The 57124-nt window shown below is 67.2% G+C and carries 52 protein-coding genes, 1 tRNA gene and 1 pseudogene (1 of these 54 cut by a window edge); 19 read left to right on the forward strand and 35 right to left on the reverse strand.

Translation table 11 applies throughout. The features are described 5' to 3' along the window. Positions 1–5: 5 nt before the first annotated feature. The 5 genes from EV580_RS10190 to EV580_RS10210 form a co-directional block, all read right to left on the reverse strand. Positions 6–78, reverse strand: a tRNA-Ala gene (locus tag EV580_RS10190). Between the two features lie 52 nt (positions 79–130). Next, a complete protein-coding gene (sepX, locus tag EV580_RS10195) occupies positions 131–1171 on the reverse strand; it encodes a divisome protein SepX/GlpR (protein WP_133690885.1) in 1041 nt (346 codons plus the stop codon). 146 nt (positions 1172–1317) lie between these two features. Continuing rightward, on the reverse strand, positions 1318–1971 hold the full coding sequence (locus EV580_RS10200; protein WP_133690886.1) for a GNAT family N-acetyltransferase: 654 nt from the start codon (positions 1969–1971) through the stop codon (positions 1318–1320). Positions 1972–1984: 13 nt separating this feature from the next. Then, positions 1985–3238: a molybdotransferase-like divisome protein Glp gene (gene glp / locus EV580_RS10205; RefSeq protein ID WP_133690887.1), complete on the reverse strand. Its 1254-nt coding sequence runs from the start codon at positions 3236–3238 to the stop codon at positions 1985–1987. 49 nt (positions 3239–3287) lie between these two features. Further along, the gene (locus EV580_RS10210; RefSeq protein WP_133690888.1) at positions 3288–4208 is read right to left on the reverse strand and encodes a UTP--glucose-1-phosphate uridylyltransferase; all 921 of its coding nucleotides are present in this window, start codon (positions 4206–4208) and stop codon (positions 3288–3290) included. A 63-nt stretch (positions 4209–4271) separates the two neighbouring features. Between EV580_RS10210 and EV580_RS10215 the strand changes: the two genes are divergently transcribed. Together EV580_RS10215 and EV580_RS10220 are read left to right on the forward strand one after the other, a co-directional pair. Further along, the gene (locus tag EV580_RS10215; protein WP_286171515.1) at positions 4272–4877 is read left to right on the forward strand and encodes a 5-formyltetrahydrofolate cyclo-ligase; all 606 of its coding nucleotides are present in this window, start codon (positions 4272–4274) and stop codon (positions 4875–4877) included. Between the two features lie 167 nt (positions 4878–5044). Further along, entirely contained in the window at positions 5045–5359 is a 315-nt protein-coding gene (locus EV580_RS10220) for an FmdB family zinc ribbon protein (protein ID WP_133690890.1), read from the forward strand. Here EV580_RS10220 and EV580_RS10225 read toward each other — a convergent pair. Further along, positions 5356–6507, reverse strand: coding sequence for a sensor domain-containing phosphodiesterase (locus EV580_RS10225; protein ID WP_133690891.1), 1152 nt, complete (start codon positions 6505–6507; stop codon positions 5356–5358). The genes EV580_RS10220 and EV580_RS10225 overlap by 4 nt on opposite strands. A 173-nt stretch (positions 6508–6680) precedes the next feature. Here EV580_RS10225 and EV580_RS10230 point away from each other — a divergent pair, with 173 nt between their 5' ends. Then, on the forward strand, positions 6681–7334 hold the full coding sequence (locus EV580_RS10230) for an SAF domain-containing protein (RefSeq protein WP_133690892.1): 654 nt from the start codon (positions 6681–6683) through the stop codon (positions 7332–7334). Position 7335: 1 nt separating this feature from the next. On the opposite strand, the gene EV580_RS10235 is transcribed toward EV580_RS10230, so the two are convergent. Beyond that, positions 7336–7533, reverse strand: a complete 198-nt coding sequence (locus EV580_RS10235) for a hypothetical protein (protein ID WP_133690893.1) — start codon at positions 7531–7533, stop codon at positions 7336–7338. A 128-nt stretch (positions 7534–7661) separates the two neighbouring features. Here EV580_RS10235 and mscL point away from each other — a divergent pair, with 128 nt between their 5' ends. Then, entirely contained in the window at positions 7662–8117 is a 456-nt protein-coding gene (gene mscL / locus EV580_RS10240) for a large-conductance mechanosensitive channel protein MscL (protein WP_133690894.1), read from the forward strand. Positions 8118–8185: 68 nt separating this feature from the next. Here mscL and mspA read toward each other — a convergent pair whose 3' ends face one another. The 6 genes from mspA to rpmF form a co-directional block, all read right to left on the reverse strand. After that, complete coding sequence (gene mspA, locus EV580_RS10245) at positions 8186–8824, reverse strand: porin MspA (RefSeq protein WP_133690895.1); 639 nt, start codon at positions 8822–8824, stop codon at positions 8186–8188. A 647-nt stretch (positions 8825–9471) separates the two neighbouring features. Beyond that, positions 9472–9999, reverse strand: coding sequence for a MogA/MoaB family molybdenum cofactor biosynthesis protein (locus EV580_RS10250; protein WP_133691135.1), 528 nt, complete (start codon positions 9997–9999; stop codon positions 9472–9474). Positions 10000–10049: 50 nt separating this feature from the next. Next, positions 10050–11486, reverse strand: coding sequence for a trypsin-like peptidase domain-containing protein (locus tag EV580_RS10255; protein WP_133690896.1), 1437 nt, complete (start codon positions 11484–11486; stop codon positions 10050–10052). A 64-nt stretch (positions 11487–11550) separates the two neighbouring features. Further along, the gene (locus EV580_RS10260; protein WP_133690897.1) at positions 11551–13095 is read right to left on the reverse strand and encodes a HAMP domain-containing sensor histidine kinase; all 1545 of its coding nucleotides are present in this window, start codon (positions 13093–13095) and stop codon (positions 11551–11553) included. Beyond that, positions 13095–13781 carry a response regulator transcription factor gene (locus tag EV580_RS10265; protein ID WP_133690898.1) on the reverse strand — a complete coding sequence of 229 codons (687 nt, stop codon included), beginning with the start codon at positions 13779–13781 and terminating at the stop codon, positions 13095–13097. The genes EV580_RS10260 and EV580_RS10265 overlap by 1 nt, the downstream gene beginning before the upstream one ends. Before the next feature lie 82 nt (positions 13782–13863). Next, entirely contained in the window at positions 13864–14037 is a 174-nt protein-coding gene (gene rpmF / locus EV580_RS10270; RefSeq protein ID WP_005139771.1) for a 50S ribosomal protein L32, read from the reverse strand. 245 nt (positions 14038–14282) lie between these two features. On the opposite strand from rpmF, the gene EV580_RS10275 reads away from it, so the two are divergent. The 7 genes from EV580_RS10275 to EV580_RS10305 all read left to right on the forward strand — a co-directional run bounded on the left by EV580_RS10275 (position 14283) and on the right by EV580_RS10305 (position 23305). After that, a complete protein-coding gene (locus EV580_RS10275; protein WP_133691136.1) occupies positions 14283–15968 on the forward strand; it encodes an acyclic terpene utilization AtuA family protein in 1686 nt (561 codons plus the stop codon). Next, the gene (locus EV580_RS10280) at positions 15965–17122 is read left to right on the forward strand and encodes an acyl-CoA dehydrogenase family protein (protein ID WP_133690899.1); all 1158 of its coding nucleotides are present in this window, start codon (positions 15965–15967) and stop codon (positions 17120–17122) included. Before EV580_RS10275 ends, EV580_RS10280 begins: the two co-directional genes overlap by 4 nt. Continuing rightward, positions 17119–18714 (forward strand): acyl-CoA carboxylase subunit beta, encoded by a 1596-nt coding sequence (locus tag EV580_RS10285; protein WP_133690900.1) that lies wholly within the window; start codon positions 17119–17121, stop codon positions 18712–18714. Before EV580_RS10280 ends, EV580_RS10285 begins: the two co-directional genes overlap by 4 nt. Positions 18715–18719: 5 nt before the next feature. Next, positions 18720–20696, forward strand: coding sequence for an acetyl/propionyl/methylcrotonyl-CoA carboxylase subunit alpha (locus tag EV580_RS10290; protein WP_133690901.1), 1977 nt, complete (start codon positions 18720–18722; stop codon positions 20694–20696). Beyond that, positions 20696–21862, forward strand: a complete 1167-nt coding sequence (locus EV580_RS10295) for an acyl-CoA dehydrogenase family protein (RefSeq protein ID WP_133690902.1) — start codon at positions 20696–20698, stop codon at positions 21860–21862. Before EV580_RS10290 ends, EV580_RS10295 begins: the two co-directional genes overlap by 1 nt. Further along, a complete protein-coding gene (locus tag EV580_RS10300) occupies positions 21862–22629 on the forward strand; it encodes an enoyl-CoA hydratase family protein (RefSeq protein ID WP_133690903.1) in 768 nt (255 codons plus the stop codon). Before EV580_RS10295 ends, EV580_RS10300 begins: the two co-directional genes overlap by 1 nt. A gap of 64 nt (positions 22630–22693) precedes the next feature. Then, positions 22694–23305, forward strand: a complete 612-nt coding sequence (locus EV580_RS10305) for a DUF1707 SHOCT-like domain-containing protein (protein ID WP_133690904.1) — start codon at positions 22694–22696, stop codon at positions 23303–23305. Between the two features lie 59 nt (positions 23306–23364). On the opposite strand, the gene EV580_RS10310 is transcribed toward EV580_RS10305, so the two are convergent. From EV580_RS10310 to purN, 5 genes are all read right to left on the reverse strand, one after another. Next, a complete protein-coding gene (locus EV580_RS10310) occupies positions 23365–24495 on the reverse strand; it encodes a hypothetical protein (RefSeq protein ID WP_133690905.1) in 1131 nt (376 codons plus the stop codon). Positions 24496–24897: 402 nt separating this feature from the next. Continuing rightward, positions 24898–26883, reverse strand: coding sequence for a VWA domain-containing protein (locus tag EV580_RS10315; protein ID WP_133690906.1), 1986 nt, complete (start codon positions 26881–26883; stop codon positions 24898–24900). Next, complete coding sequence (locus tag EV580_RS10320; protein WP_133690907.1) at positions 26876–28258, reverse strand: sigma 54-interacting transcriptional regulator; 1383 nt, start codon at positions 28256–28258, stop codon at positions 26876–26878. Before EV580_RS10320 ends, EV580_RS10315 begins: the two co-directional genes overlap by 8 nt. A 26-nt stretch (positions 28259–28284) precedes the next feature. Further along, positions 28285–29868 (reverse strand): bifunctional phosphoribosylaminoimidazolecarboxamide formyltransferase/IMP cyclohydrolase, encoded by a 1584-nt coding sequence (gene purH / locus EV580_RS10325; protein ID WP_133690908.1) that lies wholly within the window; start codon positions 29866–29868, stop codon positions 28285–28287. Next, on the reverse strand, positions 29865–30494 hold the full coding sequence (purN, locus tag EV580_RS10330) for a phosphoribosylglycinamide formyltransferase (RefSeq protein ID WP_133690909.1): 630 nt from the start codon (positions 30492–30494) through the stop codon (positions 29865–29867). Before purN ends, purH begins: the two co-directional genes overlap by 4 nt. A gap of 80 nt (positions 30495–30574) precedes the next feature. On the opposite strand from purN, the gene EV580_RS10335 reads away from it, so the two are divergent. Then, on the forward strand, positions 30575–30829 hold the full coding sequence (locus tag EV580_RS10335) for a metallothionein (RefSeq protein ID WP_133691137.1): 255 nt from the start codon (positions 30575–30577) through the stop codon (positions 30827–30829). Here the strand turns inward: EV580_RS10335 and EV580_RS10340 are convergent. From EV580_RS10340 to EV580_RS10355, 4 genes are all read right to left on the reverse strand, one after another. Further along, the gene (locus EV580_RS10340; RefSeq protein WP_133690910.1) at positions 30826–32223 is read right to left on the reverse strand and encodes a cell division protein PerM; all 1398 of its coding nucleotides are present in this window, start codon (positions 32221–32223) and stop codon (positions 30826–30828) included. The genes EV580_RS10335 and EV580_RS10340 overlap by 4 nt on opposite strands. 49 nt (positions 32224–32272) lie before the next feature. Continuing rightward, positions 32273–33076 carry a DUF5336 domain-containing protein gene (locus EV580_RS10345; protein ID WP_133690911.1) on the reverse strand — a complete coding sequence of 268 codons (804 nt, stop codon included), beginning with the start codon at positions 33074–33076 and terminating at the stop codon, positions 32273–32275. Between the two features lie 169 nt (positions 33077–33245). Continuing rightward, entirely contained in the window at positions 33246–34376 is a 1131-nt protein-coding gene (gene sfnG, locus EV580_RS10350) for a dimethylsulfone monooxygenase SfnG (protein ID WP_133690912.1), read from the reverse strand. A gap of 41 nt (positions 34377–34417) precedes the next feature. After that, positions 34418–35335, reverse strand: coding sequence for a type IV toxin-antitoxin system AbiEi family antitoxin (locus tag EV580_RS10355; protein ID WP_133690913.1), 918 nt, complete (start codon positions 35333–35335; stop codon positions 34418–34420). A gap of 167 nt (positions 35336–35502) precedes the next feature. Here EV580_RS10355 and EV580_RS10360 point away from each other — a divergent pair, with 167 nt between their 5' ends. Beyond that, positions 35503–36354 (forward strand): LLM class F420-dependent oxidoreductase, encoded by an 852-nt coding sequence (locus tag EV580_RS10360; RefSeq protein WP_133690914.1) that lies wholly within the window; start codon positions 35503–35505, stop codon positions 36352–36354. Here EV580_RS10360 and EV580_RS10365 read toward each other — a convergent pair. From EV580_RS10365 to sucC, 3 genes are all read right to left on the reverse strand, one after another. Next, positions 36351–37883: an acetyl-CoA acetyltransferase gene (locus EV580_RS10365; RefSeq protein WP_133690915.1), complete on the reverse strand. Its 1533-nt coding sequence runs from the start codon at positions 37881–37883 to the stop codon at positions 36351–36353. The two genes, EV580_RS10360 and EV580_RS10365, sit on opposite strands and share 4 nt — an antisense overlap. Positions 37884–37979: 96 nt before the next feature. Beyond that, a complete protein-coding gene (gene sucD, locus EV580_RS10370; protein WP_133690916.1) occupies positions 37980–38882 on the reverse strand; it encodes a succinate--CoA ligase subunit alpha in 903 nt (300 codons plus the stop codon). A 12-nt stretch (positions 38883–38894) separates the two neighbouring features. Continuing rightward, positions 38895–40058, reverse strand: coding sequence for an ADP-forming succinate--CoA ligase subunit beta (gene sucC, locus EV580_RS10375; RefSeq protein ID WP_133690917.1), 1164 nt, complete (start codon positions 40056–40058; stop codon positions 38895–38897). Positions 40059–40304: 246 nt separating this feature from the next. On the opposite strand from sucC, the gene EV580_RS10380 reads away from it, so the two are divergent. Next, entirely contained in the window at positions 40305–41363 is a 1059-nt protein-coding gene (locus tag EV580_RS10380; RefSeq protein ID WP_133690918.1) for a M23 family metallopeptidase, read from the forward strand. A 5-nt stretch (positions 41364–41368) separates the two neighbouring features. Continuing rightward, positions 41369–42013, forward strand: coding sequence for a hypothetical protein (locus EV580_RS10385; protein WP_133690919.1), 645 nt, complete (start codon positions 41369–41371; stop codon positions 42011–42013). On the opposite strand, the gene pcrA is transcribed toward EV580_RS10385, so the two are convergent. Next, on the reverse strand, positions 42010–44337 hold the full coding sequence (pcrA, locus tag EV580_RS10390; protein ID WP_133690920.1) for a DNA helicase PcrA: 2328 nt from the start codon (positions 44335–44337) through the stop codon (positions 42010–42012). The genes EV580_RS10385 and pcrA overlap by 4 nt on opposite strands. 243 nt (positions 44338–44580) lie before the next feature. On the opposite strand from pcrA, the gene EV580_RS10395 reads away from it, so the two are divergent. Continuing rightward, positions 44581–44853 carry a chorismate mutase gene (locus tag EV580_RS10395; RefSeq protein ID WP_133690921.1) on the forward strand — a complete coding sequence of 91 codons (273 nt, stop codon included), beginning with the start codon at positions 44581–44583 and terminating at the stop codon, positions 44851–44853. On the opposite strand, the gene EV580_RS10400 is transcribed toward EV580_RS10395, so the two are convergent. Beyond that, a complete protein-coding gene (locus tag EV580_RS10400; RefSeq protein ID WP_502703913.1) occupies positions 44850–46880 on the reverse strand; it encodes an SGNH/GDSL hydrolase family protein in 2031 nt (676 codons plus the stop codon). The two genes, EV580_RS10395 and EV580_RS10400, sit on opposite strands and share 4 nt — an antisense overlap. Positions 46881–47101: 221 nt before the next feature. Between EV580_RS10400 and EV580_RS10405 the strand changes: the two genes are divergently transcribed. Further along, a complete protein-coding gene (locus tag EV580_RS10405) occupies positions 47102–48649 on the forward strand; it encodes an acyl-CoA synthetase (RefSeq protein WP_166654626.1) in 1548 nt (515 codons plus the stop codon). Here EV580_RS10405 and EV580_RS10410 read toward each other — a convergent pair whose 3' ends face one another. After that, on the reverse strand, positions 48650–50107 hold the full coding sequence (locus tag EV580_RS10410) for an NAD-dependent succinate-semialdehyde dehydrogenase (protein ID WP_133690924.1): 1458 nt from the start codon (positions 50105–50107) through the stop codon (positions 48650–48652). A gap of 50 nt (positions 50108–50157) precedes the next feature. On the opposite strand from EV580_RS10410, the gene pgi reads away from it, so the two are divergent. Then, on the forward strand, positions 50158–51807 hold the full coding sequence (gene pgi, locus EV580_RS10415) for a glucose-6-phosphate isomerase (protein WP_133690925.1): 1650 nt from the start codon (positions 50158–50160) through the stop codon (positions 51805–51807). Here the strand turns inward: pgi and EV580_RS10420 are convergent. The 6 genes and pseudogenes from EV580_RS10420 to EV580_RS10440 form a co-directional block, all read right to left on the reverse strand. After that, positions 51804–52553 carry an SDR family oxidoreductase gene (locus EV580_RS10420; protein WP_133690926.1) on the reverse strand — a complete coding sequence of 250 codons (750 nt, stop codon included), beginning with the start codon at positions 52551–52553 and terminating at the stop codon, positions 51804–51806. The two genes, pgi and EV580_RS10420, sit on opposite strands and share 4 nt — an antisense overlap. Positions 52554–52562: 9 nt before the next feature. Beyond that, entirely contained in the window at positions 52563–53021 is a 459-nt protein-coding gene (locus EV580_RS34210) for a zinc finger domain-containing protein (RefSeq protein ID WP_286171539.1), read from the reverse strand. 159 nt (positions 53022–53180) lie between these two features. After that, positions 53181–53426: pseudogene (locus EV580_RS34215) on the reverse strand (DNA-formamidopyrimidine glycosylase family protein); the annotation flags it as partial. An 18-nt stretch (positions 53427–53444) separates the two neighbouring features. Beyond that, the gene (locus tag EV580_RS10430; RefSeq protein WP_133690928.1) at positions 53445–53837 is read right to left on the reverse strand and encodes a phage holin family protein; all 393 of its coding nucleotides are present in this window, start codon (positions 53835–53837) and stop codon (positions 53445–53447) included. 18 nt (positions 53838–53855) lie between these two features. Beyond that, entirely contained in the window at positions 53856–54596 is a 741-nt protein-coding gene (gene cobF, locus EV580_RS10435; protein ID WP_183518006.1) for a precorrin-6A synthase (deacetylating), read from the reverse strand. Between the two features lie 3 nt (positions 54597–54599). Beyond that, the gene (locus EV580_RS10440) at positions 54600–55763 is read right to left on the reverse strand and encodes an MFS transporter (protein ID WP_133690930.1); all 1164 of its coding nucleotides are present in this window, start codon (positions 55761–55763) and stop codon (positions 54600–54602) included. Positions 55764–55804: 41 nt separating this feature from the next. On the opposite strand from EV580_RS10440, the gene EV580_RS10445 reads away from it, so the two are divergent. Then, positions 55805–56287 (forward strand): DUF2231 domain-containing protein, encoded by a 483-nt coding sequence (locus tag EV580_RS10445; RefSeq protein ID WP_133690931.1) that lies wholly within the window; start codon positions 55805–55807, stop codon positions 56285–56287. Positions 56288–56308: 21 nt separating this feature from the next. Here the strand turns inward: EV580_RS10445 and EV580_RS33685 are convergent, their stop codons facing one another. Continuing rightward, positions 56309–57124: the 3' portion of a helix-turn-helix domain-containing protein gene (locus EV580_RS33685; RefSeq protein ID WP_255525251.1), read on the reverse strand. The gene runs 144 nt beyond the window's last position; only the last 816 of its 960 coding nucleotides appear in the window; the start codon falls outside the window, past its right edge; the stop codon is at positions 56309–56311.

Raw genomic sequence — 57124 nt, forward strand, 5'->3', positions numbered from 1 at the left:
TGGAGTGGAGCTAAGGGGAATCGAACCCCTGACCTTCTCGATGCGAACGAGACGCGCTACCAACTGCGCTATAGCCCCTTGGTCTCTGGCAGGCTACCAGTCGGAGCCCGCCTTACCGAAACCGGTGACCCTACTGACCGGCCGCCCGCGGCAGGTCGAAGTGCCGGGCGAAGGCCACCTCGTCGAGGTGCTCGAAGATCGGGTCCTCGTCGTCGATGTCCAGCACCGCGGCACCAGGACGGCGCAACCGGGACGGCACCACGTCGAACTCGCGGTCCTCGGTGTTCTCCACGCCGAGCCGCGACCGCGCCATCCGCTGCTGGCGACGCCGGCGCACCTGCTCCTCGATCCTGGTCTGGCGACGCAGGTAGGCCAGATACAGCACCGTCACGGCACCGGCACCACCGCAGGCCCACCACAGGTCGGCGCTCACGGTGAAGGACAGCGCAGCGGTGATCACCATGATCGCGGCCATCGCCATCAGCATCCGCTTGCGGAAGCGGTACTTGCGCGCGACGACGGCCGCGGCCGTCGTCTCGGCCCGGCGGGGACGGTTGGCCCGCGGCGTCACCGTCGTCGCCGGCTCTTCCTCCGCCTCCAGACCCGAAGTGTCCTCGACGGTTTCGTACTCGTCGGCCGTGCCATCCTGTGGCTCGTCCTCGGCGATCGCCTCGAAGGTGTCGGTGTCCTCGCCCTCCGCGACAGTCTCGGCCTCGTCGTCGTCCTCGGCCACCGGCTCCTCCGCGACGGCGGGGGCCTCGTCGAACAGGGTCGGCTGGGGTTCGGCGACCCGGGCGGTGCCACCGACCGGCAGCGCACCGGAATCCTCGTCGACGATGTCGACGTCGAGATAGTCGGGCTCGGCCTCCTCGGCCACCGCAGCCACCACGACCACCGATCGGGTGCGGGACGGCGCGGCCTCATCCTCGGAGTCCAGCTCGTCGAACTGGTCTTCCTCGGGCTGCCAGTCCGGGTCGTGCCGGTGGCCGGCCGACGGGCCGCTTCGCTTGAAGCGGCGCGATTTCGCGCCACCGTTGAGCACCCGGGTCGCAAGCGCGACATCACTGGTGCGGCGGACGTTGTCGCGCTTGCTGATGAGCATTGGAACCAGCACGAACAACCAAAGCACCACGAGTGAGATCCAGAGCAATGACTGGGGGATGCTTGGCATGATGGCCTGCTCCTTTCCCGTCCAGGCTAGGTCCGTGACCTACGCAACCCGAGACGGCGCGCCGCAGTCAATTACACACGTGTAATTAGCCCTTGACAAGCACCAACAGCCCCAAATGTCACATTAGTAACAAGTGGGCTCGGCAATCACGCCCACTGCGCCAACCCGCGGTGCACCAATCGGCCGGCCACCGAGCCCTCGATCTCCTCCACCGTCATCGCCACCAGCAGGTGATCCCGCCACGCGCCGTCGACGTCGAGGTACCGCTCGAGAAGGCCCTCCTCCCGGAAGCCGACCTTGGCCAGCACCGCACGACTGGCCGCGTTCTCCGGGCGCACGGTGGCCTCCACCCGGTGCAGCGTGACCGGTCCGAAACAGTGGTCCAGACCCAGCGCGAGCGCACCGGTTGCCACCCCTTTGCCGGTGACGGCGCTGGACACCCAGTAGCCGATCCAGGCCGAACGCAACGCCCCGTGGGTGACGTTGCCGATCGTCAACTGACCGCAGAACTGTCCATCGAGTTCGATCACGTACGGCAGCATTCGCCCCTTGCGCGCTTCCGCGCGAAGGCCCGAACACACCGCCGGCCACGACGAAACTGCATGGCGCACAGACCAATCCACCTCGGCGGTCGGCTCCCACGGTTCGAGATGGCGACGATCGGCCATCCGGATGCGGCTCCACAACGCCGCGTCGCGCATCCGCACCGGGCGCAACCGGACGACGCCGGCGCCCACCCGGAGCGGGCCGACCGGGGCGGGCCATCCCGGATGCAGAGAGCTGTTACGCCACAGATTCACAGTCGTCCGCGGTTCAGCCGCGTTGAGCCAGGAAGGCGACGTCGACGAGTTCGCCGGTCCGGACCTGATCGACCTCGGTGGGCACCACCACCAAACAGTTGGCCTCTGCCAGCGTCGCCAGAAGATGCGACGACGCACCGGGTGCGCCGCCCAGCGCCTGCACGAGATATTCACCGGTGTCCTGATCACGCATCAGCTGCCCGCGCAGGAATCCTTTGCGTCCCGGCACCGACGAGATCGGCGACAACGCCCGCGCCTGCACGACACGCCGCATCGGCTGGCGCTTGCCCAGCGACAGGCGGATCAGCGGGCGGACCATGACCTCGAAGACCACCAGCGCGCTCACCGGGTTGGCCGGCAGCAGGAAGGTGGGCACGCCCTCGCGGCCGAGCTGACCGAAACCCTGGACCGAGCCGGGGTGCATGGCGATTCGGCTGACTTCCATATCGCCCAGCTTCGAGAGCACCGTGCGCACACTCTCGGCGGCCGCACCGCCGACGGCGCCGGCGATCACCACCAGCTCGGCGCGGTTGAGCTGACCCTCGACCACCTCACGCAGTTCCTTGGGGTCGGTGCTGACGATGCCCGCCCGGTTCACCTCGGCACCCGCATCCCGCGCGGCCGCCGCGATCGCATACGAATTCACGTCGTAGACCTGGCCGTTGCCGGGAGTGCGGGAGATGTCGACCAGCTCGCCACCCACACTGAGCACGGTCACCCGCGGACGGGGATGCACCAAGACCCGCTCACGACCGACCGCGGCCAGCAGCCCGACCTGCGCGGCGCCGACGATCGCTCCCGCCCGCACGGCGACATCGCCGGGCTGAACGTCGTCGCCGGCCCGGCGGACGTAGGCCCCCGATCGAACGCCGCGCAACACCCGCACCCGCGCCTGGCCACCGTCGGTCCAGCGCAACGGGAGCACGGCATCGGCCAGCGTCGGCATCGGCGCACCGGTCTGCACGCGGGCGGCTTGTTTGGGCTGCAACCGGCTCGGGGTGCGCGCGCCCGCCTCGATCACACCCATCACCGGGAGGCTGATCTCGCCGTCGCCCTGTTCGTCGTCGTCGGCACCGATGCCTTGAACATCCACGCTGCGAACGGCATAGCCGTCGATGGCGGCCTGGTCGAACCCGGGCAGTGGATGTTCGGTGATCACTTCCTCAGCGCACATCAAGCCCTGAGCCTCGGCGATCGGCACTCGAACCGGTCGCGGCGCCACCGCGGCGGCCACCACCCTGGCCTGCTGTTCCTCTACCGAACGCACCGCGCGCCTTTCTGCCTCGAACCCCGGTGGCGCGGGCCCGCCGCAGCTTTTACTGTTCGGTCTTGCCGGTCAGGCCTAGGCGCGCCACCAACCATCGCCGCAAATCCGGGCCATAGTCGTCACGATCCAACGCAAAGTCAACCGCAGCCTTCAGGTAGCCGCCGGGATTTCCCAAGTCGTGTCGAGAGCCGCGGTGCACCACCACATGGACCGGGTGGCCTTCCTTGATCAGCAACTCGATCGCGTCGGTCAGCTGGATCTCCCCGCCGACCCCGCGGTCGACCCGGCGCAGGGCGTCAAAGATGGCCCGGTCCAGCAGGTAACGGCCGGCCGCGGCGAACAGCGACGGCGCGTCCTCGGCCTTGGGCTTCTCCACCATGCCCTTGACCCTGAGCACGTTCGGGTTGGCGGCATCGGGCACCGTTTCGACGTCGAAGACGCCGTAGGCGCTCACTTCCTCTTCCGTCACCTCGATCGCGCACAGCACGGTGCCGCCGCGCTTGGCCCGCACCTTGGCCATGGTTTCCAGCACGCCGGTGGGCAGCACCAGATCGTCGGGCAGCAGCACCGACACCGCGTCCTCGTCCGGAGACAGCACCGCTTCCACGCACCCGACGGCGTGGCCCAAGCCGAGCGGTTCGTGCTGCACCACCGACTCGACCTTGATCAGAGCCGGGGCCCGGCGCACCTTCTCCAGCATCGCCTTCTTGCCGCGGGCCTCCAGCGTGCCCTCGAGCACGAGGTCCTCGACGAAGTGGGCGACCACGCTGTCCTTGCCCTCGGACGTCACGATCACCAGTCGCTCGGCGCCGGCCTCGGCGGCTTCCTCGGCGACCAGCTCGATGCCCGGCGTGTCCACGACCGGCAACAGTTCTTTGGGGACAGTCTTGGTCGCGGGCAGGAATCGCGTACCCAGCCCGGCCGCGGGGACGATCGCTGTGCGCGGGATCGGGACCTCTGGCGGCCTCATCGTTCACACCCTATCGGCATCATGTTGCCCCTTCACTCTGGCGCAATCGACATACGCGCTGACATGGTGGACGGCGTGCTCGCCGGTACGAAAGCCCAACACAGGGAAGCCCTGTTGGCAGCGCGACGCGCGGTTCCCGACGCGATCCGCACCACCGAGGCGCGGGCGCTGATCGATCACCTCGACGAATTCGTGAGCCGGGACGACACCGTCTGCGCCTACCTGCCGGTGGGCACCGAGCCCGGCTCGCCGGAGATGGTGGACCGGCTGCGCGCGCTGTGCGCCCGGGTGCTGTTGCCGGTGACCCGAACAAGCGCCGACGGCGAACCCGACGCGCTGCTCTGGGGTGTCTACGTGCCCGGCACGCTGGTTGCGGCCAGGTTCGGTCTGCGCGAACCCGCCGAGCCGTGGCTGCCGAGTTCCGCGGTCGCCCAAGCAAACATGGTGCTGGTTCCGGCGCTGGCGGTCGACCGCACGGGTGTTCGGCTCGGGCGCGGCGGCGGGTTCTACGACCGCTCGCTGCCGCTGTGCCCGCCCGGCACCCGGCTCATCGCGGTGGTCCGGGACGACGAGGTGCTCGATGAGCTGCCCAGTGAGCCGCATGACGTTCGAATGACGCATGCCCTCACCCCCAAATACGGACTGTTCGCGCTGGCCGACACGTTGTGAGGCCATCGGCCTACCATGCACCCGAGTGTCCCCCCTCGAATCCTTTTTGCGGCATTTTGTCCCACCGCTTCCCCGGGCGTTATCGGGGGAATGATACGTGCCACATAGCGGTTCTAGCACTTGACACGATAGAGTGCTAAAGACCAAGTTTCGTCCCGGAGGTTCAAGTGCCGACCTACAGCTACGCGTGTACCGAGTGCGACAACCGCTTCGATGCGGTGCAGGCGTTCACTGAAGATGCGCTGACCAGCTGCCCGCAGTGCTCGGGCCGGCTGCGCAAGCTGTTCAACTCGGTTGGCGTGGTGTTCAAGGGCAGCGGCTTCTACCGCACCGACAGCCGGGATTCCTCGAAGAACACCAAGTCGGAGTCGTCCTCCTCGTCGAGCTCGGAGAAGTCGTCGAGTTCCAGCGACTCGTCGTCCAGCTCCTCGAGCTCGAGTTCGTCGAGCAGCTCAGCGCCTGCGGCCGCAGCCTCGAGCTAAGAGGCCTTCGGACTCGTCGGTTCCGCGAATTCGACTGAATAGCCGAGCAATTCGCTGCTCTCGTCCTTGACCGGACGGATCATGATGCGCGCCAACGACCCGTTGGCCGTGGTCTCCTCGATTGCCGGGAACTGCTCGTCGAGAAGGTCGGTGGCCCGCAGTTCGGCGAAGGTCTCCGGGGTGACCCCGATCAGATCCCAGATGTGCTGTCCGGCCGCTTCTCCCCTGTTGACGTCCATGGTCCGGTCAAAAGCCGTGCTCGAGGCGACGACGGTTCCGGTCGGGTCCATGAAGGCGATGGCGGCATCCGACTCGCACGTGCCGGAGACCTCGTTGGCGTGCAGTTCCAAGGACGTCGGCACCGATTCCGTGTTGGCCGCGGACACGACAACAGCGGACAGGACGTCCGGAACCTGGCTCGCCGGCGTCGGCCGACCGAACAGAAACCCCTGAGCCAGCTTGCACCCCATACCCCTGAGCAGATTGGCCTGCTGCGCGGTTTCCACACCCTCCGCGACGACGGCCAGGCCCAGGCTGTGGCCCAGGCCCACGACCGCGGCGACGATCTTGCGACTCTGACGGTGCTCGTGCATCGCCATGACAAAACTGGCGTCGATCTTCAGCTTGGAAAACGGCATCGAGCTGAGCCAGGTCAGGCTCGAATAGCCGGTACCGAAGTCGTCCATCGCGATCATGCAGCCGAGGTTGATCAGCCGATCGAGCGTCCGCCGCGGCTGGTTCAGGTCTTCGATGAAGCCCGACTCCGTCACCTCAATGTGTACGCGGCTCAACGGAAATGACGCTTCTATAGCCGCTCGTGCGATCCTCGTCGCCAACTCCGAATTGCGCAGCTGGGTGGGCGACACGTTGAACCCGAGGAACAGGTTGTGCGGCCACTCCGCAGCGGCCGCAAAAGACGTGCGCATCATTTGATCAAGCAGCCGATCGAGCAGCCCGAAACGATCAGCAATGGGGATGAAGCGGTCCGGACTGATGAAGCCCTGCTCCGGGTCGTTCCATCGAGCCAGAACCTCGAATCCGAGGACGCGTCCGTCGTCCAGCGACACGATCGGCTGAAAGTACGGTTCCACCCTGCCGCTGGCCAGCGCGGACAGAAGGTTTCGCGCGAGCAGCTGATCAGCATTCACGGCCGCGCCTCCTTCTCACCCGCCCGGGCGCCGTAACTACTGTTAGGTAACGTACAGGCAAAGCCCTGCGCGAACAGCCAAAAAAGCGAAAACGCGCCGTAAGCAGCCAACTTATCAACAGGCCGGAGGCGGTGGCGAACGCCTGGCTGCCGCTGCCCACCTACGGTGACCGCATGGGTGAGCCGCTCAATCCGACGCTGACGACCCGAATTCGGCAGCTGTTGCGGCCCGACTTCACCCGCACTGTGCTGGCGCGACGCGTCGCGGCGGGCGGGTTGGTCGTTCTGGCCGGAGTTGCCGCCCTGCGGCCGGATCCGGGCGACCAGATGTCGGACGTGGTAGTGGCCGCCCACGACCTCGGCCCGGGCCTGGCCCTGTCCGACTCGGACGTCAGGATTGAAAAGCGCTCTGCGGCAACGATTCCCGACGGCGCCCAGACCGGCACCGGCACGGTCGTCGGCGCCACTCTGGCAGGCCCGGCCCGCCGCGGTGAGGTGCTCACCGACGTCCGGGTGCTCGGCTCACGGCTGTCTGGGCTCACCGCCGGGCCCGATGCGCGGGTGGTGCCGCTGCATCTGGCCGACGCGGCGGTGCTCGACCTGATCAGGCCGGGTGACGTCGTCGACGTCATGGGCGCAGCCGACGCGGGTACTGAAGCCAAGCCGACACTGGCTGCCTCCGACGCCGTCGTGGTGCTGGTGTCACCGAAGCAGAAAGCCGCAGGCGCGGGTGACGAGCGAGTCGTGTTGGTCGCACTGCCCGCCGCGGCCGCGCACGCGCTGGCTGCGGCCACCCTGGTCCAGACCGTCACGCTGACGATCCACTGAATTACCCGGGTGGCGGCGGGGGCACCGGCGTGGCGGGCGGAGCCTGCCGGTCAATGGCGTCCATGACCATGTCGGCGATCTCATCGGACGACGAGGTGCTCGCCGGTCCGGGAGTCGGGGTGGGACTCGGCGCGGCAGTGGCGGTACCAACGGTCAGTGCACCGAACAAGGCTGCCGTCGCGACCGCGCGAATCCACATGTGTTTCCCCTCGACATCTGCCGTTTCAATGGCGACTACGCCAAGGTAACAGCCGCACAGTCACCCCGCCCGACCCGTACTAACCTTCGAAGTCTCGGGGAAAGGCTGCCGTTGAAAGGGGCAATACCGTGTTGAAAGGGTTCAAGGAGTTTCTCTCCCGCGGGAACATCGTCGACCTGTCGGTCGCGGTGGTCATCGGTACCGCGTTCACCGCATTGGTCACCAAGTTCACCGAAAGCATCATCACTCCACTGATCGATCGCATCGGCGCGGGCAAGGACACCGAGTACGGCATCCTGCGGATCGGTATCGGCGGCGGGCAGGCCATCGACCTGAACATCCTGTTGTCGGCGTTGATCAACTTCGTTCTGGTGGCAGCAGTCGTGTACTTCTTCGTCGTCGTGCCCTACAACCGGCTTCGCAAGAAGGGTGAGGTCGAGCAAGCAGGCGACACCGAGCTGAGCTTGCTCACCGAAATCCGCGATCTCCTGGCCGACGCCAGTGGAACACCGAAGAAGGTGACCGGCCCCGGCACCGGCCCCAGCCCCGATACCGCGGAGACGACGAGCGCCGACAGGGATTGACCGACACAACGAAACAAAATGGCCCCCGGCTCGCGCCGGGGGCCATTTTGTCGACTGTGTTCAGGGAGTCAGTTCATGTTCCAGGGTTCGCCGTAGGTGGTGACGCTGTCACCGGCCTTGGAGATCAGGCGGGCGAAGGGGCGCAGGAGCACGCCGCCGGCCGCGCCGGTGACGGTGCCGTGGGCGTTGGCCACTGCGACCGAGCCGTTGGGGCCCGAGACGTCCACCGAGAAGGTGGCGACTTCCTGGATGCCGGGGCCGTTGCCCAGGTCAGCGCTGATCGAGACACCCGGGAACAGGTTCGGGGTGATCACCGAGCCCAGCGGGTTGAAGCCCGTGGGGGAGATGTTCGCGTCGTCGAGCAGGATGTTGGGGGTGGTGTAGCTGAAGTTGATGCCCACACCCAGTGACCACGGGAAGCCGACCTGATAGCCCAGCTCCAAGGTGCCCGCGAACTCATCGGCACCGGGGCCGACCACGCTGTAGACAGCCTTGCCGGAGTGGAACCACTCACGCGTCAGCCGGTTGCGGTCCAGGGGGAACACGCCGTTGAGGAAGGTGTCCCACTGCTGAATCGTCATCGTGCGGCCACCGCCGTCAACCAGACTCAGTTCATTGTCCAAACCTGCGTGTGACGTGCCGGTCCCGACGAAGAGTGCCGAAATGGCGGCGATCATCGCCACCAGCACCCGACCGATTACCTTCATGTTCTCCCTAGCTATGTCGACGGCGGACCCGCGGGCTCACCGAGTGTGTGGTTCGTGCTCGGGTCCCAAACATGCTGACACCGCACACGGCGCTCGGCAGTTCAATGAGAGTCCTCACAACCTGCTCTTACGCTCTGCTCATCGTTGACACGAGGAACATAACGGGATGGCATCTGGGCGGCAACGCATAGACGCGCGGTGCGCCGAATCAATTCTCGGGCGATGAAGTTTGCTGGGAGGCGAACGGCGGTTAACCCGATGACGACGCCGCCCCGGCCGGCGCGATGCCATCGCGGACAGGATCGCCACCCTTCCCGGCGCGAACCACCTGCTGAGCATCAATGGTGGTGCGGCGGAACGTTATCCCGGAACCACTGCTCTCGGTCCGCGGTGTCCCGGGTCTCGTCCGGATCGCGTTCGTCGGAGGACTCCTGCGGCAGTTCGGTACCGAAGATCTTGTTAACTGCAGATCGGTTCTGACGCGAACTTGCAATCACATCGCTCCATAATTGTGACAAAGATCACAATCTTGATATTTGCGCAGTTCACAGGGCTGTAACACAACACCTCCGACCCCGGTTGCGGCGCTCTTAAGTGACGGTACGCCGCTACCAGCGGCGTCCGTCAATGCTCCCTGCGGAGCTTGCTTAGATCTCCAGGCTGGACAGCTGCCCGATGACATGCGTTGCCAGCGGGTTCAGCGTCGCCATGCCGTCGCGAACCGCGTAGCGCGAGCCCGCGATGTTGACGACGAGCGTGCTGCCGGAAATCCCGGCCAGGCCACGCGACAGGCCCGCGTCGGTGATCCCCGCCGACAGGCCGGAGGCGCGCAGCGCCTCGGAGATGCCGAGCAGCTCACGATCGAGGATGGTCTTGGTGGCCTCCGGCGTCACATCGCGCGGAGTGACCCCGGTACCGCCGACCGACACCACCAGGTCGACCCCACCGATCACGGCAGTGTTCAGCGCGTTGCGGATCTCGACCTCGTCGGCAGACACCACCACGACGCCGTCCACCACGAAGCCCGCCTCCGCGAGCAGCTCGGTGACCAACGGCCCGCTGTGGTCCTCCTCATCGCCGTGGGCCGTGCGGTCGTCGACAACGACGACGAGTGCGCGCCCCACCAGCTCCCCTGGCTGTTCCATGGATGTCACCGTATATCCGCCCACCGTCATCCTGGCAGTCGTGCTGGTCAGCGTCATGGGATGTTCACCCACCACCCGGATCACTGAGCTGCCTTTCCGAGCGTGACCTGCACGGTCCGGTTCGCACCCGAAGGGTCGGTATAGGTCAGCGTCACCTGATCTCCCGGCGCCCGCGATCGGACGGCGGCCACCAGGGCGTCGGCGCTGCCGATCACCCGGTCGTTGACCTTGGTGACGACGACGCCGGTGGGCAGGCCCGCGGCCGCGGCCGCACCCCCCTTGGTGACGTCGACGATCTTCGCCCCATGGGTGGTGGTGTCATTGCTGACCTGCACGCCCAGCGACGCGTGGCTGGCGGTTCCGGTGCTGATCAGCTCATCGGCGATCCGCTTGGCCTGATCCACCGGAATGGCGAAGCCCAGGCCGATCGACCCGCTCTGGGCGTCCGGGGAGTCGCCTCCCAGAGTGGCGATCGCCGAGTTCACTCCGACCAACTCACCACTCATGTTGACCAGCGCGCCACCCGAGTTACCCGGATTGATCGCGGCATCGGTCTGGATGGCGTCCAGCACCGTGTTCTGGTTGTTCGCGTCACCGCCGGTGGCCACCGGGCGGTTCAGGGCGCTGACGATGCCGGTCGTGACGGTGCCCTCCAAGCCCAGCGGTGAACCGACAGCCACCACGTCCTGGCCGACCCGCAGGTTGGACGACGAGCCCAGGCTGATCGGCGTCAGGCCCGACACTCCCTGTGCGCGGACGACGGCAATATCGCTGGCGGGATCGGTGCCGATGACGGTGAACGATGCTGTGCGGCCGTCGGCGAACGTCACCGTTGTGGTCGGGGCTCCCCCGGCCGGCGGCGCACTCGGGCCGTTGCTCGGTCCCCCCGGCGTCAGCGGCGGCAGACCCGGAATGGTCGGTGGGGCGGCGGGAGCGGGCGCCCCGGGCTTCGCCGCGGCGACGACGTGGTTGTTGGTCAGGATCAGCCCGTCCGAAGACAGGATGATGCCCGAGCCCTCCTCGGACTGGCGGCCGAACTCGGTCTCGAGCTTGACCACGCTGGGGACCACCTTCGCGGCCACCTGCTCGACCGATCCCACCGGCAGATTGGCCGCCGGGACGTTGGACACCCCGTTCGGCCCGCCCTGCAGCACGGATCCAACCGGTTGCCGGTCCGGGTGGGCGAGCAACACCACGCCACCACCCACGCCCGCTGACACGACGGCGATCGCCAGGGCTCCTGCCGCCAACGCTCCCGCACGCGAACGCCGGGGCGGCGGCATCGGCACCATACCTGGTGTGGTGGCCGGATGTCCTTGTCGCACAGCCTGATACGGATTGTAGGGCTGACGATATTGTGACGGCTGCTGCTGGGTGGCATACCGCCAGTCGTAGGGCTGCTGATAACCGGCCGTGCGGGGCGGCTGCGAATACCCCGGTGCCGCATGGTGATTCGGCCCAGGATGGCCTGAGTGGCCGGGCTGCTGCTGCGGCGGATAACGCGAAGGGTCGGTCATATTGTCAGATCGCTCTTTCTCGTCACGAGACGGGAGAAAACTAGTAGCTCCAGCTTGCCTTGCACTACTGAGAATCGACTGAGATAACACTCGGCAGGGCCGGTGGTTTTTGCTGGGAGTGCCCTCGATCACCGTTGTTCTTGGCCGTTTCGGCCGTGATTTCGCTCTCAGCTGAAGCGTCCGCATACGTCGTCGCCGTGGTCGGCAACCCGGGCAGCAGGACGAAGAACGACGTCCCCGGGGGTTGCCCACCCGGCACGGTGTCGGCGATGCGGATCATCCCGCCGTGTTTGACGACAACCTGTTTGACGATCGCCAGGCCGAGCCCCGAGCCGGGCATCGCCCGCGCCGACATGGACCGGTAGAACCGCTCGAACACCAGACCGCGCTCGACCGGGGGAATGCCAGGTCCGTAGTCGGACACGACGAGTTCGGCGTGGGCCGCGTCCACCTGGCGCAGTCGCACCCCGACATGGGCGCCAGACGGGCTCCACTTCGCGGCGTTGTCGAGCAGGTTGACCACCGCCCGCGACAGGCCGGCGGGATCGCCGTACACCTGCCATCCGATGATGTCGACATCGAACTGAACATCGTTGCGACGCCGCCGCGCCCGTTCCAGGCTCCGTTCGATGACGTCACTGAGGTCGACCGCCTCGTGTACCACCCCACCCGCGTCCTCACGCGTGAGGTCGACGAGATCGCCTACCAGAGTGGACAATTCCTCGATCTGGCCGATCACGTCGGTGCGCAGCTCGGCCATCTCCTCCTCGGGCAACCGCGGGGCGCCGGGTTGCATCGAAGCCATGAGCAATTCGACGTTGGTGCGCAGCGAGGTCAACGGCGTGCGCAGCTCATGGCCGGCGTCGGCGACCAGCCGCGCCTGCCGTTCACGGGACTCGGTCAGTGCGCGCAGCATCGTGTTGAACGTTTCGGTGAGCCGGGCCAACTCGTCGCTGCCGAACACCGGAATGGGCCGCAGATCGTCGGTGCGCGCCACCCGCTCGGCGGCCTCGGTCAGCCTGGCCACCGGCCTCAGCCCGGTTCGCGCCACCATCCCACCGGCGATTGCGGCCACCACAACGCCGATGCCACCCACCGCCAGTAGCACCCACTTGAGCTTCGTCATCACCGCATTGGTGGGGGCAAGGCTCTTCGAGATCAGCAGCGAGCTGCCATTGGGCAGATGCACCGCGAGCACCCGTTGGTTGGACACCGTTCGGCGCGACATCAGCAGCTCACCGCCGATGACGGACTTCTCGGGCTCGCCGATCGGCAGCCGCTGGCCCTGCTGGTTCGCGGTGTAGATCGAGCGGCCGGGATTGACCAGCATCGCGTTGACATCCGAATAGGCGGTGCCCTCGATGGCCTTACCCGGGTCGGCGGCCAGCGACCCGCTGGCGATCAGCAATCCCGCCCGGCTCTGCAGCTGATTGTCGATATCGGTGTAGAGCGCGGCCGACACCACGGCGTACACCGCGACGGCCATCAACACCACCACCATCGCGACCATGGACATGGCCAGCAACATGACCCGCCATCGCAGCGAAAGCGATGTCGTCGATTCCTCGGGCGCCCGCGAGGCTCGCGCGCGCCGCCTCAGTCGTGCCATCAGGGCGGTGTCTCACGCAGCACATAACCCACACCTCGCACGGTGTGGATCAGCCGCGGTTCTCCTTCTGCTTCAGTTTTTCTGCGTAGATAACCGACGTACACCTCGAGCGCGTTGCCCGAGGTCGGAAAGTCAAAACCCCACACCTCTTCGAGGATGCGACTGCGGGTCAGGACCCGTCGCGGATTGGCGATCAGCATCTCCAGTAGCGCGAACTCGGTCCGGGTCAGGCTGATGGCACGTTTGCCTCGGTGCACCTCGCGGGTCACCGGGTCCAGCGTCAGGTCGCCGAATGTCATCAGCGCCGAATCGGACTGCTCTTCGGGGCTGGTCCGGCGCAGCAGGGCACGCATCCGCGCCAGCAGTTCTTCGAGCGCGAACGGCTTGGGCAGGTAATCGTCGGCGCCGGCATCCAGGCCTGCGACCCGCTCGGACACCGAGTCACGGGCGGTCAGCACCAGGATCGGGAGATCGTCGCCGGTGCTACGCAGTTGCCGACAGACTTCGAGCCCGTCCAGCCGCGGCATCATCACGTCGAGCACGAGCGCATCGGGCCGGTCGTTGGCGATCGCGTCGAGTGCCTCGACACCGTCCTGTGCGAGGTCTACGGAATATCCGTTGAAGGAAAGAGACCGGCGCAGGGACTCGCGCACCGCGCGATCATCATCAACGACAAGTATTCGCACAGCTACCAGTTTGTAGCCAACGCCTGAGATTGGCCTGAGAGGCACGCCGCACTAGCAGGCAATTCGCGCTTGGTGAACGCGCTCAGCGCTTGTCGAGATCGATCAGTCCGAGGCGCGCGGCCTTGAGCAACCGGCGGGGAACCTTGTGCTGACGGCCGCCGACGGAAACGTTGACCAGACCGGTGGCCTCGGCCTTCCACTGCGCGCGCCGACTGCGGGTGTTCGCGCGCGACATTCTGCGCTTGGGCACAGCCATGACGTGCTTCTCCTTGATCAGGGGTGGCGCCGCGCAGAGACGTACACATGCCGGCGGCCAACAGTTGCGCTTCAGGATAGCCGCTCACCTGCGTCGGCTCCAAAACGCACCGGGCGCCTGGTTTCACCCCTTGACTGGTGCCAGGTACCCGCCAGTAACCTACCGGTTGGTTGGTTCCGGCGGGCGGGAGCGGAGCGACTGGGGGATTGGTCACTGAAGGGAAGACAGCGCGCGTGGCAGATGCGGTGCGGATCGGCAATTGCTCGGGCTTCTACGGTGACCGCCTTGCCGCGATGCGCGAGATGCTCACCGGCGGCGAGTTGGACTATCTGACCGGCGACTATCTGGCCGAGCTCACGATGCTGATCCTGGGCCGCGACAAGATGAAGTACCCCGAGCGCGGCTATGCCAAGACCTTTTTGACCCAGCTGGAGGAATGCCTCGGATTGGCCCGTGACCGCGGTGTGCGCATCGTCGCCAACGCCGGCGGGCTCAACCCGGCCGGACTGGCCGATGCCGTGCGGGGGCTCGCCGATCGGCTCGGCATCGCGGTGAAGGTCGCCCATGTCGAAGGCGACGACCTTCTCCCCCGGGCCGCCGAGCTCGGCTTGGGCTCACCGCTGACGGCCAACGCCTATCTGGGCGCATGGGGCATCGCGGACTGTCTGCACAACGGTGCCGACGTCGTCGTCACCGGCCGCGTCACCGACGCCTCGGTGGTGGTGGGTCCGGCCGCCGCGCATTTCGGGTGGAATCGCGACGACTACGACCAGCTGGCCGGCGCCGTGGTGGCGGGCCACGTGATCGAGTGCGGCACGCAGGCCACCGGCGGCAACTACGCCTTCTTCACCGAGGTCGCCGACCTCGGCCACGCCGGCTTCCCGCTCGCGGAGGTGTACGCAGACGGGTCGTCGGTGATCACCAAGCATCCCGGAACCGGCGGGCAGGTGAGCGTGGGCACCGTGACAGCACAGCTGCTCTACGAGATCGGCGGCCCGCGCTATGCCAACCCCGACGTCACGGCCCGCTTCGACACCATCACGCTGACCGACGACGGGCCGGACCGCGTCCGCATCAGCGGTGTGCACGGCGAGCCGCCACCACCGTCGCTGAAGGTGTCGCTGAACAGCATCGGCGGATTCCGCAACGCGGTGACCTTTGTGCTCACCGGCCTGGACATCGAAGCCAAGGCCGCGTTGGTGCGCGACCAGCTGGAGTCGGCGCTGCGCGAAAAGCCCGCCGAGATGGGGTGGACGCTGGCCCGTACCGACCATGTCGACGCCGATACCGAGGAAGCCGCCAGCGCGCTGCTGAGCTGCGTGGTGCGCGATCCTGATCCCAAGAAGGTGGGCCGCCAGTTCTCCTCGGCCGCAGTCGAACTCGCGTTGGCGTCCTATCCCGGTTTCACCTCCACCGCACCGCCGGGCGACGGGCAGGTCTACGGCGTGTTCACCGCCGGTTATGTGCCTGCCGACACGGTCGCACAGGTCGCGGTGCTCCCCGACGGCACCCGAACCGAGATCGCTGCTGCCGCCGAGACTCTCGAGCTGGCCGACCTTGACGCACTGTCGCTACCCGACCCTCTCGACATCGGGCCGACCCGGCGGCTGCCGCTGGGCACGATCGCCGGCGCCCGCAGCGGGGACAAGGGCGGGGCGGCCAACGTCGGGGTGTGGGTACGCACCGACGAACAGTGGCGCTGGCTGGCACACACCCTGACGATCGATGCCCTGCGCGAATTGTTGCCGGAGACAAAGGATCTCCCGGTATCGCGGTACTTGCTACCGAATCTGCGGGCGGTGAACTTCGTCATCGACGGCATCCTCGGCCAGGGGGTCGCCTATCAGGCGCGGTTCGATCCGCAGGCCAAAGGGCTGGGCGAATGGCTGCGCAGCCGACACCTCGACATCCCGGAAGCGATCCTGTCGTGAGCATCTGGAACACCCCCGAACGCCAGCAGCTGCGCAAGACCGTGCGCAGCTTCGCCGAGCGCGAGATCCTGCCGCACATCGAGGAGTGGGAGCGTGCCGGTGAACTCCCGCGCGATCTGCACCGGAAGGCCGCCGCGGCCGGACTGTTGGGCGCCGAGCTGCCCGAGTCTGTCGGCGGTGGCGGCGGCGACGCCGCAGACTCGCTGATCATCTGCGAGGAGTTGCACGAAGCAGGCACTCCCGGTGGGGTTTTCGCCTCACTGTTCACCTGCGGTATCGCAGTGCCGCACATGGTGGCCTCCGGCGACGAGCGGCTGATCGAGAAATTCGTCCGGCCGACGTTGCGCGGTGAGCTGATCGGGTCGCTGGCCATCACCGAGCCGGGCGGCGGCTCCGACGTCGGCCACTTGCGGACAACGGCGACCCGCGCCGGCGACGAGTACGTCGTCAACGGTGCCAAGACCTACATCACGTCGGGGGTGCGTGCCGACTACGTCGTCACCGCGGTACGCACCGGCGGCACCGAAAATACTGGCGCATCCGGCGTTTCGCTGCTCGTCGTGGAGAAGGGCACACCGGGCTTTGAAGTCACCCGCAGGCTAGACAAGATGGGCTGGCGGTCCTCGGACACCGCCGAGCTTGCCTACTCCGAGGCTCGGGTACCGGCCGCCAACCTGGTGGGTGCCGAGAACACCGGCTTCGCCCAGATCGCCTCGGCCTTCGTGTCCGAGCGGATCGGTCTTGCGGCCCAGGCATATTCGTCGGCGCAACGGTGCCTGGACCTGACCGTGCAATGGTGCCGCGACCGGGAGACATTCGGCCGTCCGCTGATCTCCCGGCAGTCGGTGCAGAACACGCTGTCCGAGATGGCCCGCCGGATCGATGTGGCGCGGGTGTACTCGCGCAGTGTGGTCGAGCGGCAATTAGCGGGTGAGGCCGACCTGATCGCGACGGTGTGCTTCGCCAAGAACACCGCGGTCGAGGCCGGTGAATGGGTGGCGCACCAGGCGGTTCAACTGTTCGGAGGGATGGGCTACATGACCGAGTGCGAAGTCGAACGCCAATACCGGGACATGCGGATCCTGGGCATCGGCGGGGGCACCAACGAAATCCTCACCAGCCTGGCCGCGAAAGCACTGGGATATCAGGCATGACCGTCTTGAACAGCGTCATCGACCCCAAGGCGCCGACGTATATCGAGGCGGCCGAGGCCATGACGGCCAAGCTCGCCGAAATCGACGGCGAACTGGCCAAGGCGCTGGCCGGCGGTGGTGCGAAATATGTTGACCGGCACCACAATCGGGGCAAGCTCACGGCCCGCGAACGTATCGAGCTGCTGGTCGACCCCGATTCCCCGTTTCTGGAACTGTGTCCACTGGCCGCCTATGGCAGCGACTTCCAGGTCGGCGCCAGCCTGGTGACGGGCATTGGTGTGGTCGAGGGCGTCGAGTGTCTGCTGATCGCCAACGATCCCACCGTCAAGGGCGGCACCAGTAACCCCTGGACGCTGAAGAAGATGCTGCGGGCCAACCAGGTTGCCCTCGAGAACCGGCTGCCGGTGATCTCGCTGGTGGAATCCGGCGGTGCGGATCTGCCCACGCAGAAGGAGATCTTCATCCCGGGTGGACGGATGTTCCGGGACCTGACGCAACTCTCGGCCGCAGGCATTCCCACGATCGCGCTGGTATTCGGCAACTCGACAGCTGGTGGCGCCTACATCCCTGGGATGTCCGATCACGTCGTGATGATCAAGGAACGCTCGAAGGTCTTCCTGGCCGGTCCGCCGCTGGTGAAGATGGCCACCGGCGAGGAGGCCGACGACGAATCGCTCGGTGGCGCCGAAATGCACGCCAGGGTATCGGGTTTGGCGGACTACTTCGCCGTCGACGAGCTCGACGCCATCCGCATCGGCCGTCGCATCGTGGCCCGGCTGAACTGGGCCAAACAGGGGCCCACACCCCGCCCGGTGATCGCCCCGCTGGCCGACCCCGAAGAACTGCTCGGCATCGTCTCGGCCGATCTGCGGATTCCCTTCGACCCCCGGGAAGTGATCGCCCGGGTCGTCGACGGCTCCGACTTCGACGAGTTCAAGGCGATGTACGGCGCATCCCTGGTGACCGGCTGGGCCACCCTGCACGGCTACCCGGTCGGCATCCTCGCCAACGCCCGCGGTGTGCTGTTCAGCGAGGAATCCCAGAAGGCCACCCAGTTCATCCAGCTGGCCAACCGCTCCAATACACCACTGTTGTTCCTGCACAACACGACCGGCTACATGGTCGGCAAAGCCTATGAGGAAGGCGGGATGGTCAAGCACGGCTCGATGATGATCAACGCCGTCTCCAACTCGCGGGTCCCGCACATCTCGCTGCTGATCGGCGCGTCCTACGGCGCAGGCCACTACGGCATGTGTGGCCGCGCCTACGATCCGCGGTTCCTCTTCGCCTGGCCCAGCGCCAAATCCGCGGTGATGGGCGGCGCGCAGCTGGCCGGCGTGTTGTCGATCGTCAACCGCGCGGCCACCGAAGCCCGCGGCGGAACGGTCGACGAACAAGCCGACGCCGCCCTACGGGCAGCCGTCGAGGCGCAGATCGAAGCCGAGTCGCTACCGATGTTCCTGTCCGGGCGGATCTACGACGACGGGGTGATCGATCCCCGCGACACCCGCACCGTGCTCGGAATGTGCCTGTCCGCCATAGCCAATGCACCGATCGAGGGGACGTCGAACTTCGGCGTCTTCCGGATGTGAGCCCCATGATCTCTCGAGTCCTCGTTGCCAATCGCGGTGAGATCGCCCGCCGCGTCTTCGCCACCTGCCGCCGGCTCGGCATCGCCACAGTGGCCGTGTACACCGATCCCGACGCGTCGTCCCCCCACGTCGAGGAGGCCGACGCCCGGGTACGTCTGGACGGAAATTTTGGTTACCTGGACGCCGCGCAGCTGATCTCGTCCGCGAAGGCCTCCGGTGCCGACGCCATCCACCCCGGTTACGGATTCCTCTCCGAGAACCCCGATTTCGCCAAAGCTGTCATCGACGCCGGGCTGACCTGGATCGGGCCGCCGGTGGCCGCTGTCGCATCGATGGGCTCCAAGATCGAGGCCAAGAAGATGATGGCCGCGGCCGGGGTCCCCGTGCTCGACGAACTCGACCCCGAGGCAGTCACCCAGAATCAGCTACCGGTGCTGGTGAAGGCGTCGGCGGGTGGCGGCGGCCGTGGTATGCGGGTGGTGACCGAGCTCGCCGAGCTCGCGGCCCAGGTGCAGGCCGCAAGCCGGGAAGCTCAGTCGGCGTTCGGCGATCCGACAGTGTTCTGCGAGCGGTACCTGCCGACCGGCCACCATGTCGAGGTCCAGATACTCGCCGACGAGCACGGCACGGTCTGGGCGGTCGGCGAGCGGGAATGCTCCATTCAACGCCGGCACCAGAAGATCATCGAGGAGGCGCCCTCTCCCCTGGTGGACCGTGTTGCGGGCATGCGGGACAGGCTTTTTCAGGCCGCGCGGCTGGCAGCCGGCGCGATCGGTTACACCGGGGCGGGCACGGTGGAGTTCCTCGCCGGCGATGACGGCGAGTTCTACTTCCTCGAGATGAACACCCGCCTGCAGGTCGAGCATCCCGTCACCGAGCTCACCACTGGTCTGGACCTCGTCGAGTTGCAGCTCTCGGTGGCCGACGGAGAGCGGCTCGGCGCCGAGCCGCCTGCGGCCCGTGGGCATTCGATCGAGGCGCGGATCTACGCCGAGGACCCGGCCCGCAACTGGCAGCCCCAGGCTGGTCACATCCACCGGTTCGAGGTGCCCGGCACCACAACCACTTTCGGCCCGCTCAACGGCACCGGAATCCGACTCGACTCCGGTGTCGCCGACTCCTCCGTGGTGTCGATCCACTACGACCCGATGCTGGCCAAGGTCATCTCGTACGCCCCGACCCGCAGGCGCGCGGCGCAGGTGCTCGCCGACGCACTCGCAAGGACCCGGCTGCACGGGGTCCGCACCAACCGCGACCTCTTGGTCAATGTCCTTACCCACCAAGCCTTCCTGGCCGGTGCGACCGACACGGCCTTCTTCGACACGCACGGGTTGCCCGAGCTGGCCCGGCCCCTGGCAGATGAAGCGACGATCCGGCTCGCGGCGGTGGCCGCAGCGCTGGCCGACGCCGCCAACAACCGCGCCACGGCGACGGTGCTGGGCGAGATAACCAGCGGCTGGCGCAATGTCGTCTCGGGCAACCAGCACAAGACCTACCTGGACGCGGCCGGTCAGGAACACCTCGTCGCCTATCGATTCACCCGCGACGGCCTGGTGCTGCCCGACGACGACGGCGCGACCCTGGTATCGGCTCAGCCGGATCGGGTGGTGCTCGCAAGCGATGGCGGGGTGGCCACGGCATTCGAGGTAAGCCGTTATGGCACTGAGGTTTACGTCGACTCACCGCTGGGTCCCGTCACCCTGACTGCCGCCCCGCGGTTTCCCGAACCGGGCTCGGCTGTCGAGAAGGGTTCGCTGCTGGCACCCATGCCCGGCTCGGTCATCCGCCTCGGCGCCGCACTGGGCGACACCGTCACCCTCGGTCAGCCGCTGGTCTGGCTGGAGGCGATGAAGATGGAACACACCATCAACGCGCCGACCGACGGCGTGGTGACCCAACTTGACGTCAGCGTCGGCCAGCAGGTCGACGTCGGAACCGTCCTCGCCCGGGTGGAGAACCCGGCAGCGGGAGAAGGAGAGTAATGACCGACACCGGCTTCATCGAGAGCGAGGAACGCCAAGAGCTGCGCAAGGCGGTCGCCGCGCTGGCGTCGAGCTACGGCCAGGACTACTACCTGGCGAAGGCCCGCGCCGGTCAGTACACCGACGAATTGTGGGCGGAGGCAGGGAAACTCGGCTTCATTGGCGTCAACCTCCCCGAGGAGTACGGCGGCGGCGGTGCGGGCATGTACGAACTCTCGCTGGTCATGGACGAGATGGCCTCCAATGGGTGTTCGCTGCTGATGATGGTGGTGTCACCGGCCATCAACGGCACGATCATCAGCAAGTTCGGCACCGACGAGCAGAAGAAGCGCTGGCTGCCGGGAATCGCCGACGGAACGACCACCATGGCGTTCGCCATCACCGAACCCGACGCCGGGTCGAACTCACATCGCATCACCACCACCGCTCGACGGGACGGCAGCGACTGGATCCTGTCCGGTCAGAAGGTGTACATCTCCGGCGTCGATCAGGCCCAGGCGGTGCTGGTCGTCGGCCGGATGGAAGACGCCAAGACCGGCAACCTCAAGCCGGCGCTGTTCATCGTGCCCACCGACACACCGGGTTTCACGTACACCAAGATCGATATGGAGATCATCAGCCCGGAAAATCAGTTCTCGCTGTTCATCGACGACGTCCGCCTGCCTGCCGACGCACTGGTGGGCTCGGAGGACGCCGCGATCGCACAACTCTTTGCCGGTCTGAACCCCGAGCGGATCATGGGATCCGCCAACGCGATCGGCGTCGGGCGCTTCGCGCTCACCAAGGCGGCCGACTACGTCAAGACCCGTCAGGTGTGGAAGACCCCGATCGGCGCGCATCAGGGCATCGCACATCCGCTGGCGCAGAATCACATCGAACTCGAACTGGCCCGGCTGATGATGCAGAAGGCGGCCACGCTCTATGACAACGGCGATGACTTCGGCTGCGCGGAGGCGGCGAATATGGCCAAATACGCGGCGGGCGAGGCGTCCACCCGGGCCGTCGACCAGGCCGTGCAATCGCTCGGCGGCAACGGGCTGACGAAGGAGTACGGCATCGCCTCGATGGTCACCGCCTCGCGACTGGCGCGCATCGCCCCGGTGAGCCGGGAGATGATCCTGAACTTCGTCGCCCAGACCTCGCTGGGCCTGCCGCGGTCGTACTGATGAAGCCGCTGGTCACCTACGCCGTCGACGGACACGTCGCCCGGCTGACCCTGGACTCACCGCACAACCGCAATGCGCTGTCCACCCGACTGGTCGAACAGCTGCATGCCGGGCTGCAGGCGGCCGCCGCCGATCCGTCGGTGCGGGCGGTGGTGCTCGGGCACACCGGCGGCACGTTCTGTGCCGGCGCCGACCTGAGCGAGGCCGCCGATGGCGATCCGTTCGAGTCGACCGCGGCCCGTGCCCGGGAGACGACGACGGTATTGCGCGCGATCGTCGAATCGCCGGTGCCGGTGGTAGGGGCGATCGACGGCCATGTCCGCGCCGGCGGGCTGGGCCTGATCGGGGCGTGCGACATCGTGGTCGCGGGCCCGCGCAGCACGTTTGCGCTGACCGAGGCGCGCATCGGTGTGGCGCCGGCGATCATCTCGCTCACCCTGCTGCCGAAACTGTCACCGCGAGCGGCTGCCCGCTACTACTTGACGGGTGAGACGTTCACCGCGGCCACGGCCGCCGAGATCGGGCTGATCACCATCGCCGCCGACGACGTCGACACCGCAGTGGCGGGCGTCGTCGCGGACCTGGGCCGTGGCTCGCCCCAGGGGCTGGCCGCATCAAAAGCCCTGACCACGGCCGATGTCCTGGCCGGATTCGACCGCGACGCCGAGCGATTGGCGAACGAGTCGGCGCGGCTGTTCGTCTCCGAGGAAGCGCGGGAAGGGATGCTCGCGTTTCTGGAGAAACGCCAGCCTCGCTGGCTGCGATAACACCACTGTGAGAGATCAGCGAACACTCTTGCGGTTGTCTTCCAGAGTCGTACCCTCGTAGGCGATGAGCAATTTGACACCACGAGACGCGACGACGCGGGCCGCTGATGCGGACCGCATCCAGGTTGCTCAGCTACTCACCGACGCCGCCTCCAAGGGACGTCTGCAGCTCGGAGAGTACGAGCAACGGCTGGCGAAGGCCTACGCCGCGCAGACCTACGACGACCTCGATCGGCTCACCGCGGACTTGCCCGAGGCGACGGACACGTCGCACCGGCGCGGCGCATCCAAGCCCGCACCCAAGACGCTGCTGCTGGCCATCCTGAGCGGGTTCGAACGCCGGGGTCGCTGGAATGTGCCGGGCCGGATCACCACGTTCACGTTGTTCGGCGGCGGCGTCGTGGACCTGCGCTACGCCGACTTCACCTCGGCCACAGTCGAAATCCACGCATACTCGATCATGGGCGGGCAGACCATTCTGCTGCCGCCGGAGATCAATCTCGAAGTCCGCGGCATCGGTGTGATGGGCGGGTTCGACCACAACGTCGACGGCGTCGGCACACCGGGCGCCCCGACGGTCACCATCCGGGGCTTCTCGTTGTGGGGCGGCGTGGGCGTCAAACGTAAGAACCGAAAGCCCGGCGGTTCCGAGCCGCAGGCACTCGGACCGGCCTGAGCCCAGAAAAAACCTCGGCCCCTTCCTTTTCGGAAGGGGCCGAGGTTTTTCTGAGTGGACTACTTGGCGCTGCCGGCCGAGCTGGAGCTGCCCGAATCGCTCGAGCTGGAGCTGCTGCTCGAATCGCTCGAGGTCTTGGTGCTGGGCTTCGACTTCTTGGTGATGCCGAGCGCGTCCGAGATCTGCTTGCCGATCTTGTTCAGCGGGTTCTGCGGAGCCTTGGCGGGCTTGGTCGCCTTGGTCGCGGGCTTGGCCGACGACGCGACACCGGTGGTGGAGGTGCTGGTGTCGGTCGAGCTGCCCTCGGTGGAGGAGCTGCTCTCGGTCGAGCTGCTCTCCGTGGTCGAGCTGCCGCCGGTCGAGGAGGTGCTCTCGGTGGACGAGCTGCTGTCGGTCGACTCGGTCTTGACTTCAGCCGCGGCCGTCTTCTTCGCAGCCGCCGAGGAGCTGGCGGTCGGGTTCAAGGCGTTCTCGACGTTCTTGACGACGCCTTCGACGGCGGCGGCGGCCGCGCTGGCGGCACCGCTCAGTGCGGCGGCCGAGGGCAGGTTGTCCGAGATCGAGGTCGAGATGTAGGCCAGGATGGCCGACAGCCCGTTGGTGCTGTAGGAGAACCCGGTGTTGGTGTCGGGGTCGTAGTCCGGGGTCTGGCCGTAGAAGAACAGGCTGGCCAGAATGCCGCCGCCGAGCTTGACCGGGCCGAGGTCGAAGGTGGGAACCAGCTGGGTTGCCGAGACCACGATCGAGTTGATGACGTTCGGGACGCCGTAGTAGAAGACCGTCTGCGCGGCCTGGAAGATCGGCGAGCTGGTACCGAACAGCTCGCCGGCGGCCACGTAAGGCACTGCGGGCGCGCCGATTTCGAAGTAGTAGTTGTCGAGGTCGAAGCCGGGGACGAACGACTCGGCAGCGTTGTCGACGAGGTAGTACAGAACACCCGGGGCGCCGGAGAGGTAAATGTCACTCACGCCCGGGTAGTAGGTGTTGGTGTCGGTGATGTAGCCGCCCCAGCCGAACCAGTAGGCGTCGTTGATGCCCTGGATCGTGATGTCGGTGATCGCCGTCAGTGCGACCTGCGCGGTCGAGGTCCGCAGCGGGCTCGGCGCGCCGATCGCGAGATCGTGGGTCGGCACGAGTGCCGGTGTTGCGGCGACGATGGCGGCGGCGCTGGCCACTGCGGCGCCGGTCATCAGGAAAGGTCGAGTTCTTGACGCCATTGCTAGTTCCCCTTGTTGGTGCGGTTCGCCAGGGTCGTGACGAACTCGATGCTTTGCTGATACGAATCTTAGAAGATCCTGATAGATACTAAGGGGCTGTTTGCCCTTCAGCAAGCGGTATGGGCGAACTTAAGGACTAAAGTACTTCTCTTTTGCCACACCCATCACGCCAGCTCGCGCGGTGTCGGGTAGCTAATTGACGCTCGAGAAACATCCGCGTTACCGACGTGTTGCACGTGTTCGCTAGCGCTAGGGGTTGGAGAACGTTGCCGTCAATAATAAAGAGGTTTGCCGCGCTCTTTCCGGTCCACACAATTCGGCGGGTGGCGACCAGCGGGGTGTAAAGATTTGCTGAATACCTGAGAGCTTCTCAGTTCAGCGACGTCGGCGCCGCGACCGCAGGTAGTCGCCGACGACCGCCGCGCCCAGACCGTCCAGATCGGGAACAACCACCCGCCCTTCCACCCGCCGAGCAATGTCATCGATGAACTTGGCGAGGCCGGGATCGTTTCCGAGCCGGAAGATCGTCACCTGCGCTCCCAGTCGCGCGACCTCGTCGAAGCCGCGCACAGTGAGCCCCTTGGTCCGCGGGTGCGGCGGATAGTCGAAGAACACCGACGCGCCCCGGCCGTCGAAATCCTCCAGGTGGGCGGTCGGCTCGCCGTCGGTGACCACCAGCACCACCGGTTGGGCATTGGGGTGCCTGCGCAGATGCCGCACCGCCAGGGCCAGCGCATGGTGCAGGTTGGTGCCCTGTTCGTAGACGCCTTCGAGGCCGGTCAGCTCGGCCGCGGTCACCGTCCGCGCGTAGCGCCCGAACGCGATGATCTCCAGCGCATCCGACCGGAACCGCGTGCTCACCAGGTGGTTGAGCGCCAGCGCGGTCCGCTTCATCGGCAGCCACCGGTTCTCCATCACCATCGAGAACGAGGTGTCGACCAGCAGTGCCACCGCCGACTGGGTACGGGTCTCGGTCTCGGAGACCTCGACGTCGTCGACGCTGATCTGCAGCGGACCGTCCAGCCTGTCCGTCCCGGCTTGCCGCAGCACCGCGTTGGTCAGCGTCCGGGTGACGTTCCACGGCTCGGTATCGCCGAATGCCCACGGCCGGGTCGCGCCCGTCAGTTCGCCCGCTGCACCCGCGCGACGGGTGTCCCGCTCGCCGTGCCTTCCCGAAAGTTGTTGGGCGACATCGCGAAGAGCTGTTTGACCGAGTTGGCGCATCGCCTTCGGCGACAACCGCCACTGCCCATCCGAGCCGCGATCCAGGAAACCCTGATTCATCAGCGCGCGCTCCAACTCGGCCAGTGTCCGCGCGTCGATGGCGGCCTGGTCGCCGAGCTGGCGGGCCAGCGCGTCGAGATCGACGTCGTCCATGGTGGCCCCGGCGTAGCTCTGCGACAACTGATCGGCGAGCTGCTCGAGTTCAGCGATGTCGGCGAGCGCCTGCGCCCCCTCCCCCATGCCCAGGGGGTTCTCGCCGGAGAACTCCGACGAGCCGTTCCAGTCCTCGCCGGGCCGGGCCGCCTGCAGATGGGAGTCGAGCCGGTTGAGCGCGTTCATCAACTCCTGCGATCCGAATGCCTGCTGCGCCAAGGCATCCAGCTCGGCGCGCTGGTCGGCGCTCAGGCTGTTGCGGAAGCGCTGCGCGGCCGCGGCGCGCTTGGCCAGCGAGTCCAGCAGCTCGTCGACGTTCTTCGGATTCTCCGGGAAGTACTGGCCATGCTTTCGCATGAAGTCCTGAAAATCCTCGGCGCTGTCCTCGCCGCGAGAGTGCTTGTCCAGCAGGTCGTTGAGATCGTTGAGCATCTCGTTGACGGCTTGCCGGTCTTCGTCGGTGGCGTTCTCCAGCGCCTCCTTCATCCCGGCGAATCGCTGATCGAGCATCTCCCGGCCGAGCAGATCCTTGATCTGCTCGTACTTCTGGCGCGCCTCGGGGCTGCGCCAGTCGTAGTCCGAGAGTTCCTGGACCGCCTTGGCCGGCGACGGCGACAACGCCTCGATCTGCAGTTCGGCGAACCGGGCGTCGTCATCGAGGGCCCGCGCCAACTCCTTGCGTTCGGACAGCACCGCCTCGTCGAGCAGCTTCTTGATCTCTTGCAGAGTGCCGTCAAGGTTGTTGCGGTTCAACAGCTCTCGCCGCCGCCGGTTGACCTCGGCGGCCAGCCGGTCGGCGCCCTTGGTGTCTCTGGTGCCACGGCGCAGCAGCTCGGACAGCGCCCGCCGCGGCGAGGTGCCCTCCATGACGTCCTGCCCGATCTGTTCGAGCGCGTCGCGCAGATCCACCGGCGGGGCCAGTGGATCCGGACCGCCGGTATAAGCCGAATAGCGGGAGTCGTGCCCGTGGTGGCGTTTAGCCATAGACGGTTTCGCCCTCTCCCGTCACCTTGTCGATGCGCTTGGCCAAATACAGCGCCTCCAAAGCCAATTCGAGTGCGGCGGCCCGCTCGCCCTCGGTCTCGGCATCCAGTCGCTTGGCGATCTCTTCGATCACCGGCAGGTCGGGCAGCGCGGCGAGCACGTCCTTGGCCGCCACCTGCTCGCCGGTCGTCACCGCCGAACCACCCTCGACCGCGGCCACCAATGGTCCGACATCGATGCCGCCGAGTGTGCGCTGCGCGGTATCGGCGGTGGCTCGGCGCAGCAGGTGCTCGAGCACGGCCTGCTCGCGGCCCTCCTCACCGGACTCGAATTCCAGCTTGCCGCGCAGCACGTCGATGATCGTGCTGAGGTCGACCACCCGGGCCACGGGTTCTTCCTCGCCCAGCACCGCGCCGCGATGACGGGCCGAGGCCGCGACGGTTTCGGCGGCCGCGATCGCGAACCGAGCCGACACCCCCGAGCGCTGGTCGACGGAACTGGACTCGCGCAGATAGCGCGCGAAGCGGGCAATGATTTGCATCAGGTAGGTCGGAACCTGCGCGGACAGGTGCGCTTCCTGGGTGATGACGCCGACCTCGGCATCGAGTTCGCGGGGGTAGTGCGTGCGGATCTCGGCGCCGAACCGGTCCTTGAGCGGGGTGATGATGCGCCCGCGGTTGGTGTAGTCCTCGGGGTTGGCGCTGGCGACCACGAGCACGTCCAGCGGCAGCCGCAGCGTGTAGCCGCGCACCTGGATGTCGCGCTCCTCCATCACATTGAGCATCGAGACCTGAATGCGCTCGGCCAGGTCGGGCAGCTCGTTGACGGCCACGATGCCGCGGTGCGCCCGCGGGATCAGGCCGAAGGCGATGGTTTCCGGGTCACCGAGGGAACGCCCTTCGGCGACCTTGATCGGATCGATATCGCCGACCAGGTCGGCGACGCTGGTGTCCGGAGTCGCGAGCTTCTCGGTGTAGCGCTCGCTGCGGTGCCGCCACTCGACCGGCAGCGCATCGCCGGAGTCGGCCGCCCGGCGGATCGACTGCGGCGTGATCGGGCTGTAGGGGTGCTCACCGAGTTCGGATCCGGCGATCACCGGCGTCCACTCGTCGAGCAGGTTCTGCAGCGAGCGCAGCAGCCGGGTCTTGCCCTGACCGCGCTCACCCAGCAGGACGAAGTCGTGCCCGGCGATCAGGGCCCGCTCCAACTGCGGCAAGACGGTGTCCTCGAACCCGAAAATGCCTGGCCAGACGTCATCGCCCTCGGCCAGCGCGGTGAGGAGGTTCTCCCGGATCTCCTGCTTGACGCTGCGTTCCCGGTGGCCGGATGCGCGCAGTTCGCCAAGAGTGCGGGGGAGGTTGTCAGGTGAAGTCACCTCTCCACGCTACGACTGCCGCGTGCTCAGTGCGCGAAGTGTCTCGCTCCGGTGAGGTAGAGCGTGACGCCGGCCTTGGCGGCGGCCTCGGTGACCAGGTCGTCGCGCACCGAACCACCCGGGTGCACGACGGCCTTGACCCCGGCCGCCGTCAGCGTCTCCAGCCCGTCGGGGAACGGGAAGAACGCGTCGCTGGCCGCGACCGCGCCGCGAACCCGCTCGCCACCGCGCTCCACCGCGAGCCGGGCCGCGTCGACCCGGTTGACCTGGCCCATGCCGACCCCGACCGTCGCACCGTCGGCGGCCACCACGATCGCGTTGGACTTGACCGCACGGCAGGCCCGCCAGGCGAACTGAAGATCGGACAGGGTCGCCGCGTCCGCAGGCGTTCCGGTGGCCAGCGTCCAGTTGGCCGGGTCATCGCCGGGTGCGTCGATCCCGTCGCGTTCCTGCATCAGCAGACCACCGCTGATCTGGCGCAGTTCGACTCCGCCGACCGGCGGCTCTGAGGCCACCAGAACGCGAATGTTCTTCTTACGGGCCAAAATCTCCACCGCGCCCGGCTCGTAGGCCGGCGCGATGATCACCTCGGTGAAGATCTCCGACACGAACTCGGCCATCTCCACGGTGACCTCCGCATTGGCGGCGATCACTCCGCCGAAGGCGCTCAGCGGATCGCATTCGTGGGCCTTGCGGTGCGCGTCGGCCACCGATACCGACGAGATGGCGATGCCACAGGGGTTGGCGTGCTTGATGATTGCCACGCACGTCTGCTCGTGGTCGAACGCCGCCCGCCAGGCCGCGTCGGCGTCGGTGAAGTTGTTGTACGACATCTCTTTTCCGTGCAGCTGCTCAGCTTGAGCCAGGCCCGGCCAGCCGACATCGTCGCTGTAGAGCGCGGCCTGCTGATGCGGGTTCTCGCCGTAGCGCAGCTGCGAGGTACGCCGCCAGGTGCGGCCGAACCACGGCGGCAGGGGTGAGCCCCCATCTTCTTCTGCAGGCGCCAGCACCGCGTCCATCCAGCTGGCCACCGCGACGTCGTACTCGGCGGTGTGCCGAAATGCCAACGCCGCCAGCCTCTGTCGTTCGGCAAGGGTGAAGCCGCCGGACCGGACCGCGGCCAGCACACCGTCGTAGCCGAGCGGATTCACCACGACGGCCACGCTGGCGTGGTTCTTGGCCGACGCACGCACCATCGACGGGCCGCCGATGTCGATCTGCTCGACGCACTCATCGACTTCGGCGCCCGAATCCACCGTCTCGGTGAACGGGTAGAGGTTGACCACGACGAGATCGAACGCGGCGATCCCCAGCTCCTCGAGCGCTTTGAGGTGCTCGGGTTTGCGGGTGTCGGCGAGCAAGCCCGCGTGGATGTGCGGGTGCAGGGTCTTGACCCGGCCGTCGAGCACCTCGGGGAAGCCGGTGACATGTTCCACCGGAGTCACCGGAATACCTTTGTCGGCAATGGTTTTGGCCGTCGACCCGGTGGAGACGATATCCACGCCCGCGTCGTGCAGACCTTGCGCGAGCGGGATCAGCCCACTCTTGTCGTACACGCTGATCAGCGCGCGCCGGATCGGCCTCTTCCCGATCAATGTCCCCGCGGTCATCCTATGGTTGCCTTTCTGCCACTCCAGGTCACGCCGCGCGTCGCAAGCGCGGCCAATACGTCCACCAACAGCCGTCGCTCCACGACCTTGATCCGTTCGTGCAAGGTGTCTTCGTCGTCACCGTCCAGAATCTCGACGGCCTCCTGGGCCACGATCGGGCCGGTGTCAACGCCCGCGTCCACCAGGTGCACGGTGCAGCCGGTGACCCTGACCCCGTAGGCCAGCGCATCGGGCACAGCGTGCGCACCGGGAAAAGCAGGCAGCAGCGCCGGATGAGTGTTGACGACGCGGCCCAGGAAACGCGAAAGAAATTCCGGGCCAAGTATTTTCATGAAGCCCGCAGACACGATCAGGTCAGGGCTGTGCTCCGCGGTGGCATCGGCGACCGCGGCATCCCAGGCGGCGCGGTCGGGATAGTCCTTGAGCCGCACGCAGAAGGTCGGGATCGACGCCGCCTGCGCGATCTCTACGGCCGGGCAGTCGCGATCCACCCCGACGGCCACCACGCGCGCGGGGTAGTCGCCCACCGCGGCTGCCAGCAGTGACTTCAACAACGATCCGGTCCCCGACGCCAGGACGACGAGCCGGGCCGGCGCGCTCGGGGGGACGTGGATCGGTTCCTGCACGGCGATGAGCCTAACGGTGTTTGTCGGTACCGGTCGCCGGGCACCCGCCCTTTTATCGTCGAGCCTTGAGGAGCACCCCGATGCCGATCTGCAACACGTGCGGAAACGACTACGACAAGGCGTTCAGCGTCACATTCCACGACGGGCACACCGCCACCTTCGACAGCGTCGAATGCGCCGCGGCCGAGCTGGCCCCGCAGTGCGCCCACTGTGGCTGCCGGATCTTGGGCCATGGAGTGGAGGACGAGGACGCGATCTACTGTTGCGCGCACTGCGCGCGAAAGTCCAGCAACGCCGACATCAACGACCGGTTTCCGGTGCCGTCCGGCGCTTAGCGCTCGTGCGGTCCCGTCTCGATGTCGTCGTCGACGATCATCAGGTCCTCGACGTCTTCGAGGTCGGGTGCGGGCCGGACCGGCGGCGGCGGCGCCGGGGGTGGCGGCTCCGGTTCGGGCTCGGCTTCGAGTTCGGGGTCCGATTCGGCCGCGGGCTCGTTCTCGTCCGTCACGTCGGGGATCGGCAGGGTCAGCGCCTCGTCCTCGTCCGCGAGCTCGGGCTCATCGGAGAGCACCGGAGCGGGTGGCTTCACCCGCTTGGGGCGGCGCCGCAGGCCACCGGTCATCACCACCGTGACCGCGCCGATGACGAAGAACCAGAAGAACACCGCAGGACCGAACGTGCTCTGGTCCACCCCGATCTCGCCGAAGTTACCCAGCTGGCCGCCGCCGGCGTAGCCCAGCACGACCATCGTGACGGCCGCGAGCAGCGACGCGACGGCGAGCTTGGCCATCGCGGCCGGCCAGGGCAGGGGCCGGCTGGCACACTGCTGCCCCACCGCCACCCCGGACGCTGCACCCACGATCAGCAGAGCCACCCACACCGGGCCCAGCGGTGGCGTCGGCACCGCGGCCAGGATCGGCACCGCCGGGATGTCCCCGCCGAAGACCGTGAACGAACTGAAGGTCGCAAAACCGATGTGGGCGCTGGAGCCGACCGCCACCGCCGACGTCCCGACGATCACGTTGGGCACATACAGCGCGGACAGCAGCGTCAGGCTGAGCTGGCCGAACAGCGAATCCGTCACCGCATAGAGCTCGTGCATCGTGCCCCAGTGCACGACCAGCGACACCGCGGTGACCGCACCGGACAAACCCAGCAGCGCCAGCACGCCGGCTGTCGCGGCGCGCACGGTGTCGCCGAGCCAGATGGGCAGCCGCAGCGCGCTCAACGCTCGCCAGCCGAGCTTGGACCCGACGCCGATCAGCGCGCCGATCGCGTGCACGGCCAGCACACCGGAGAATGCGCGCAGGGCACTGGGCGTCTGCAACTCGGTGATCACCGACGACGCGTCGTGGATGACGGCCAGGGCGATCGCAGCCAACAGCATCGGACCGCCGAGCGCCGACGCGACGATCCAGCGGGTCACGAACCACGACGCCCGTGGGGAGGTGGCCCGCGCTGTCGTGCGCGCGGTACCCCAGACCATCAGCAGCACCGGCAGCAGCGGAAGAACCGCCAGCTGATGACCCGCGATCGAGACGGGTACCTGGTGTACGGCCAGCCACATGCTGGCGATGGCACCCAGGGCGCCCGTCATATCGCTGTTGGCGATGACCAACTGCAGCAGCGTCACCGCGGCGATGACGACCAACGCCACCAGTGACGGGCCGAACGCGACCCGCACCAGGTCCCGGGCCTGGCGCGCCCCGACAGGCCGCTTGTCCTCCATCCGTGTCACTCGCCGCGCCGGTCAGACGTGCTGGGCGACGAGTGCCCGGTTAGGACGGGGTGGGGCCCGATGACGGCGACGATGACGGCGCCTGAGGCTGGTCCGGCTGCGCGGGGGGCTGCTGACCCGACCCGGCCGACGGCGGAGGGCTGAAACTCGGGAAACCGGTCGGCGGCGTGGGCGGTCCGCTCTGCGCACCGAAGCCACCGCTGGTCGGACCGGACGCGTAGCCGCCGTACTGCGTGGGGTAACCCGGCCGGGGCGGAATTCCCTGTGGCGGGCCTTGCGGACCCGGCTGGCCGTAGTAACCGCCGGGCGGCGGGCCGTACTGACCGAACTGGTCGTAGCGGGGCCGAGGCGCGGGAGCGGTGATGACGCCGGCTTCCAGCAGCAGCGCCGCCACCGCGGCGACGGTCTGCAGCAGAGTGAAGGCGATCATCACCCACAGTCCCCAGCCGACCGTGAAACCGGTGGGCTTGCCGACCACCTGGGCGATCGCCGTCAACAGCGCGATCGCCGACGCCGCCGCGATGACACCGCCGTAATCGCGGGCCTTGGGCAGCAGGGCAGCCGCGGCCAACAGCGCCGCGATGAGCGTCGCGACCACCGGGTAGCCGCCGCCACCACCGCTGAGCTCGGCACCGCCGAAGGGACCGAGCTCGGCTTTGATCGTGAGGATCGGTCCGAAGCTGGCCAGGTAGGCGACCAGGCCCAGCACGACGACAGCGACGTTGAGGTACAGCGGCAGCTTGCTCGGCCCGGCCTCGGCGGGTGCGAACGACTGCGTCGGCGCGCCGTAGGGGCCGGCTGGCTGTGGTGGTGGGTAGCCCGGGTTGGTGGGCGGGTAAGTCATGGCCTCTCCTTCAGCCTTGTCACGCCTGCGCGTCCCCGCGGGCGCTGCGTCGGTTGTGGCTCGCAATCGGACCCGCAGGTCCGGCTCGCACACCACGCTAGCGCACACCGCCGTGGCGGCCACGACCATCGGCGTGTCACACAGACAGTTGGCAATCGGCCGTCAGAGGTCAGGCCGTGGCCTGCAGCGGCGCCCCGATCGAATCGCTTTCGGCTGCTTCAATTTCGCGCACCAGCGGCAGCACCCGGGACCCGAAGTATTCGATCTCCTCCTGGAAGTGCAGGAAGCCACCGAGGATGAGGTCCACACCGCGTTTGCGGTACGCGGCGATGCGTTCGGCGATCTGCTCGGGTGTTCCGATCAGCTGCGTCCGGAATCCGTCGTTGTACTGAACCAGATCCTCGAATGTCGAGTCGGCCCACATGCCCCGCTTGTCCCCGGTGGAATTTCCGGCCTGCTGAACCGCGGAGTGGAAGCCTTCGACCGCAGGCCGGTTGGCCTTGGCGATGATCTCTTTCAAGGCTTCTTTCGCCTCGCGCTCGGTGTCCCTCGCGATGATGAAACCGTTGAGCCCGAAGTTGACTTCACGTCTCGCGTCGCGGGCGTGGTCGCGCACCTCGACGAGCTGTTCGGTGACGCCGTCGAAATCCTTGCCGTTGGAGAAGTACCAGTCGGCGTAGTAGCCGCCGTTGCGCCGGGCCGCGGTGGAGTTACCGCCCTGGAAGATCTCGGGGTTCGGCCGCTCCGCGGTGTTCAGCGGCTTGGGCTTGAGGGTGAAATCGTGGATGCGGTAGAAGTCGCCGCGGAAGTCCACGTTGTCCTCGGTCCAGATCTTGCGCAGCACCTGCAGGAATTCCGCGGTGCGCCGGTAGCGCTCGTCGTGCTCGAGCCAGGGCTCGCCCAGGTGGGTGAACTCGTCCTTGAACCAGCCGGAGACGACGTTGACCGCGAACCGGCCGCCGGAAAGGTGGTCGGCGGTGGCGCCCAGTTTGGCTAGGACGCCGGGCTGCCACAACCCCGGATGAACGGCGGCGATGAGCTTGAGGCGCTGGGTGGCCAACAGCAGCGCCAACGAGAAACTGGTGGATTCGTGTTGGAACTCGGCGCCGTAGCTGGCCTCGTAGCGAACCTGGGACAGCGCGTATTCGAAGCCGTTGTTCTCGGCGGTCTGCGCAAGCTTGATGTTGTAGTCGTAACTCCAGTCGGTGCGCTGTTCGATGGTGCTGGTGACAAGGCCGCCACTGACATTGGGAACCCAGTAGGCAAATTTGACTTGGTCGGCGATGCGTTCGGTCGTCATGTTCTTCCATGGTTGTGACGGCCACTGCCCGGGTCACCCTTTTAACTCGCCGAGAGTGCAGGTGTTACACGCGAATCGCGAGTGGGGATGTCAACAAGTGCAGTGTCGACGCAGCCAGCTGCCCGCAGCGCCCCCACTGCGCGATGAACGACGCCGTCTGGTTGATACCGAAGGTGATTCGCGCTGACCCGCACCATGCGCCAGCCGAGGTCGGCGAAGAATTCCAGCCGATCGATATCACCCGCATGCTGAGCTGGATCAGTCCAGTGTTGCGCGCCGTCGTACTCGACCCCGACTTTCCACTGCGGCCAACCCAAGTCGATCCGTCGCACTACCCGTCCCGCAGCATTGCGGATGGGAATCTGGGTTGCGGGTCGAGGCAGTCCAGCTCGCACGAGCAGCAACCGCAACCGCGTCTCCTGTGGCGATTCCGCTCCGCCGTCAGCGATTTCGAGAACGCGACGTAGCCGCCGAATGTGGCGTGCGCCGGGGTTTCGGAGTGCAATCGCGGCGACGTCATCGACGGTGATACCGGTCGCCGCCATCACAGCGTCGACCCGAATCAGGCCAACGGTGAACGCGCAGTGCCGACCGAGGTCATATGCGGTGCGCGCCGGCGTGGTGCAGCTGATGCCTCGCGCGGTGCACACCTCGTCATCGCGGACGACTCCGGAATGCACAACGATCCCAGGCGGACAGCGGTGCTGGGCACGGACCAGTTCGGCGGGGCCGTCGTCGGGTAGCCACCGGACACCCAACAACGCGGCTGCGGAAACACCGGCAAGGGTCGCCCGCCTACCCGACCACATCCAGGCCGCGACCGCACGGTCGGCCGCGGTCAGGTCGACGCCGCGAGGCACGTAGACATTTCGATAGACCTTGACGAATCGGCTGACCAACTCGCGTCGGGTCACTGCGCCCGCGGCCATAGCTTCGTCGGCCATGATGAGCTTCGCCACGCGGACAGGGTGTGCCCGCTTGCAGTCGAGAGCCAGTCACTGCTGTGGATACGTGCCGAGACTGCAGATGGTGAACACAAATTGCGAGTCGACCTGCGAACAAGTGCAGTCTCGGCGACTGAAACCGCGCCTTGCCCGAGGGTAGGCAACCCGTTCTAATTCAGCCCATGGATTACGGGCTCGTTCTGTTCACCAGTGACCGCGGCATCGCCCCGGCGGCCGCGGCCAAACTCGCCGACGACCACGGCTTCACAACCTTCTATGTGCCCGAGCACACCCACATCCCGGTCAAGCGCGAGGCCGCCCACCCCACCACCGGCGACGAGTCGCTGCCCGACGACCGCTACATGCGCACGCTGGACCCGTGGGTCAGCCTGGGCACCGCGGCGGCGGTCACGTCCAGGGTGCGGCTGTCCACCGCGGTGGCACTACCCGTCGAGCACGATCCGATCACGTTGGCGAAATCGATTGCGACCCTTGATCATCTGTCCGGTGGCCGGGTCAGTCTCGGCGTCGGCTTCGGTTGGAACACCGACGAGCTTGCCGACCACGGCGTCCCGGCCGGACGCCGCCGCACCTGCCTGCGTGAGTATCTGGAAGCCATGCGGGCGCTGTGGACGCAGGAAGAAGCCGAATACGACGGCGAATTCGTCAAATTCGGACCGAGCTGGGCCTGGCCCAAGCCGGTGCAGTCGCACATCCCGGTGCTCGTCGGCGCGGCCGGTACCGAGAAGAACTTCAAGTGGATCGCCAAGTCCGCCGACGGCTGGATCACCACGCCGCGCGACTTCGACATTGACGAGCCGGTGAAGCTGCTGCACGACACCTGGGCGGCCGCCGGCCGCGAAGGCGCTCCGCAGATCGTGGCGCTCGACTTCAAGCCGGTGCCCGAGAAGCTGGCACACTGGCGCGATATCGGCGTCACCGAAGTACTTTTCGGTCTGCCGGACAAGCCCGAGGACGAGGTCGCCGCCTACGTCGAGCGGCTGGCCGGCAAGCTCAGCGCTCTGGACCTCTAGGCGAGAACCGCGCGGTTGATCCCGTCCTCGCCTGCGGTGACGGTGATCGCGGCACCCAGCGGGTCGCCGTCGCTCATCAACGCCACCAGGCCGGCGTCGGTGCTGATCGCCATGAACCGGCTGTTGTCGGCGTCGAGCCTGCCGATGATGATGCCGGTCCGTTCGGGCCAGTCGTAGCGCACCGAGTAGGTCTCGATCACACCGGCGCCGTTGGCGTTTCGGGTGACGGGAATCTTGGGTAGATCGGCAATGTCCTGCTGCAGTTCCTTACTGCGGTCAGGCGACCAATCGACGGGCGTTGTCGAATAGACGCCTACCGAGTACTTGCTCATCACTCCACCGTTGGCGCCCACCAGGCCGAAAGCTCCTGGCTTGTCCCGCATTTCGGCCACCGTTTCGGCGATACCGTGCAGCGAGTAGCTGTTGCCCGGTCCGCCGAAGTACGGCAGACCGCCGGTGAGGGTGAGTCCGCGCGGGTCGTCCGCGGCCAGGCCGAAGTCGTCGCACACGGTGAAGACCGGGAACGGGAAGCAGCTGTACAGGTCGAAGGTGGCCACGTCGTCGATGGTGATGCCGGCGCCCCGAAGCGCTTCCGCCACAGCCTGTTTCTCCGAAAAGCTGACGCTCACGTCTTCGCGGTCCAGCAGGTCCTGCTCGCGCTGATCGGCGTGCCCGTGCAGGTATACCCACTTCTCTTCGGGCACACCGAGTTTGCGGGCTGTCTCGACCGACATCAGCAGGGCGGCAGCGCCCTGATTGACGGTGTCACGGGCCACCATCAGCCGCGGGTACGGATCGCAGATCATCCGGTTCTCCGCGGTGACCGTGGCCAGTTCCTCGACCGAACGCTCGACCGGCGACGACGAATACGGGTTCTTGGCAGCGACTTTGGAGAACGGCGCGAACAGTTCGGCCATCTTCTGCCGGTACTCGCCGACGCTCAGGCCCAGCCGGCGGCGGCGGGCGTTGTCCAGCAGTCCGTATTGCACGGGCGCACCGGTCAGTCCGTGCTTGGCGGTGTATTCGCTCATGTACTGCTCGAAGCCGTAACCCCGGTCGTCGAGCTGCCCGCCGACGGTCTCGCTGTGGTCCGGCTTGTCGTCTTTACCCGCGAACGTCTTCAGCGTCGAGCCGTTCTCCGAGCCGAGGATCAACGCCACCTCGATGTCGCCTGCCGCGATGGCCCCGGCGAACTCGGTAACCAGCTTCTGCGGGCCGTTGCCGCCGATCGACTCGAGCACGGCGCGCTCGGGGTCGGCACCGACCCGCTGGGCGACCGACCGGATGTAGTTGTCGGACGCTCCCAGCGGCGCGCTGGCGAACGGTGTGCAGATCTCGAATTGCCGCAGACCGGCGAACACCTGAATGGCCTTGGTGACGGCATTGACGTCGGCGCCGGTGTCGGTGATTGCCGCCCGGACGGCCTCGGTGGCCAGGTCAACGGCCGACATGCCGCGATAGTCAGGATCGTCGATCCGCTCGGTGAACTGCCCGACGCCGACGATGACCGGGGTACGCGGATCAACCATAGTTCGTCAGGCTAACCGATTTGTCGGCTGCGTCGAAATCGACATCAGGGCTGTGACTCCAGTGGAATCACAGCCCTGATGGCGAACTCGTGGGGTTTACAGACCCTGAAGGATCTCCCGGGCCAGAGCGGCAGTCTCCGACGGCGTCTTGCCGACCTTGACTCCGGCGGCCTCGAGGGCCTCCTTCTTGCCCTGCGCGGTGCCGGCGCCGTCGGACACGATGGCGCCCGCGTGGCCCATCGTCTTGCCCTCCGGCGCGGTGAAGCCCGCGACGTAGCCGACGACCGGCTTGGAGACGTTGGCCTTGATGTAGGCGCCGGCCTTCTCCTCGGCGTCGCCGCCGATCTCGCCGATCATCACGATGATCTTGGTTTCGGGGTCCTTCTCGAACGCCTCGATGGCGTCGATGTGGGTGGTGCCGATGACCGGGTCGCCGCCGATGCCGATGGCGGTCGAGAAGCCGAGATCGCGCAGCTCGTACATCATCTGGTAGGTCAGCGTGCCGGACTTCGACACCAGGCCGATCGGGCCCTTGCCGGTGATGTTGTTCGGCGTGATGCCGACCAGCGACTCACCGGGAGTGATGATGCCGGGGCAGTTCGGCCCGATGATGCGGGTCTTCTCGCCCTTGTCGACGTTGTAGGCCCACGCATAGGCGCTGTCCTGCACCGGGATTCCCTCGGTGATGACAACGAGCAGCGGGATCTCGGCGTCGATGGCCTCGATGATGGCGTCCTTGGAGAACGCCGGCGGCACGAAGGCGATCGACACGTCGGCGCCGGTGGCCTTCATGGCCTCGGCCACCGAACCGAACACCGGCAATTCGATGTCGTTACCGTCTTTGTCCTTGTGGGACACCGTGGTTCCGGCCTTGCGCGCGTTGACGCCGCCGACCACCTGAGTGCCGGCCTTGAGCATCAGCGCGGTGTGCTTGGTGCCCTCGCCGCCGGTGATGCCCTGGACGATGACCTTGTTGTCCTTGTTCAGGAAGATAGCCATTGGTTGTGTCCCTTACTTGTTGGCCAGCTCGGCGGCTTTGTCGGCGCCGGAGTCCATGGTCTCGGCCTGGATAACCAGCGGGTGGTTGGCCTCAGCCAGGATGCGGCGGCCCTCTTCGACGTTGTTGCCGTCGAGGCGAACGACGAGCGGCTTGTTGGCCTCGTCGCCCAGGATCTGCAGCGCCTTGACGATGCCGTTGGCGACCGCGTCGCACGCGGTGATGCCGCCGAACACGTTGACGAACACGCTCTTGACCTGGCTGTCGCCAAGGATGACGTCCAGACCGTTGGCCATCACCTCGGCCGACGCGCCGCCACCGATGTCCAGGAAGTTGGCGGGCTTCACGCCGCCGTGCTTCTCACCGGCGTAGGCGACGACGTCCAGGGTCGACATGACCAGGCCCGCGCCGTTGCCGATGATGCCGACCTCGCCGTCGAGCTTGACGTAGTTGAGGTCGTTCTCCTTGGCCTTGAGCTCGAGCGGATCGGTGGCGTCCTTGTCCTCGAACTCGGCGTGGCCGGGCTGCCGGAAGTCGGCGTTCGCGTCCAGGGTGACCTTGCCGTCCAGCGCCAGGATCTGATCGTCCGGCGTACGCACCAGCGGGTTGACCTCGACCAGGGTGGCGTCCTCGCCGACGAAGACCTCCCACAGCTTCTGGATGGTCACGGCGGCGGCGTCGAGCACCTCGGCGGGCAGGTGGCCCTTCTCGGCGATCTCGCGCGCGAAGGCGAGGTCGACACCCTTGACGGCGTCGACGGGCACCTTGGCCAGCCGCTCGGGCTTGGTGGCGGCGACCTCTTCGATCTCCATGCCGCCTTCGACCGAGCACATCGCCAGGTAGGTCCGGTTGGAGCGATCGAGCAGGAAGGAGATGTAGTACTCCTCGGCAATGTCACTGGCCTCGGCGACCAGCAACTTCTTCACGACGTGGCCCTTGATGTCCAGGCCGAGGATGTTCTGCGCGTGAGTGAAGGCATCGTCCGGGGTAGCGGCGTACTTGACGCCACCGGCCTTACCGCGGCCACCCACCTTGACCTGGGCCTTGACCATCACGGGCTTACCGATTTCCTCGGCGATGGCTTTGGCGTCCTCCGGGGAGTCGGTGACCCGTCCCGGGGTGGTGGGAACGTTGTGCTTGGCGAACAGTTCCTTCGCCTGATACTCGAAAAGATCCATGGGCTCACTGTCTGGTCGGCGCTGACATTTGATTGAGGAAGTCGCTCCGGGGGGAACTGTATCTAGACGGCCCCGGGACTCCGTCCTCGCCCACCACTCATGTGGTCCATCTCACCGCAGGGTTGAAGTGATTCAACTCACAATCCCCTGTGGAATAAGCGCTTGGGTTGCCACCCTCATTAGACATTCGTTAACGTCGTCGGGGTCCAGATAACGCTTTGGTCACGACTAAAGGGACTTTGAGTTTTGACGCAGCACCGGCCGACCCCGACTTCCGTCGGTGATGCATCGGCCCCGCACGCAAAGACCAGGCCTTTCGATCGCCAAGCGGCTTCGATCCGGGCCCAGGACCCTGAGCGGCTGGACGTCACGGACATCATCCCGTTCAACGAGTTCGGCGATCTGGTCGACATCGACTTCCGCGAGAGCACTGCTTTCGACAGCCTTCAGGTAGCCCGCTGCCCCGAACTCGACGACCTGCACGACGCGGACGATCAGCAGCCGCTGCGGCTGGCCGTGCCCGCCGAGTTCGCGGGCCACGCCGATCCTCGCGCCGAGGTCCCGCGCTACAGCAACAGCGAGAACACCGACATCCTGCCGCGCACGCCGCAGCATCGCAGGCAGCCGACCAGCGCCGCCAAGGGCCGCGTGATGATCGCTGCCATGGCCGCCGGCGCCGCCGCAGCCGCCGCGTACACCGCGGTGAAGCCGGCCACCGAGACCACCACCCAGACCGTTCTCGCCGCCGACAAGACGCCGATGGACGGCACGGTGACCACGCCTCGCGGTGTGCAGCTGATCGCCGTCAAGCCCATCGCCGACGCCACCGTGCACGGCGAGGAACTGGCCAACGGTCAGGCCTTCGCCCAGGAGCGCGCCGAGCGCGAGGCCCGGCTGCAGCGGCCGCTGTTCGTCATGCCGACCAAGGGCGTCTACACCTCGGGCTTCGGCTACCGCTGGGGTGCGCTGCACGCCGGCGTCGACCTGGCCGCTCCGATCGGGACACCCATCGTCGCCGCGTCTGACGGTGTCGTCGTCGACGCCGGGCCGACGGCCGGCTACGGCGCCTGGGTCAAGATCCGCCACTCCGACGGCACGGTCACCCTGTACGGCCACGTCAACACCTGGACGGTCCAGATCGGCCAGCGTGTCTTCGCCGGCGACCAGATCGCCACCGTCGGTAACCGCGGCAATTCCACCGGCCCGCACCTGCATTTCGAGGTTCTCCTCAACGGCACCAACCGGATTGATCCGGCGCCGTGGCTGGCGCAGCGGGGGCTGTCCGTCGGCCCCTATGTCGGCTGACCCAAATGTCTGAGGCGGACGAGCCGAACGAACCGCACACCCGCATCATCCGGCGCCAGCCGTCCGGGCCGATCCCCCAGGCCGAAGAGCCGCGCACCAGCATCATCCGCCGCGCACCGACCGGGCCAATTCCCGCAGCGCCCATTCCTGCTGGGCCAGAACTTGATTCGCACACCACGCACATTCCACGGCCACCCGTCGACGAGGCGCCGACCGGACTGATCCGGCGCGCCACCCCGGTCGCGGTGCCGGCCACCAGGCCGGCGCTGGTGGACGTGTCGACCGGACGAACCGCGATCGCGGCCAGCGCCGTCAGCATCGTCAGCGGCTGGGCGACGGCCGTCGTGGCCACCGACCTGATCACCGGATGGTGGGGCACCGATCGGCTGTTCTGCCTGGCGGTCGGATTCCTCACCCTGCTGTTCGCGGTCAGCACCATCGCCGGGGTGATCGCCCTGTTGTTACGCCGCTCGGTCGGTCGCTACCTGATCGCGTTCGGTTCGGTCATCGCGCTGCTGACATTCGGCAGCGTGTTCGTCGCCGGAGCGCGAATCCCGTTGGCGGTCTACCTGATTCCGCTGCTGCCGGTGGCAAGCCTGGCCCTGGCGCTACACCCGTCGACGCGACGGTGGTGCCGCGTCCGCGGCTAGAGCTTGGTCAGCGGTGCGTGGTTGTGCATCAGTTTGACCCGCCCGGCACTGCCGAAATCGATCAGTGACATCGCCGACTCCCCCATCCCGGACACCTCCTCGACGCGGCCGAGACCGTACTTGTCGTGGCTGACACGGTCACCCGGTTCGAGAACCAACAGCGGGCGCTTGCTCGCACCGGCCGAACGCATCGGCGAGGGCCGCGGCGTACCGAACCGGCCCGCCCCGCTGACCGGCGCACTGGGCGACGGCGCGGTATCGGTACGACGCCAGTCGAGGAGATGCTCAGGGATCTCGCGCAGGAAGCGGGATTCGGGGTTGAGCATCGGCTGGCCCCACGATGAGCGGACCTTGGCGCGGGTGAGGTAAAGCCGTTGGCGCGCACGGGTTATGCCCACATAGGCCAGCCGGCGTTCCTCGGACAGCTCGGTCGGATCGCCGAGGGCGCGCATGTGCGGGAACATGCCGTCCTCCCAGCCGGTGACGAAAACCACCGGAAATTCCAGACCTTTGGCGGTGTGCAGCGTCATCATCGTGACGACTCCTGCGCTGTGTTCGGGCAGCTCGTCGGAGTCGGCCACCAGCGACACGCGCTCCAGGAACTCGGCGAGCAGCCCGGTCTGCGGCACGTCCTCGTCGACCTCGGCATCGTCGGCCAGCGCCGCGGCGTTGGCCCGGTCGATACTGAATTCGTGTGCGACGCTGACCAGTTCGTTGAGGTTGTCCAGGCGGGCCAGATCCTGCGGGTCACTGGAGGATTCCAGTTCGTTGCGATAGCCGGTGCGGTCCAGCACCGCCTCCACCAGATCGCCGAGCTCGTCGTCGAGTTTGCCGCGCAGCTCGTCGAGCAGGTTGACGAAACTCGCGATCGCCTTCTCCGAGCGGGTGTTCAGCATCGGCACCTTGCCCGCGGCCGCGGCCACCAGCGCGTCGGCGAATGTGGCGCCGGTGTTTTCGGCGTACACCGCCACGCACGCCTCGGCCCGGTCCCCGATCCCGCGGCGCGGGGTGTTGAGGATGCGGCGCAGACTGACGGCGTCCCCGGGGTTGTCCAGCACCCGCAGGTAGGCGACGATATCGCGAATCTCCTTGCGCTCGTAGAACCGAACGCCGCCGACCACCTTGTACGGAATGCCGGCGCGGATGAACACCTCTTCCAGTGAGCGCGACGAGTTGTTGGTGCGGTAGAACACCGCGACGTCGTTGTAGGTGGTGTCGCCGCGGTCGGCCAGGGCGTCGATCTCCCCCGCCACGAACCGGGCCTCGTCGTGCTCGTTGTCGGCGACGTAGCCGACGATCAGCTCGCCGTCACCCTCATCGGTCCACAGCCGCTTCTCGCGCCGGTTGGCGTTGCGCGAGATGACGGAGTTGGCCGCGTTCAGGATGTTCTGGGTGGACCGGTAGTTCTGCTCGAGCAGGATCGTGGTGGCGTTGGGGAAGTCGCGTTCGAAATCCTCGATGTTGCGGATCGTCGCGCCGCGGAACGCATAGATCGACTGGTCGGCGTCACCTACCACGCACAGCTCGCTGGGCGGCACCGTGTCGGTGTCCGGGGCGGCGACCCCGACGAGCTCGCGCACCAGCACGTACTGGGCGTGGTTGGTGTCCTGGTATTCGTCGACAAGGACGTGCCGGAACCGCCTGCGGTAGTACTGGGCGATCTGCGGGAAGTTCTGCAGCACCGCCACGGTCTCGCCGATCAGGTCGTCGAAGTCCAGCGCGTTGGCGGCGCGCAGCCGGCGCTGGTACTCGCCGAACACGGTCGCGACCGTGCGAGTCAGATCATCGGAGCCCGGCTCGAGGGCGGCCACCGCATCCTCGGGCGCGATCAGCTCGTTCTTGAGGTTGGAGATCGCGTTGGCCAGCACCCGCGGCGAGTAGCGCTTGGTGTCCAGGCCCATGTCCTTGCCGATCATCAGCAGCAGGCGGCGCGAGTCGTCGGCGTCGTAGATCGAGAAGTTCGAGTTCAGCCCGGGCAGCAGCGAGGCCTGATTGCGCAGGATCCGCACACAGGTGGAGTGAAACGTCGACACCCACATGTTGCGGGCCCGCGGCCCGACCAGCGTGACCACCCGCTCGCGCATCTCGGCGGCGGCCTTGTTGGTGAAGGTGATCGCCAGCACCTGACCCGGCCCGACATCGCGCGCCGCCAGCAGATAGGCGATCCGCCGGGTCAGCACCGCGGTCTTACCCGACCCGGCGCCGGCCACGATCAGCAGTGGGGGCCCCTCGTGCAGCACGGCCTGGCGCTGCTGCGGGTTGAGGCCCTCGAGGAGTTCGGCCGCATCGGCCGGAGGTTGGAAATCGGTCACGTGCACACTCATGTCCGCCCCAACTTACCGCTGTCTGGCGACAGTTTTTTTGCGAAGCACGCCTTCGGAGTGGCACACTCGATTCGTGCTTTCTCCGCAGCGTCGATTTTTCTACGGGTACCGGTTCGCGGTGCCCGTGGGTATCTAGCTGCTCAACCCGAGAGCCCCGCGGTCCGCAACCGGATCCGGGGCTCGTCTCTTGTGTGAGGCCCGGGACCGACGAAGACCTGACCCACACATGAGGAGAACGAAGCGATGACTCTGGAAATGGTTCCTGAAGCCGACAACGACATCGACAGCCTGCGCGGCGAGATCGATCAGCTCGACGCCACGATCCTGGCTGCGGTCAAGCGCCGGACCGAGGTGTCCCAGGCGATCGGCCGCGCCCGGATGGCCTCCGGCGGCACCCGCCTGGTCCACAGCCGTGAGATGAAGGTCATCGAGCGCTACAGCGAGCTCGGCCAGGACGGCAAGGACCTCGCAATGCTGCTGCTGCGCATGGGCCGCGGCCGGCTAGGCCACTCTTAACGCACGGCGTCCAGTAGCCACGGGGTCATCCACTTGACCGCGTTCGGCGTCGGGTGCACGCCATCGATGCGCACCTGCACGCCGTTGATCTTGTTGGTGTAGCTGCCGTTCGGCCCGAGCTTCTTGTTCAGGTCGAGCACAGTGACATTCTTGCGATCGGCTACGACCCTGCGCAGCAAGGCATTCCACTGGTCGACCCGGCTGGACTGGTCTTCGGGATACAGGTTGCCGTTCGCCTGCTCGCCGTGCCGGCTGTAGGGCTCGGTGGTCACCACCACGAGCGCCCCGGTCGAGCGCAGGATGTCCAGCGCGTGCCGCAGCTCGCTCTCCAGGTACTTGTCGAAATCGGGCTGGCCGATATGGGCCCAGTTGCCATTCCGCTTGCGGTCGACCACTTCCCAGCGGCCGATCATCATCAGCACCACGTCGGGCTTGTCGTAGGCGATGCGCTGAGCCCAGCGCTCGGGCCACGCGTCACACTCGGGTTTCTGCTCCAGGCTCTGCCCGGAGTACCGGTACGGCCCGCCGCGCACCAGCCCGCAGCCGATCGTGGTGCGGTCCAGGAACGTGATCCCGGGGGTGGGCGGCAGGTAGCGCATCACGGTCCACCCGATGGAGTCGCCGAACACCGAGACCGTGTGCTGGCGCGGGCCCGTGTGCGAGGGCGCCGCGGCCCGCACCGTTTCCACCGGCGCGACCAGCGCCGCCTGGGTGATGTCGGGGCTCGACGGATCGATGCGGGTTCCGATCGGCACGACGGCGACCGCGACGGCGACGGCCGTGGCCATCGTGGCGGCAGCCAGCCGCAGCTGCGGGACGTGTACCGGACGCCAGCGCCGGATCGGCCGCTCGATCAGCCACCACGATCCGGCCGCCACGGCCAGCGTGACCGCACAGCGGGCGCCGAACAGCCCGTAACCACTCCACCCGGTCCGCTCGCCGGTGAGGATCAGGAAGATCGGCCAGTGCCAGAGGTAGACGCCATAGGAGATGACGCCCAGTGCCACCAGCGGCGGGGTGGACAGCACCCACGCCACCGGCCCGTTCTGCTCGAGCGCGACGCCCGCGATCACCGCGACCGCGGCGACGGCGACGACGATCAGCAGGCCGTTGCGGAACTCCGCGGCGCTGCCGGTCGCAACGTGTGTGATCGCCGCCAGCACGGCCACCCCGGCCAGCGGCACGCCGCCGGCCAGCCAGCGGACCCACCGCGACCGGATCGACGGCCAGCCCGCCACCATCGCCGGCCAGTCCCGCACCAGCAGCGCCGCCGCGGCGGCACCGATGAGCAGCGCCTGAGCGCGAGTGTCGGTGCCGAAGTACACCCGGTTCAGCGAGTCGTCATCGGCCATCAGGATCGCCTCGGCCGCCGAGCCCGCCGTCCCCACCACCGCGAGCGCGAGCACCGCCCACCGGACCGCGTTGATGGTCGGGGTCTTCTTGCGCCAGCGAGCGATGACCGCGAGCAGCACCGCCACCGCGACGATGAGCACCGGCCAGATCAAGTAGTACTGCTCTTCGACGCCCAGCGACCAGGTGTGTTGCAGCGGCGACGGCGTGGCGCCCTGACTAAAGTAGTCGGTCTGGTGCGAGACGAACGCCCAGTTCGCCACCCACAGGAACGCGGCGACCGCGTCGTCGCGCAGGCCGCTGACGGCGTCGGGCGGGAACAGGATCCGCGCGGCGATCACCGCGAGCACCATGATCAGCAGGGCGGGCAGCAGGCGGCGGGCGCGCCGCACCCAGAACGAGCCGAGGTCGAGCTTTCCGGTCCTGCCGATCTCGTCGAGCAGCAATGACGTGATCAGGAAGCCGCTGAGCACGAAGAAGATGTCGACACCGATGAATCCGCCTGCGACACCTGGGATCCCGCCGTGACCGATCAGTACGAGTGCGACGGCAACACCACGGATCCCGTTCAGCGCAGGTATGCCCTCACCGCGCGGCTTCGGCCGGCGCAGCTGGCTCGACTGCGAGACGGGATCAACCCATGGACTTTGCGCCCACAAGCGCGCCGTCACTCTCATGTCCTCCTCGGTCTTCAATCCTGTGAATCTAGATCGCAACGACGGCCGATGGACGCAGGCGCGCGGTCATCGACGTCAAATACCTGCGTAGGTGTCCGATGGGGAGGCAAACAGACCCTGTTCGAGGGATTCCGGGCCTCCCCGGCACCGGCATACACTACGACCAGCTGATTACAGACGGGTGGACCGAAGTTGTTGAGCGCCAACGTATGACCGCCGGCATGTACCTGACACAAGGGTTGCACAGGGCCGCCCGCGCCACCGGCGACGACACGATGACGGTCTGCGGTGAACGCGTCCACAGCTTCACTGAGGCCGCCGACCGCGTGGCCAGGCTGGCCGGCGCGTTCCAGGCGCTGGGAGCACGCGAGGGTGACCGCATCGCCATGCTGTCGCTGAACTCCGATCGCTACTCGGAGTACCTGCTCGCCACCCCGTGGGCCGGGGCGGTGCTCAACCCGATCAACATCCGCTGGAGTGCCGCCGAGATCGCGTACAGCCTGCGCGACTCCGACACCAGAATGCTGTTGATCGACGACACGTTCCTGCCGTTACTGCCCGAATTGCAGTCGCAGTCAAGCGATCTGGCGACTGTCATTCACTGTGGCGACGGCCCCACACCAGAGGGGACGCTGTCCTACGAGGAGCTGGTGGCGACGAACGAACCGGTGCCCGACGCGCACCGCGCCGGCTCGGATCTGGCCGGCGTCTTCTACACCGGCGGCACCAGCGGGCACCCCAAGGGCGTCATGCTGACCCACGACAACCTCATGACGTCGGCGCTGGGCAGCCTGGCGTCGGGATACTTCCTGACCTCGGGCGGGCCGCTCTTGCACGCCGCTCCGATGTTCCACCTGGCCGACCTGGCGATCTGGCTGGCGCAGATCCTCAACGGCGGCACCCACGTGTTCATCCCGGCGTTCCGGCCGGACTGGGTGCTCGAGGCCGTGCAGCGGCACGGCGTCAGCGATCTGCTGCTGGTTCCGACGATGGTGCAGATGCTCGTCGACCATCCGTCGCTACCCGACCACGACACGAGCAGCCTGCGGTCGGTGATGTACGGCGGCTCGCCGATCTCCGCGGCCCTGCTGGAACGGGCTGCCGACCGGCTGCCCACCGCGTCGTTCGTGCAGGCCTACGGCATGACCGAGGTGTCGCCGGTCGCCACGCTGCTGGGTCCGGCCGATCACCACGACCCGCGGCTGCGGATGTCGGGCGGACGCGCCGCGCCGCATTCCGAGGTCCGCATCGTCGGCGAGGACGACGCCGAGCTCCCCCGCGGTGAGGTCGGCGAGATCGTCGTGCGCGGCAGCCACGTGATGGCGGGCTACTGGGGCAAGCCCGAGGAGACCGCGGCCGCGCTGCGGGACGGCTGGATGCACACCGGCGACGCCGGCTATATGGATGACCGCGGCTATGTCTTCGTCGTCGACCGCCTCAAGGACATGATCGTGTCCGGCGGGGAGAACGTGTACTCCGTCGAGGTGGAGAACGCGCTGGCCCGTCACCCCGCGGTGGCCACCTGCGCGGTGATCGGGATACCCGACGAGCACTGGGGCGAACGCGTGCACGCCGTGGTGGTGCTGGCCGCCGGGCAGCAGGCCGACCATGACGAGCTGCGGGAGTTCTGCAAGTCGCTCATCGGCGGTTACAAGATCCCCCGCAGCTTCGAGGTGGTCGACGCGCTGCCGACCTCGGCGGCGGGCAAGGTGCTCAAACGCGAACTGCGGGCCAAGTATTGGACGGGTTCGGACCGCTCGGTCGGCTGATTACTTCGTCAGCGCGATGTACTTGGTGTCGAGGTACTCCTCGATACCTTCGTAACCACCCTCGCGGCCGAACCCGGATTCTTTGACCCCGCCGAACGGTGCGGCCGGATCGGAGATCACGCCCCGGTTGACCCCGACCATCCCGGACTCGATGGCCTCGGCCACCCGCAGCGCCCGGTCCAGCGACTCGGTGTAGATGTAGGACGCCAGACCGTATTCGGTGTTGTTGGCGGCGGCGACGCCGTCCTCCTCGGTGTCGAAGCCGATGATCGGCGCGACGGGACCGAACACCTCCTCGGTGAGGATGCGCGCGTTCGGCGGCACGTCGGTCAGCACGGTCGCCGGGTAAAAGTTGCCGGGGCCGCCGGGTGCCTGACCGCCGAGCGCGACGGTCGCGCCCTTGGCCACCGCGTCGTCGACGAGCTCCTGAACCTTGGCCAGCTGCTTGGTGTTGACCAGCGGGCCGAGCTTGGCCGACGGGTCGAGCCCGTTGCCGAGGTTGACCTCGCCCATCCGCTTGACGAACTTGTCGGTGAACTCCTCGATGACGGCATTGGCGACGTGGATGCGGTTGGCGGCCGTGCAGGCCTCACCGCCGTTGCGCATCTTGGCCAGCATCGCGCCGTCCACCGCGGCGTCGACGTCGGCGTCGTCGAACACCACGAACGGCGCGTTGCCGCCGAGCTCCATCGAGGTGCGCAGAAGCTTGTCTGCCGACTGGGCCACCAGCGCCTTGCCGATGCCGGTGGAGCCGGTGAACGTCAGCTTGCGCAGCCGGCCGTCGTCGATCAGGGCCTTAGTGACGTCACCGGGGTTGCTGGTGGGTAGCACCGACAGCACACCCTTGGGCAGGCCGGCGTCGGCCATCAGCTTGGCCAGCAGCAGCATGGTCAGCGGGGTTTCCTGCGCGGGCTTGACGATCATGGTGCAGCCGGCCGCGAAGGCGGGGCCGATCTTGCGAGTTCCCATGGCCAGTGGGAAGTTCCACGGCGTGATGGCATAGCAGGGGCCGACCGGCTGCTTGGTCACGATGATGCGTCCGGTGCCTGCCGGCGACGGCGTGTACCGCCCGCCGATGCGGACCGCTTCCTCGGCGAACCAGCGGAAGAATTCGGCGCCGTACTTGACCTCGCCCAAGCTCTCGGCCACGACCTTGCCCATCTCCAGCGTCATCAAGGTGGCGAGGTCGTCGGCGCGGGCGATGATCGTCTCGAAGACCGAGCGCAGGATCTCGCCGCGGTCGCGGGCCGGCGTCGCGGCCCATTCGGCCTGTACCGCGCAGGCCGCGTCGAGCGCAGCGACGGCGTCGGCGGCCGTCGCGTCGGCCACCGTCGTGATGACGGTGTCGTTGGACGGGTCGTGAACCTCGAACGTCGACGAGCCGGGTCGCTCTTCACCGCCGATCCACAGTCCGGTGGGAACCGACGACAACAGCCGTTCAATGTCTGGGGTGCTCATGACTCCATCATGTACACCTTTGGCCACCTCGTCACACTAGGGTTGAGCGAATGACTGGAGACATTTCCGCCACCCCCGAATGGAACGCGCTGCGTCGCCACCACGACCAGATCGCCGGGAAACATCTCCGAGAGTTTTTCGCCGACGATCCCGCCCGCGGCACCGAGCTCACCCTCACCGTCGGTGACCTCTACATCGACTACAGCAAGCACCGCGTCGACCGGGAGACGCTGACCCTGCTGGTCGACCTCGCCAGTGCCGCGGGCCTCGAAGCGCACCGCGACGCCATGCTCGCCGGCGAGCACATCAACACCTCCGAAGACCGCGCCGTGCTGCACACCGCGCTGCGGTTGCCGCGCGACGCCGCGCTGACCGTCGACGGCCAGAACGTGGTCGCCGACGTGCATCAGGTGCTCGACGCAATGGGCGATTTCACCGACCGGCTGCGCAACGGCGAATGGACCGGCGCCACCGGCGAACGGATCAAGACCGTCGTCAACATCGGCATCGGCGGTTCGGATCTGGGCCCGGTCATGGTGTACCAGGCGCTTCGGCACTACGCCGACGCCGGCATCTCTGCTCGATTCGTCTCCAACGTCGACCCGGCCGATCTGGTGGCCAAACTCGACGGACTCGACCCTGCCACAACACTTTTCATCATCGCCTCCAAGACGTTCTCGACGTTGGAGACGCTGACCAACGCCACAGCCGCCAGGCGCTGGCTCACCGACGCCCTCGGCGATGCCGCGGTGTCCAAGCACTTCGTGGCCGTCTCGACGAACAAGAAGCTGGTCGACGAGTTCGGTATCAACACCGACAACATGTTCGGCTTCTGGGACTGGGTGGGCGGCCGCTACTCGGTGGACTCGGCGATCGGCCTTTCGGTGATGGCGGTGATCGGCCGGGAGGCGTTCGCCGACTTCCTGTCCGGCTTCCACATCGTCGACCGGCACTTCGCCACCGCGCCACTGGAATCCAATGCGCCTGCGCTGCTTGGCCTGATCGGGCTGTGGTACTCCGACTTCTTCGGTGCCGAAACCCGTGCCGTGCTGCCGTACTCCAACGACCTGTCCCGGTTCGCGGCGTACCTGCAGCAGCTGACGATGGAGTCCAACGGCAAGTCGGTGAAGGCCGACGGGTCGCCGGTGACCACTCCGACCGGTGAAATCTTCTGGGGCGAGCCGGGAACCAACGGGCAGCACGCGTTCTATCAGCTGCTGCACCAGGGCACCCGGCTGGTGCCCGCGGACTTCATCGGGTTCTCCGAGCCCACCGACGACCTGCCGACCGCCGACGGCACCGGCAGCATGCACGACTTGCTGATGAGCAATTTCTTCGCCCAGACCCAGGTGCTGGCGTTCGGCAAGACCGCGGCCGAGATCTCCGCCGAGGGCACGCCGGCGAACGTCGTGCCGCACAAGGTCATGCCGGGCAACCGGCCGAGCACGTCGATCCTGGCCAACCGGCTGACCCCGTCGGTGGTCGGGCAGCTGATCGCACTCTACGAACATCAGGTGTTCACCGAGGGCGTGATCTGGGGCATCGACTCGTTCGACCAGTGGGGTGTCGAGTTGGGCAAGACGCAGGCCAAGGCGCTGCTCGGGGTGATCACCAGCGACGGCTCACCGGCCAAGCAGACCGACAGCTCGACCGACGAGCTGGTGCGCCGGTATCGCGCTGAGAGGGGCCGGGCCCGCTAGGCGAACGGTTTGGTCAGCCGCGGCGGCAGGATCCTCATCAAGGCCACCAGCGGGATCCACGGCCAGCCCGGCACGATCGCGCGCCCGCTCTCACGTTCGATGGCGTTGACGATGTGGCGTACACCGGTCTCGTTGTCGACCATCAGCATGGTGGTGTTCGACTTGCCGGTCATCTCCGATTCGATGTAGCCAGGTTCGATGACGGTGACTTTGATTGGGCCGGAAGCATATTCGGCGCGCAGCGATTCGCCGAGCGAGCTGACACCGGCCTTGCTCGCGGCGTAGGCGGCCTTGACGCCGGGCACACCCTTGTTGCCGAGCACGCTCGAGATCAGCACGAGGTGTCCCGATCCCGCTTCCTTGAACATCGCCAGCGCGGTCTCGGTCTGCACCAGTGCCGAGACGAGGTTGGTCTCGATGGTGGCCTTGTTGGCCCACAACTTGCCCGAGCCGAGCGGGGCGCCCTTGCCGATACCGGCGTTGACGATGATCCGGTCGATCCCGCCGAGCTCATCGGAGAGTTCGGCGAACACCGTGGGCACCTGGTCGTGGTCGTTGACGTCCAGGGCCGCGACCGCGATCGTGATGTTCGGGTGGCGCTGGCTCAGTTCGGCCTTCAGCTCGTCGAGGCGGTCGACGCGTCGCGCGCAGAGCGCCAGGTCGCGCCCCTTGGCGGCGAAGGCGCGGGCCATGCCTGCCCCGAGTCCGGAGCTGGCACCGGTGATGAGGATCTTCTGGCGGGTCACCCCTGAACCCTATTTGAGCAGCTTCGACATCCGCCGGTCGGCCAGCACCTTGCCCCCGGTCTGACACGTCGGGCAGTACTGAAAGGACTTGTCGACGAATGAGACCTCACGCACGGTGTCACCGCACACGGGGCACGGCAACCCCGTGCGCGCGTGCACCCGCAGTCCAGATCGCTTCTCCCCCTTCAGGGTTGCCGCCTGCTGCCCGACCGAGCGCTGCACTGCATCGGTCAGCACCGAGATCATCGCGTCGTGCAGCGCGCCCAGTTGCGCGGGCGTCAGCTTGTTGGCCGTCGCGAACGGGGACAGCTTCGCGACGTGCAGGATCTCGTCGCTGTAGGCATTGCCGATTCCGGCGATCACCTTCTGGTCGGTGATCACCGTCTTGATCCGGCCGGTGTGCGGCTTGAGGATCTCGGCCAGCTGCTCGGGACCGATCTCCAGCGCGTCCGGGCCCAGGCCCGCGATGCCGGGAACCTTCGCCGGATCGTCGACGATCCACACCGCAAGGCGCTTTTGGGTGCCGGCCTCGGTGAGGTCGAAACCGGCCGCCTCGCCGGGCTTTCCGAGATGCACCCGCAGCGCGATCGGCCCCTTACCCGGTTTGAGCGGTGCGGCGGCGAGCTTGTCACTCCATTTCAGCCACCCCGCCCGCGACAGGTGGGTGATCAGCCACAGTCCGCCGGCCTGCATCCCGAGGTACTTGCCCCAGCGCGCCGCGCCCGTCACCGGCTGCCCGTGCAACGCGGTCGGCGGCGGATCGAACGTCTTCAGCACTGAGAGCGCCGCGACGTCGATGCGCCCGACTGTGCTGCCGACGGCATGGCGGCGCAGATGGTCAGCCAGGGCCTCGACTTCGGGCAGTTCGGGCATTCATCCAGATTAGCCGCGCTAGCGGCGCTCAGAGTCCTTGAACGGCAGCGAGAACAGCCAGCTGACGATCGACAGCACGATCGCGGCCCAGATGGCCGTCCACCAGAACTGGTTGATCTGCAGTCCCCAATGGGTGGTGTGCTCGGTGATCCACGCGGTGATCCACAACATCAGCGCATTGATGACGACGTGAATGAGCCCGAGCGTCAGGATGTACAGCGGTATCGACATGAACTGCACCAGTGGCTTGATGATCGCGTTCACCAGGCCGAAGATGACCGCGACCACCAGAACGATGCCCACCCGCTGCACCGCGGTGTCACCACCGACGAAACTGATACCGGGCACGATCATCGTGACGACCCACAACGCCAGTCCGGTGACTGCGGCGCGAAGCAGAAACGGTCCCATGCGGGAATCTTCGCAGACCTAGGCCCGCAAGAGATAGATGTCCATGATCCAGCCGTGTTGGGCTCGGGCATCGGCCCGCAGTGCGGCGATCTGCTCGCCGACCTCGCCCACCGTGCCCGACATCAGCACTTCGTCAGGTGTGCCGAGGTAGGCGCCCCACCAAATGCGGGTCTGCGGTGGGCAACTCAGAAACGAACAGTCCCCGTCGAGCATCACGACCGCCGAACCCGTCACCCCGGTGCTCCGCAGCTGGCGTCCGGTGGTGATCAGCACGGGTTCACCGACATCGTTGAGCGGAATGCGGTGCCGCGCGGTCAGTGCCTGCACAGCGGTGATCCCGGGGATGACGTCGTAGTCGAAGTCGACATGGCGGCCGACCTCGTCGAGGATCCGCAGCGTGCTGTCGTACAGCGATGGATCGCCCCAGGCCAGGAAGGCCCCGACCCCGTCGGGGCCGAGTTCGGTCTCGATGGCCTGCGCCCACAGTCGGGCCCGGGCATGGTGCCAGTCGGCGACGGCCTGCGTGTAATCGCCGTCGCCGGCGCGTTTCGGGTCGGGCAGTTCGACGAAGCGGTAGCGCGGCTCGGTGATGAAGCGCTGGCAGATCTCCCGGCGCAGCGCGACGAGGTCGCTCTTGGCCTCGCCCTTGTCCATCGCGAAGAACACGTCGGTGTCGTTCAGCGCACGGATCGCCTGTGATGTCACGTAGTCGGGGTCGCCGGCTCCGATGCCGATGACGTGGATGGTGCGCACCGCCAGAGCCTAACGAAAGCTCCTGACCGCCACGGGCACCAGGAGTACCACCGCGAAGCAGCCACCGACCGCCCCGGAGATCAGCAGTGGCAGCGTGCCGTCGCTGCCCCACAGCAGCCCGGCCCACAGTCCGGCGGCCAAGACCGCGAAACCGCTGGCGCCCTGGAACACTCCCTGCGCACTGGCTTGCCGGTCGGCGCCGGCGAGCGAGGAGATCCAGGCCTTCCCGACACCGTCGGTGCACGCGGTGAAGATCCCGTAGGCCGCGATCAGTCCCCAGGCCGCCATCGGGTCGGTTGTCAACCCCAGCCCGAGATAGCCGATGGCGAAGAAGACCAGTCCGACGCCGAACACCGCGGAACGGGGCAGTCTGTCGGCCAGCACTCCGGCTGGGAAGCTGACGACCGCATACACCAGGTTGTAGCCGACGTAGGCGAGGATCACTTCGACGACGCTGAAGCCGATCTCGTTGAGCCGCAACAGCAGTAGAGCATCCGGGAAGTTGACGGCACCGAACGCGACCAGCATCGCGGTCACCCGCCAGTACCGTCGGGGAAGCTCGCGCAGTCCGCGGAAGATCGGCTGACGTTTCAGGCGTAGCTGCGCGCGCCTGGGTTCGCGGACCAGGAAGACCAGCAGCACCGACAGCACCGCCGGGACGATCGCGACGTACAGCAGTGGCGCGATGTGGTGATCGAGCAGCTCGTAGCCGGCCAGCCCGATCAGCGGGCCGACCACCGCACCGAACGTGTCCATCGCACGGTGGAAGCCGAACACCCTACCGCGCAAGGACTTATCGACGTCCTCGACCAGGAGCGCATCGCGGGGCACTCCGCGAATCCCCTTGCCGAGCCGGTCGACCACGCGTCCGGCGAGCACGCCGGGCCACGCGACGGCGACCGCGACGATGACCTTGCCCAAGGCCGCCATCCCGTATCCCGTTGCGATCAAAGGACGTTTGGCGAACCGGTCACCCAGTGGACCGACCGCCAGCTTGGTCAGCGAGGCCGCCCCCTCGGCAGCCCCCTCGATGGCGCCCACCACCGCGGGCGGCGCACCCAGCACGGTGGTCAGGTAGATCGGCAACAGCGGATAGAGAAGTTCACTGGCGGTGTCCTGGAGGAATGACACCGCCGCGAGTACCCGGACATTGCGGGTCAGCCAAGAAGCCATTTGCGTCGATTATCTACCACCGCCTCGGTAACATTCGGCGCGTGTCCACATTCAACGGACTTCCCGCCCATGTTCTGCTGGTGCATTTCATCGTCGTGCTGGGACCGCTGACGGCGGTGTTGGCCATCGTGTGCGCGGTGTGGCCCGCGGCGCGGCAGCGCCTGGTGTGGCTAGTGCTCGCGCTGGCGCTGGGTGTCGCGGTGCTGACGCCGTTGACCACCGAGGCCGGCGAGTGGCTCGAGCACCAGGTGGGGCGTTCACCGCTCCTACACACCCACACCGAGCTCGGGGACACCATGCTCTATTTCGCGCTGGCGTTGCTCGTCGCGGCGGTGCTGCTGGCCGTGGTGCACGTTCGGGCCGACCGCGACAAGCCGCTGCCTTCGGTCCTGTCGATCCTCGTGGCCGTCTTCGTCGTGGTAGCCGGTGTGGCGACCATCGTGCAGGTGTACCGCATCGGTGACTCGGGCGCCAAGGCCACCTGGGGCGGGATTGCGCAGTCGGTATCGGGAGCTGCTGACTAGCCTGTCGGACAGTGCTTTTCGTCAGCTGTACAGGGTGACGCTGGGAGCCTCGCCGAACTCGGCGCGGTAAGCCTGGCTGAACCGCCCGGTGTGGGCGAACCCCCAGCGGGTGGCGATCGCCGCCACGGTGTCACGGGATGGGTCGGCGGCCAACAGATCTCGATGGGCTCGCTCCAGCCGGACGTGGCGCAGGTACGCGATCGGAGTGGTGTCGAGGTGCCTGCGGAACATGTACTGCACGGCCCTGGGCGTGACGTCGATGGCGGTGGCGACATCGGCCATCGCGATATCGCGCGCGCAGTTGTCGTGGATGTAGTCGATCGCCTGGCGCAGCAGCGGCGCGGAGACGTCGGGTTGGGTGCTGCGTTCGGCGTCGGCATAGGTGTTGGGGAAGACGTGCAACATGGTCGAGGCCAACAGTGAGATGGCGCCGCCGACGACCAACGCGACGTCCGAGGTGTCCAGAGTGCCCTGCAGTGTCGCGGTGACGTAGTCGACGGCTGTCGCCCACTGTCCGGCCGCAGCCGCCGAGCGCGGGCGGCCCGACATGAAGCGGACCGCTGGGCCGCCGTCGGCGTCGGAGTCGCCCGTGATCCGCAGGAGCGCCTCCGGAGCAAGCGTCGCCAGCGACACCTCCGCGTCGACGGTCTGCGCCCAGCACGGCCGTCCGGGCCGCACCGCGAGCACCGCGTCACCGCTCGTGCATCGCTGCGGGCGAGCCGTGGCACCGATCTGCAGACTGCCCGACTTCAGCTGAGTCACGAGGTAACAGGGCCAGCTCTCGGTCTCGAACTCCAGCGCGCTCGGCAAGGTCGCCGTGGTGACGCAGGCATGTCC

Origin of the sequence: Mycobacterium sp. BK086 (genome assembly GCA_004362315.1) — a bacterium.
In the GTDB taxonomy this organism is placed as follows: domain Bacteria; phylum Actinomycetota; class Actinomycetes; order Mycobacteriales; family Mycobacteriaceae; genus Mycobacterium.

Bases quoted from the DNA above. Each gene is read 5' to 3' on its own strand.
- sepX (WP_133690885.1), bottom strand. From the start codon at position 1,171: ATGCCAAGCATCCCCCAGTCATTGCTCTGGATCTCACTCGTGGTGCTT.
- EV580_RS10210 (WP_133690888.1), bottom strand. From the start codon at position 4,208: ATGAGGCCGCCAGAGGTCCCGATCCCGCGCACAGCGATCGTCCCCGCG.
- EV580_RS10215 (WP_286171515.1), top strand. From the start codon at position 4,272: ATGGTGGACGGCGTGCTCGCCGGTACGAAAGCCCAACACAGGGAAGCC.
- EV580_RS10230 (WP_133690892.1), top strand. From the start codon at position 6,681: ATGGGTGAGCCGCTCAATCCGACGCTGACGACCCGAATTCGGCAGCTG.
- EV580_RS10235 (WP_133690893.1), bottom strand. From the start codon at position 7,533: ATGTGGATTCGCGCGGTCGCGACGGCAGCCTTGTTCGGTGCACTGACC.
- mspA (WP_133690895.1), bottom strand. From the start codon at position 8,824: ATGAAGGTAATCGGTCGGGTGCTGGTGGCGATGATCGCCGCCATTTCG.
- EV580_RS10250 (WP_133691135.1), bottom strand. From the start codon at position 9,999: ATGACGGTGGGCGGATATACGGTGACATCCATGGAACAGCCAGGGGAG.
- EV580_RS10255 (WP_133690896.1), bottom strand. From the start codon at position 11,486: ATGACCGACCCTTCGCGTTATCCGCCGCAGCAGCAGCCCGGCCACTCA.
- EV580_RS10260 (WP_133690897.1), bottom strand. From the start codon at position 13,095: ATGGCACGACTGAGGCGGCGCGCGCGAGCCTCGCGGGCGCCCGAGGAA.
- rpmF (WP_005139771.1), bottom strand. From the start codon at position 14,037: ATGGCTGTGCCCAAGCGCAGAATGTCGCGCGCGAACACCCGCAGTCGG.
- EV580_RS10285 (WP_133690900.1), top strand. From the start codon at position 17,119: ATGACCGTCTTGAACAGCGTCATCGACCCCAAGGCGCCGACGTATATC.
- EV580_RS10290 (WP_133690901.1), top strand. From the start codon at position 18,720: ATGATCTCTCGAGTCCTCGTTGCCAATCGCGGTGAGATCGCCCGCCGC.
- EV580_RS10295 (WP_133690902.1), top strand. From the start codon at position 20,696: ATGACCGACACCGGCTTCATCGAGAGCGAGGAACGCCAAGAGCTGCGC.
- EV580_RS10300 (WP_133690903.1), top strand. From the start codon at position 21,862: ATGAAGCCGCTGGTCACCTACGCCGTCGACGGACACGTCGCCCGGCTG.
- EV580_RS10305 (WP_133690904.1), top strand. From the start codon at position 22,694: ATGAGCAATTTGACACCACGAGACGCGACGACGCGGGCCGCTGATGCG.
- EV580_RS10310 (WP_133690905.1), bottom strand. From the start codon at position 24,495: ATGACCGGCGCCGCAGTGGCCAGCGCCGCCGCCATCGTCGCCGCAACA.
- EV580_RS10315 (WP_133690906.1), bottom strand. From the start codon at position 26,883: ATGGCTAAACGCCACCACGGGCACGACTCCCGCTATTCGGCTTATACC.
- purH (WP_133690908.1), bottom strand. From the start codon at position 29,868: ATGACCGCGGGGACATTGATCGGGAAGAGGCCGATCCGGCGCGCGCTG.
- EV580_RS10335 (WP_133691137.1), top strand. From the start codon at position 30,575: ATGCCGATCTGCAACACGTGCGGAAACGACTACGACAAGGCGTTCAGC.
- EV580_RS10340 (WP_133690910.1), bottom strand. From the start codon at position 32,223: ATGGAGGACAAGCGGCCTGTCGGGGCGCGCCAGGCCCGGGACCTGGTG.
- EV580_RS10345 (WP_133690911.1), bottom strand. From the start codon at position 33,076: ATGACTTACCCGCCCACCAACCCGGGCTACCCACCACCACAGCCAGCC.
- sfnG (WP_133690912.1), bottom strand. From the start codon at position 34,376: ATGACGACCGAACGCATCGCCGACCAAGTCAAATTTGCCTACTGGGTT.
- EV580_RS10360 (WP_133690914.1), top strand. From the start codon at position 35,503: ATGGATTACGGGCTCGTTCTGTTCACCAGTGACCGCGGCATCGCCCCG.
- EV580_RS10365 (WP_133690915.1), bottom strand. From the start codon at position 37,883: ATGGTTGATCCGCGTACCCCGGTCATCGTCGGCGTCGGGCAGTTCACC.
- sucD (WP_133690916.1), bottom strand. From the start codon at position 38,882: ATGGCTATCTTCCTGAACAAGGACAACAAGGTCATCGTCCAGGGCATC.
- sucC (WP_133690917.1), bottom strand. From the start codon at position 40,058: ATGGATCTTTTCGAGTATCAGGCGAAGGAACTGTTCGCCAAGCACAAC.
- EV580_RS10385 (WP_133690919.1), top strand. From the start codon at position 41,369: ATGTCTGAGGCGGACGAGCCGAACGAACCGCACACCCGCATCATCCGG.
- pcrA (WP_133690920.1), bottom strand. From the start codon at position 44,337: ATGAGTGTGCACGTGACCGATTTCCAACCTCCGGCCGATGCGGCCGAA.
- EV580_RS10395 (WP_133690921.1), top strand. From the start codon at position 44,581: ATGACTCTGGAAATGGTTCCTGAAGCCGACAACGACATCGACAGCCTG.
- EV580_RS10400 (WP_502703913.1), bottom strand. From the start codon at position 46,880: ATGAGAGTGACGGCGCGCTTGTGGGCGCAAAGTCCATGGGTTGATCCC.
- EV580_RS10405 (WP_166654626.1), top strand. From the start codon at position 47,102: ATGTACCTGACACAAGGGTTGCACAGGGCCGCCCGCGCCACCGGCGAC.
- EV580_RS10410 (WP_133690924.1), bottom strand. From the start codon at position 50,107: ATGAGCACCCCAGACATTGAACGGCTGTTGTCGTCGGTTCCCACCGGA.
- pgi (WP_133690925.1), top strand. From the start codon at position 50,158: ATGACTGGAGACATTTCCGCCACCCCCGAATGGAACGCGCTGCGTCGC.
- EV580_RS10430 (WP_133690928.1), bottom strand. From the start codon at position 53,837: ATGGGACCGTTTCTGCTTCGCGCCGCAGTCACCGGACTGGCGTTGTGG.
- EV580_RS10440 (WP_133690930.1), bottom strand. From the start codon at position 55,763: ATGGCTTCTTGGCTGACCCGCAATGTCCGGGTACTCGCGGCGGTGTCA.